This window comes from Polynucleobacter sp. AP-Sanab-80-C2 (genome assembly GCF_035012965.1).
In the GTDB taxonomy this organism is placed as follows: domain Bacteria; phylum Pseudomonadota; class Gammaproteobacteria; order Burkholderiales; family Burkholderiaceae; genus Polynucleobacter.
On the sequence record NZ_JAYGQS010000005.1, the window covers coordinates 55,211 to 110,447 of the forward strand.

Sequence of the window (55,237 nt, forward strand, 5' to 3'; positions counted from 1 at the left end):
TAGCCCATTCCAGGCTCATACAGAGCCATCTCCATATAGCGGGAAAAGGGAATCCAAGCACCTTGGGAGGCGATCTCAGAGGCTATTTTGGCCTTCAGAAGCTCACTGTGCTCCATTTCGAGGCTGGTCAAGGTAATATCCATAGCTCGCTAGTCTAAGAGAATTTAATTGAACCCGAGTTCAAACACCCCTTCCCAGCAACGAAAAGCCGTTTTAGTGACTGGCGCCGCCAAGCGCCTAGGTCAAGAAATTGCTATGCAGTTCGCCCGCCAAGGCTGGGATGTGGCCGTTCATTATGGGCGATCTGAAAGAGAAGCCCAAGAAACTGTAGCTCAAATTCAGAGCCTTGGTGTGAAGTCAGTTGCCTTTCAGGCTGATTTGGCTGATGAGCAAGCTGTTAAGAATCTTTTTTCTCAAGTGAGTAAACAATTTACGAATCTGCATTGCCTGATAAACAACGCATCAATTTTTGAATACGATCGCGCTAACTCCAATGTGCCACTGACTTCTCAGGGTCTGCAGGAGCACATGCAAGTCAATCTAACTGCGCCAATTCTGCTGTCCCAGTTGATGTTTGAGTTTCAGAAAATCAATGGGAATCAATCAGATCTTGTACCTTCCGCCATTCAAATGCTAGATCAAAAGCTCATTAATCTCAATCCTGATTATTTGTCATACACCTTATCAAAAGCAGCATTGGCAACTTCTGTCGAAGTGTTGGCAATGGATTTTGCTCCGCACTTAAGGGTGGTGGGATTGGCCCCAGGCATTTCTTTGCCTTCTGGCGATCAAACTGATAGTGGTTTCTCTAAAGCCCATCAAATGACACCGCTAGGTAAATCATCTACACCGTCTGACATTACTAAGGCTGCTGTATTTTTGGCCGAATCAAGCGCAATTACTGGAACGACTCTCTATGTAGATGGTGGACAACATCTACTATCTTCATCACGTGATGTGATGTTTAAAACGAATTAAGTATTTCTATAAAGTAACCATCTATGCACGCTATTCTTTCTCATCCTGCCCTCGCTGATTGCCGCCGTTTATTTTTGCGGGACTACGAGATTTATATCAATATCGGCGTCCATGATTTTGAGAAGAAGGCAGAGCAACGCGTGATTTTAAATATCGATTTGTATATTCCGCTGGATATGAATACACCAACAAATGATCAATTGGATGAAGTGGTAGATTATGACTTCATGCGTGAGACCATTAAGGCGCGAGCTTCCAGGGGCCATATCCATCTGCAAGAAACCTTTTGCGATGACATCGTGACCGCGATGTTATTGCACCCTAAGGTCCTGGCTGCGTGCGTCAGTACTGCTAAGCCCGACGTTTACCCGGACTGCCATTCAGTAGGGGTTGAGGTGTTTCGGATTAAATCAGCATAGAGAAATTAGAAAAGAATTCAATTGTCATGGGCGATATTCGTAAAGTTGTCTTCGAAGAAAACAAGCTAGAGAAAAAACTCTGCCGCTTGGTGGGTCAAGCCATTGGTGACTTTGGCATGATCGAAGACGGCGATAAGGTGATGGTGTGTGTATCTGGGGGTAAAGATAGCTATGCCATGCTAGATGTCTTGATGAAGCTTCGCGAGCGTGCACCTATCCATTTTGAAATCGTTGCAGTGAACTTAGATCAGAAGCAGCCTAATTTTCCTGCGGAGACCTTGCCTAATTATCTTAAGAGTTTAGGCATTCCATTTCACATTGAAGAGCAAGATACCTACAGTATCGTCAAGCGCGTTATCCCTGAAGGTAAAACGACCTGTGGTTTGTGTTCTCGTTTGCGTCGCGGTATTTTGTATCGTGTTGCCGATGAGTTGGGCGCAACCAAGATTGCCTTAGGTCATCATCGCGACGACATTTTAGAAACGCTGATGCTCAATATGTTCTATGCGGGCAAGCTCAAAGGAATGCCGCCTAAGTTACGCTCAGACGATGGCAAGCATATTGTGATTCGACCTCTAGCTTATGTTCCAGAAAAATTGTTGGAACGCTATGCGGTTGATATGAACTTCCCGATCATTCCCTGTGATTTGTGCGGCAGTCAGCCTAATCTGCAGCGCCAGGTGATGAAAGAAATGCTCCGCGATTGGGAAAAGAAGCATCCTGGTCGTGTAGAGAATCTATTCCGCTCAATGCACCATATCGTGCCTTCCCACCTGATGGATGGGGAAGCTTTTGATTTTCAGGGTCTGGAGATTGATACTGAGTTGACTGGAATTGCTGCGAGGTCCGCAGGCGACAAGGCAATTGATGAGGCGGATTTAGACGAATTGGCATGTGGAACCCTGATTCAGGGGACTTATAATCCCCCTTTATGAATATTGTCATATTGGCTGCTGGGCAAGGAAAGCGGATGAAATCTGCCTTGCCCAAGGTCCTGCAAACTCTGGCAGGTAAGCCCCTTCTACAGCATGTGCTTAATACCGCTTTATCTCTGCAAGCAAAGTCCTCTAAAAATGGACCGATTGTGGTTGTGGGGCATGGCGCTGCAGATGTCAAAGAATTCCTATTCAGTGCCGCTAAGGAAGATTCCAGATTTAGTAGCGTGAGCACCGCTATGCAGGCCCAACAAAAGGGTACTGGGCATGCACTGCTGCAGGCACTGCCTAAGCTTGATTTACAAGAACCCACTTTAGTTTTGTACGGCGATGTGCCGCTGACAACCCAAAAGACTTTAAGTAAATTGACTAAGCTAGCTGATGGTGTACGTGGCAAAGATTCTGCGTTAGCACTTCTTACTCAGAATTTAAATAATCCAACAGGCTATGGGCGCATTGTGCGCGATACCGATGGCTCTGTTAAAGAGATTGTTGAAGAGAAGGATGCAACATCCGCTCAAAAAACCATTCATGAAATTAATACCGGCATTATGGTATTGCCAACCAATGCTCTGAATAAATGGCTCAAAGCATTGAGTGCAAGCAATGCTCAGGGCGAATACTATTTAACGGATGTCATCGCAATGGCTGTTAAGGATGGTGTGCCCATTCGAACTACGCAAGCTGATGCCGAGTTTGAAACTGTGGGTGTGAATAGTCGTGATCAACTAGCCGCTTTAGAGCGAATTCATCAACTTAATATTGCCAATCAATTAATGGATGCCGGCGTATCTCTTGCTGACCCAGCGCGTATAGATGTGCGCGGGACCTTAGAGTGCGGTAATGATGTTTCTATCGATGTCGGTTGTGTATTTGAGGGTTGCGTTACATTGGCATCGGGCACAAAGATTGGCCCATATTGCGTGATTCGTAACAGCGTGATTGGTAAAGATGTTGTTGTTCATCCTTATAGTCATTTAGACGGCGCAAAGGTTGGCAATCAATCAGTGATTGGGCCATATGCTCGCTTACGACCTGGTGCAGATTTATCGAATGATGTTCACATCGGTAATTTTGTCGAAGTGAAGAACAGCAAAATTGCAGCTAATAGCAAAGCCAATCACTTGGCTTATGTTGGTGATTCTATTGTGGGCTCAAGAGTCAATATTGGTGCCGGCACGATTACTTGTAATTACGATGGAGTAAATAAGCACCAGACCATTATTGAAGACGATGCCTTCATTGGCTCAGATACTCAGTTGGTTGCCCCGGTGAGAGTTGGACGCGGCGCTACATTAGGCGCTGGCACCACCTTGACTAAAGATGCGCCTGCCAATCAATTGACGATCTCAAGAGCAAAACAAATTTCTTTGCCATGGCAGCGCCCCACAAAGAAAGAGAAAACACTGGCGACAAAAAAAGTTGCAGTCAAAAAGACTGTGAAGAAAGTAGTAAAAAAAGTAGCAAAGAAAGCTGTAAAGGGTAAAAAATAATGTGCGGTATTGTTGGGGCGGCATCCCACAAAAATATTGTTGATGTTTTGGTTGAGGGTTTGCGTCGTCTTGAGTATCGCGGGTATGACTCTTGTGGTTTTGCAGTAATCAATGGTGATGATGCTAAGCACCCCATTGAAAGAGCGCGCACCACCGCACGTGTTTCTGAGCTGGCTGAACAAGGCAAAGACTTTCGTGGCACCCTAGGTATCGCTCATACACGCTGGGCAACCCACGGTAAGCCGAATACACAAAATGCACATCCTCATATTTCAAATGGTTTGATTGCAGTTGTCCACAACGGCATTATTGAAAACTACGAAGCGCTGCGCACAGAATTAAAAACGGGCGGCTATGTCTTTACTTCTGAGACTGACACCGAAGTGATTGCCCATTTGATTCATCAGCAATATGTGAGTGCTGGCCAAAAGGATATTGCACAATCGGTTAGAGCGGTATTACCTAAGCTGCATGGTGCTTATGCAATCGGGGTGATCGCACAAGACAGCCCCGCAACTTTGGTTGGGGCACGTGTAGGCTCGCCTTTAGTGGTGGCGCTTGGCGATCAGGAAAATTTTCTTGCATCCGATGCCCTAGCATTAGCTGGTCGCACTCATTCGATGATGTATTTAGAAGAGGGTGATGTCGCTGTTCTCAAGGCAGATAGCGTTGCAGTGATTAATCAGGCAGGTGAATCTGTGGAGCGTGATCGCAAGCCAATGCCAGCACAAGCAGACTCTGTAGACCTGGGCCCTTATCAGCATTACATGCAAAAAGAAATCTTTGAGCAACCAAGAGCGATTGGGGATACTCTTGCCAACATTGCTTCATTTGGTCCAGAGTTATTTGGTGCGAACGCTGATGATTGGAAAGCTTTTGACCAGATTTTAATTCTGGCTTGCGGCACGAGTTATTACTCTGCGTGCGTTGCTAAGTATTGGTTGGAGGATCTTGCCGGTATTCCTACTCAAGTAGAAATCGCGAGTGAATATCGCTATCGGACAACAGTACCTAATCCGAAGACTTTAATTGTGGTGGTCTCACAATCAGGCGAGACGGCCGATACCTTGGCAGCCTTGCGCCATGCCAAGGCTCTTGGCCATCCATATGCTTTGGCTATCTGCAACGTTGCGAGTAGTGCGATGGTTCGTGAAACCAACTGGCATTTCTTAACCAAAGCAGGTGCTGAAATTGGCGTTGCATCTACTAAAGCATTCACTACGCAATTGCTAGCGCTCTATCTTTTGGCGATTTCGATTGCTAAGCGTGCTGGAAAAGTTTCTGCAGAAAAAGAGAAAGAGCTTCTCCGTGAATTACGCCATTTACCAAAAGCGTTGCATGCAGCGCTAGCACTTGAGCCACAAATCATTGCTTGGAGCGATGTTTTTTCTAAATGCGAGAATGCGCTCTTCTTAGGTCGTGGCATGCATTATCCAATCGCACTGGAAGGCGCATTGAAGTTAAAGGAGATTTCCTATATACATGCAGAAGCCTATCCTGCAGGCGAGCTAAAGCATGGACCGCTGGCATTAGTGACCGACAAGATGCCAGTCGTTACGGTTGCTCCCAAAGATGACTTGCTAGAGAAGTTGAAGTCCAATATGCAAGAAGTGAAGGCGCGTGGTGGAAAGTTATATGTATTTGCCGATCAAGATACTGAGATCGTCAGCAGCGATGGTATTCATGTGATTCGCTTGCCTGAACACTATGGCAATCTTTCGCCCATCCTACATGTGGTCCCACTGCAGTTGTTGGCGTATCACACTGCGTGTGCTCGCGGCACTGATGTTGATAAGCCTAGAAACTTAGCAAAGAGTGTGACAGTCGAATAAATTTAAGCAGATAAATCAGGACTTTAGGAAGTCCTGATGCCATTTTTGTGTTCAAATAACTCTTGTAAAAGAGGATATTTGTTGCAATTCATGTTTCTGTCGAAAGTACCCCCATTCTCAAGCTTGCGTTTACTTGCACTGATTTGGACAGGCGTAATTTCTGCGTGTGCAGTTGGGCCAGATTTTAAGCAACCAGAAGCACCCAAAACATCTTCGTATACCGAAGGCCCCTTATCTAAAAAACTCACTACTGCTCCTGGCGTTCCTGGTGGCACTGAGCAAGAGTTTGTCGAAGGTGCTGACATAGAGGCACAGTGGTGGGAGTTATACAAGTCCCCTGAATTAGATGCTTTGATTAAAAAAGCTTTACAGCAAAATCCGAATTTAGGCGCAGCTGATGCAGCATTGCGCGCTGCCCAAGAAAATGTCAACGCTCAAATTGGTGGGCAATATTTTCCGGCGGTAAGTGTTGGCGGTGCTGCTACACGGCAGCTTCAGCCTTCAGCAATCTACGGCATTCCTTATGGCTCAGACACTTACAACCTCTACAACACCTCGGTAAACGTGAGCTACAAACTGGATGTGTTTGGTGGCGCCCGCCGTGCGGTTGAGGGCGCAAGAGCTCAAGCAGAAGTTGCGCAGTATCAACTTGAAGGCGCCTATCTCTCTTTGACGGCGAACGTTGTCACTAGCGCTGTGAAAGAAGCAGCACTCCGTGCGCAACTACAAGCTACGGAAGAAATTTTGAAAGCGCAAACCAATCTTGCGGAAGTGACTGAAAAACAATTAGCCATTGGCACAGTATCTAAAGTAGACGTCACTTCACAGCGAACTTTAGTTTCAACTTCTCAGGTAGATCTTTTTAATTACGAAAGAAATTTAGCGTTTGCACGCAACCAGTTAGCGGTATTAGTGGGCGAGCTGCCTAGCAATGCTGCTATTACTCAGTTCGATCTCAGCAAATTACATCTACCAGAAAAATTACCTCTTTCGGTACCATCGAGCTTAGTGCGTCAACGTCCTGATGTGCGGGCAGCTGAGGCTCAGCTAAAGGCACAGAACGCATTTGTAGGGGTTGCTACGGCAAATTTATTGCCTCAATTTAATATTACGGGTTCCATTGGTTCTGCTGCGTTAACTTCAGCAGCTTTATTTGGGCCTAATTCGGCCTTATGGTCTATCGGTGGCGGTATTTTGCAGCCTCTGTTTCAAGGTGGACAGCTATTAGCGCAGCGTCGTGGGGCGATTGCGAATTACGAGCAGGCAGCTTTTCAGTATCAGGCAACAGTATTAAGCGCATTTCAAGAGGTTGCCAATGCATTACGCGCACTTGAGACGGGTGCGCAAGGACTGAAAGCAGCATCTGACGCCGAGCGCTATGCCTATGAAACATTGGACCTTGTGCAGCAACAATATAAATTAGGAACAGCTAGTTACCTAGCGGTACTCTATTATCAAAACCAGTATCAACAGGCAAAAGTGAAATCGGTGGCTGCACAAGCAACGAGATTTTCTGATACAGCAGCATTATTTACAGCATTAGGCGGGGGCTGGTGGAATCGCGAAGGCCCCGCTTTCAAACCAAAAGCCATAGCGAATAAAGATCAAAATGAAACTTCTGGAAACAATTAAAAGCAAGTTGATTACCGCCATCCTTGCCGTATGGGCTTGGATGAAACTCAAAGCTGAGCAATGGAAATTACGGGATAAGGCTATCGCACTTTGGGAAAAAGCCAAAGCTTTCTATGCGCGCATGGGAGTTAAGTGGCGCGGCACTAAAGCGTATGCCAAGCTCATGACGATGGAGCCACTTCAACGTCGCATGACGATCATGTTGTGTGCCGTATTCTTATTGCTAGGTTTAATTTTTACCTTCAATCAATTGAAGACTTTCATGATTAAGTACTTCATCTCGGGAATGGGTTTGCCACCAGCAACCGTGTCGACGATGGTAGTAGGAAGCTCTGAATGGCAGCCCCAGTTGAGTAGCGTAGGTAATGTGCGCGCCTTCAGGGGTGTAGAGTTGAGCACTGAGATCGGTGGTCTGGTACAGACAGTACCAATTAAGTCTGGTCAAGATGTCAAAGAAGGCGAGCTATTGATTAAGCTCAATGATGCTTCAGATGTGGCGCAGTTGAATTCCTTAAAAGCCATGGCAGACCTCGCCAAGGTGATTAATGAGCGGGATGCGCAACAGTTAGTGATTCAGGCGATTAGTAAAAACGTATTTGATAGCAGCAAAGCTGACGCAAAATCTAAGCAGGCACAAGTAGAAGCGCAAGCAGCCTTAGTAGCCAAGAAAAATCTGAAAGCGCCATTTAGCGGGCGGGTCGGTATTGTTTCTATTAATCCAGGTCAGTACGTTAATTCTGGTGATAAGTTATTCACGCTGCAGACTTTAGACCCTATTTTTGTGGACTTCACATTGCCACAAAGCAATGCTGAGCAGATTCAAGTTGGCCAAGATGTAGTGGTTACTACAGACGCATTTAAGGATGCAAGTTTCGCTGGCAAGATTACCGCAGTGAGCCCGAAGGTGGATACCAATACCCGCAATATTCAAATTGAGGCGCAGATTGCTAATCCGGACAAGAAAGTGCTTCCAGGAATGTTTGCAAATGTGAATATTAAGCTTGGCGACCAAGTGAAGTTGCTAACACTGCCACAAACTGCTGTGACTTATAACCCCTACGGTTCAACAGTCTTCATTGCTAAAGATACTGGTAAGAAAGATAAAAAAGGTAAGCCCGCTTTAGAGGCACAACAAGTATTTGTGACTACCGGTAGTACTCGTGGCGATCAGGTGGCTATTCTCAAAGGCATTAATGAGGGCGATACCGTTGTAACGAGTGGTCAGCTCAAGCTAAAGAATGGCACGCCATTAATGATCAACAATAAGGTGCAACCTGCAAATTCACCTGATCCTAGACCTCAGGAATAAGTAGTCGATGAATTGGACGGACATATTCATTCGCAGGCCAGTACTCTCGCTGGTGGTGAGTGCGCTCGTATTGGCATTTGGTTTGAAGGCGATCGGGTCTCTCCCAGTTAATCAATATCCTCAAACACAAAATGCCATTGTTACCATCACCACTGCCTATTACGGTGCAGATCCTGAAACGATTGCTGGGTTTATAACGCAGCCCCTTGAGGCATCTATAGCACAGGCCCAAGGAATTGATTACTTATCTTCAACTAGTGTGAGTGGTGTATCTACTATTGTTGCTACCTTAAAGTTGAACTACAACTCTAATGCAGCATTGACACAGATTCAGACGCAAATTAGCGCAGTCAAAAATCAATTACCCCCGCAGGCACAACAGCCTGTTCTCACGGTGCAGGTAGGTCAATCTATCGCGGCAATGTACATGGGCTTTTATAGTGATCAGTTACCCAATAATGCGATCACAGATTACTTGTTGCGCGTAGTTAAGCCAAAGTTAGATTCCATCGAGGGTGTACAGAATGCCGAAATTACTGGCGGCAGAAAGTTTGCTTTACGCGCTTGGCTAGATCGTGAAAAGATGGCCGGTCTAGGAATAGGTGCAGACGATGTCTATAGCGCGATGTCTGCCAATAATTATTTATCAGCAGTGGGCAGCACTAAGGGCGATATGGTCTCTGTTGACTTAGTTGCTGGGACTGATCTTCATACTCTGGATGAATTTCGCAAGTTAGTTGTTAAAAAAGATGGCATCAATATTGTCTATTTAGATCAGGTCGCCAATGTATCTTTGGGATCTGAGGACTACAACACGAATGTGGCATTCAGTGGCAAGCAGTCGGTCTTTATTGCAATTAAAGTCGCACCGCAGGCTAACTTACTAGATGTTGCACAACGCGTAAGAGACGCCGTCCCAAATATCCAAAAGCAATTACCCATTGGCATGAATGGCAATATTGTTTATGACTCTACTAAATTTATTACTAGCTCGATTGATGAAGTAGTTACGACCTTGCTTGAAGCTTTGATCATTGTGACTTTGGTGATTTATCTCTTCTTGGGTAGCGCGCGCGCTGTTGCTGTGCCAGTAATTGCAATGCCACTCTCTTTGATTGGCACTTTCTTTTTGATGCAAGTTTTGGGCTATTCGATTAACTTGCTAACCCTTCTCGCCCTAGTGCTCGCAATCGGCTTAGTGGTTGATGACGCCATCATCGTCGTAGAAAACGTTGATAGGCATATGAAAGAGGGTAAGTCACCTTTAGAAGCGTCTCTGATTGCTGCACGCGAACTAGGTAGTCCTATTTTAGCGATGACCGTTGTCTTAATTGCGGTCTATATTCCGATTGGTTTCCAAGGTGGTCTCACAGGCGCGCTCTTTACTGAATTTGCTTTTACGCTGGCCAGCGCGGTTGCGGTATCAGGTTTGATTGCGTTGACTTTATCCCCGATGATGTGCTCGCGTATCTTTACTGAGGAGCAAGAGGCATCTTCATTCGTTAAAAAAATTGATCAAATTTTTGATAAGGTACATCACAGTTACCAGACTACTTTGCGTGATTTGTTGAGTACTTGGCAGGTCATTGTTGTGATGGGCGCCATTTTGTTGGGTGGTGTTGCTTACTTATATGCTACCGCTCGCGCAGAGCTCGCTCCTACCGAAGACCAAGGCATTGTTTTGATGCAGGCATCTGGTCCCCCGAATGCTACCGTGAATCAAATGCAAACCTATGCAGATCAAATTTATGCAATTGCTGCTGCTGAACCAGAATATGAGCAAGCCTTTCAGATCACCAGTCCAACCTCTAGCTTTGGTGGAATTTTGTTAAAAGATTGGAGTGAGCGCAGTCGTAATGCAACGAAGTTCCAACAAGACATGCAGCAAAAGTGGAATACGATTGCTGGCGCGCGCGTAGCCGCATTTCAGTTCCCAGCATTACCGGGGGCCCAAGGCTTGCCAGTACAAGTCGTTATCAACACAACAGAGTCTTATGAGCAGTTGAATGATGTAGCGCAAGCGGTTTTAGATAAAGCGCGCCGTAGCGGTAATTTCTTCTTTGTAGATACTGATCTAAAGATCGACAAGCCACAAGACGTATTAGTGATTGATCGCGAAAAGGTGGCTGCCTTGGGAATGACACAGCAGCAAGTCGGTGCAGCATTATCTGCAGCCTTGGGCGGCGGTTATGTTAACTACTTCTCCGTTGCAGGTCGCTCTTATAAAGTGATTCCACAGGTGAAACAAGTTGATCGCTTGAATCCCGACCAGATTTTGGATTACTACATTCGTACACCAAGTGGCGCCATGATTCAGGCGCGCACGATTGCAAGTATTAAACAAAAAGTGGTTCCCCAATCGATTAATCACTTTCAGCAATTAAATTCGGCAACGATTTTTGGTGTGAGCACGCCCTTTATTTCTCAGGCGGATCTATTGGAGTACATGCGTCAAACTTTAAAAGAGGTTGCGCCAAATGGTTATGCCATGGACTACGCAGGTCCTTCTCGTCAATTTATGGCGGAGTCTGGTGGATTCTTGGTCACCATGTTCTTTGCGATTTTGATCGTGTTCTTAGTGCTTGCTGCGCAGTTTGAAAGCTTCCGTGATCCGATTGTCATTCTCGTTTCTGTGCCGCTAGCACTCTTTGGGGCTCTCATCTTTATTAACCTCGGATTCACAACTTTGAATGTTTATACACAGGTCGGATTAGTTACGCTGATGGGTTTAATCAGCAAGCACGGTATCTTGATTGTAGAGTTTGCTAATGAATTGCAAGAGGCAGGACGAAGCAAGCTAGATGCGATTGTGGAGGCGAGTAGCGTGCGCTTAAGGCCGATCTTGATGACGACTGCCGCGATGGTTTTGGGAGTGGTGCCGCTAGTAATAGCTTCTGGTGCTGGTGCCGCAGGACGTCAATCAATGGGGATTGTGATCTTTACTGGCCTATCGATTGGTACCTTGTTCACTTTATTTGTCGTACCCGCAATGTATCTTTTCATGGGTGCAGATCACCACGAGAAGAAATTTAAGCAGGGATAAAGGTGGAAAGCTAAGCTAACTCAATATCATTTACTAATGATATTGAGTTCTTTCTCTGCAAACTCTTGAAAGTGAGTTTCTGCCTGAAGTTGTTTTACCCAGCGCTTAATGTTTTTGAGATCAGTGCGCAATCCAGTTTGCTGAGGGAAGGTCTCATTAAGCAATATCCAGCGATGCACACATAAGGCCAGCACAATATCACCGATATGAAATTGCTTGCCGGAGCAGTAGGCTTGTGACTCCAGAGTTTGATCAAGCAAAGCAAATAATTGGTTGGTATCTTGGTACGCTTTTTGAATAGCCGCGTGATTACGCTCCGCTTCCGGAACTCTAGTGAGACCTAGAAAGGCGGGACGTAAAACTGGCCAAAGAGTTCCAACCTGCCAGTCCATCCATTTTTCATAGCCAAACTGAGAATTCACGTCTGATGGAAAGCGTTTATTTTTATCGTACTGCGCGGCCAGGTAGCGCATGATGGTATTCGATTCCCATAGCACGAGATCGCCATCTTCTAGTGTTGGCACAAGTCCATTAGGATTCAGTTTTAAGAATTCTGGTGAGCGAACGATGCCAAATTGAAGCCCTGCATCAATTCTTTCAAAATCAGACCCTTCTTTGAGTCCCAACTCAGCTAGACACCACAATACTTTTTGAACATTGATGGAACTTTTGCGACCCCATAAACGCATCATGGCATTTCCTTAGAAGTATTAATTAGTGTTAGCTAGTTTTGATCTCAGAAAAATCAAGACCAACAAATTTGCTGCGCGCAAAAATGAGCGGCTCTTTTTCAGGATGATTTTTTAATTGAATGACTTTGGCAACAATAATGTTGTGATCCCCACCGACGTGGACTGAGACTGTTTCGCACTCGTAATATGCGACGCAATGATCGATCTGAGTAAGACCACTGGCGGCAATTTTATGATCAAGCCCAGCAAACTGATCTACTTTTACAGTTGCAAAGTGCATCGCCAAGTTTTCTTGTGACCGCTCTAGGACATGAATGAGGTGCTTTTTGCCAACTTCCACCCAGGGCATGAGGCGCGAGTGTTTCTTGAGGCTCCACAAGATTAAGGGCGGCTCTAGAGATACTGTATTGAAAGAGCTAATCGTGATGCCGTGAGAATGTTGATTCTCATCAATACAGGTAATGACGGTAACCCCAGTCGCAAAAGAGGCAAAACCTTTGCGAAGCTCTTGTGAGGTAAACGGGGTCATCAACGACTTACTTTGCCTCTGCTGGGGCGATAGTAGTTCCTGGAATGGGAATCAATACTTCATTTTCTTCCGCCTTCACGCATTTAAAACGATATTCCTTGCCAGCCTTGGATAAGAAGCTGGCACCTTCATAAAAATCGCTCTTACAAGTCTTAGTCGCAAAATCCATCACGTCTTGTGGGTTCGCACTAGAGGTAATGAGGCGCATATTGCCCATAGACATATTGATTTGGGTAGAGTAGCACCCAGAGAGCATCAAACCAGAAATCGCGGTTAATAGTAGAATTTTTTTCATGGAAGCCTCCATAATTAGCAATGCTCGTTAGGATAAACCTATTAAGCAAAAGCTGTGGGGAATTGCCTCGTTTGAAAAGGAAGAGACATGTTTAAAGCAATATTGATTAATAAGGATGACCAGGGTTATCGAGCCGAATTGGGCCAGGCAGATGAGGCCAATCTCCCTGAGGGCGATGTGCGGGTAAGGGTCTTATATTCCACCCTCAATTACAAGGATGGTTTAGCGATTACTGGCAAAAGCCCAGTAGTGCGTAGTTTTCCAATGGTTCCGGGGATCGATTTTGCTGGCGAAGTGATAGAAAGCTCTAGCCCTGATTTTAAGACTGGTGACATGGTACTTTTGAATGGCTGGGGGGTTGGTGAGGGGCATTGGGGTGGATTAGCTCAGCAGGCTAGGGTAAAGGCTGATTGGCTGATTCCTTTGCCCAAAGGCTTTACCGCCAAACAAGCTTTAGCAATTGGTACTGCTGGGTATACCGCAATGCTGTGTGTCATGGGCTTGCAAAAGCATGGTCTCAAACCAAGTGATGGTGAGGTATTGGTAACGGGCGCTGCAGGTGGTGTAGGTAGTTTTGCCGTCCACTTGTTGAGTAAGCTGGGTTTCACGGTCGTTGCTAGTACAGGTCGAATAGCCGAAGCGGATTATTTGAAAAAACTAGGTGCTGCTGAAGTGATTGATCGTGCAACTTTGTCTGCACCAGGAAAACCTTTAGCTAAAGAACGTTGGGCAGCAGTATTAGATAGCGTTGGCAGTCATACTTTGGCTAACGCCTGTGCACAGACGAAGAGCAATGGTGCAGTCGCTGCCTGTGGTCTTGCGCAAGGTATGGATTTTCCATCCAGTGTTGCGCCATTTATTTTGCGTGGCGTCACTTTGTATGGCGTGAATAGCGTTACCGTTCCCCGTGAAAAACGAATTGCGGCTTATGAGCAACTTAGTAAGTTAGTGGATTTGAAAACACTTGATGAAATTTCTCATGAAATTACTTTAGGCGAATCACTTCAGTATGCTCAAGAGTTGATGGCGGGCAATGTGCGTGGACGTTTGATTGTGGACGTCAATAAGTAAACTTTTTAAAAAGCGTTTATTGAACTATTGAGCAGCTTGAGGTTTGCGAGTTTCTAGTTGTGACCAAACCTTGAGTTTCTCTGCATTTGAAAGTTCTGACCAATCTGCGATTTCAGTAAGCGTGCGATAGCAACCTCGACAATACCCATTTTCAGGATTCATGTCGCACCAGTTGATACAAGGTGATGGTACTGTAGTCAAAGTAAGTCTAGATGTATTAGAAAAAACGAAAAAATAAATTCATGAGCACTCAAAAACAAACTGCTGCAGAAAGTGCACTCCATTATCCCTTAGGTGATCAGCTTCCACAGGCAGGGGAGTCTATTGAGGTAGTGCCTGGAGTGCGCTGGCTCAGAATGCGCCTGCCATTCGCATTGGACCATATCAATCTGTGGTTATTACGAGATGAAATTGATGGCATTGCCGGTTGGACCATCATAGATTGTGGCATTGCAAATGATGAAACTAAAGCCTCGTGGGAACAGATTTTTGCAAGTCAATTAGAAGGTCTGCCGGTGCTAAGGGTCCTTGTGACTCACATGCATCCCGACCATGTTGGCTTGTCACAATGGCTGTGCGAAAAGTGGAAGGTGCCTCTATGGATTTCCATGACGGACTATTTAACGGCGCAGTGGTTAAGTTGCAAAGAAGGTGGCGCTGCTATTGGTGCACGCGCTGGTGGGGGCGGCTCAGCAGATCATTTTCAGAGGCATGGTTTAACTGCTCTAGAAGATCTAGAAAAAATTCGGGCGCGCTCAAATTACTACAGCAATATGGTTCCTGGCGTGCCTCGTCAATATCGTCGCATCCTTGATGGCGAATTGATTTTGATCGGTAGTCATTCTTGGCAGGTCATCATGGGTTACGGGCACGCACCGGAGCACGCATCGCTTTTTTGTAAAGAACTTGGCTTATTAATTTCTGGCGACATGTTGTTACCTCGTATCTCTACTAATATCAGTGTTTATGATGCTGACCCGGATGCTGATCCACTGGGGCTTTACTTGCAATCCCTAGAAAAATATTTGCCCTTGCCTGATGAAACTTTGGTACTTCCTTCGCATGGCAAACCGTTTACTGGCATGAAGCCTCGGATTGCACAACTCAATGCTCATCATGATGAGCGTTTAGCAGAAGCGCTTGGTGCCTGTCAAAAACCAGCAACTGCTCGTGAGATAGTGCCAGTTTTATTTAAGCGTGAATTAGATATTCATCAACTCACATTTGCAATGGGCGAGGCTATTGCGCATCTGAATTACCTACTTCGTCGAGGAAAGTTGGATCGCCAGCTTTGCGAGGACGGCGTGTTGAGGTTTTCCGCGGTTTCGCTTTCGGTTTAGCACTGGTTTTTTTAGTCTCAGGCTCTTCACGAGGCGTCGTGGCTGCAGCCCCGGCTGCTGATACGGCATCCCCAAAAGACTTCAAGGCCATCATCGTGGCGTGTTGTACCTCGAGACCTTGAATGGTTGACTTCAGAATATTCAAGTTAAGGTTGAGCCAATTCTCGACGCTTTTCAGGTCTTTAATGCGCTTCTCGAGCTCATCAATATCCATGCCTGGAAAAGCGGATCCAATCCCCCCGGCAGCCTTTGAGGCATCAGTAGTAAAGGGAAATTGCCCAGCTTGACCTGCTGCACCTTGGCCCCACATGGTTTTAAACATTTCTAGGCTTTGATTAAATTCTGGAATGGTTCCAAACATAGAGGCTCCGGGATAAATAAAAAGTGGCTTTTCCAATAGAATAAGGGATTCTAGAGATTAATCCCGGTTAAGCAATGCAATTTAATGGTTTGTCCCAGCCTTATACCCGTGGTCAGGCACTTCCTGATCTGCTGAAGCAGCGCATCCTGATATTGGATGGTGCAATGGGAACTATGATTCAGCAGTACAAGCTCAGTGAAGCAGATTACCGTGGGTTGCCTACTAATACCCGTTTTGCGGATCATCCAGGCGATATTAAGGGTAACAATGAACTCTTAGTACTGACTCAGCCACAAATTATTAGCAAGATCCATGAGCAATATTTGGATGCCGGTGCAGATATTATTGAAACGAACACATTTGGTGCAACTTCAGTAGCGCAAGAAGATTACAAAATGGCAGGTTTGGCACGGGAGATGAATGAAGTCTCTGCAAGGCTTGCGCGCGCTGCTTGTGAAAAATACAGTACACCTGAAAAGCCACGTTTTGCCGCAGGAGCAATTGGACCTACTCCAAAGACAGCCAGCATCTCCCCAGATGTGAATGACCCAGGCGCACGTAATGTGACCTTTGATGCTTTATGTGCCTCCTACCGTGAACAGATCGAAGGTCTATTTGCAGGCGGGGTCGATTTATTCTTAGTTGAAACTATATTCGATACTCTGAATGCAAAAGCGGCCCTGTTTGCACTGGATGAATTTTTTGAAGAGACGGGTGAGCGCTTGCCAGTGATGATTTCTGGAACGGTCACTGATGCCTCTGGTCGCATTCTCTCTGGTCAAACAGTTGAAGCGTTCTGGAATAGTTTGCGCCACATCAAGCCACTAACATTTGGATTGAACTGCGCTCTCGGTGCTGCATTAATGCGCCCTTATATCGCAGAGCTTTCACGTATCTGCGACACAGCAGTGTCATGCTACCCCAATGCAGGTCTGCCAAATCCAATGAGCGACACGGGCTTTGATGAGACGCCTGATATCACATCAGGTCTAGTGGATGGTTTTGCAAAAGATGGCTTAGTGAATTTGGTCGGTGGTTGCTGTGGTACTACACCCGATCACATTCGGGCAATTGCTAATGCCGTTGCGAAGCGTAAACCGCGCGCGTTCTATCGTGAAAATGCAGAGGAATCAGCATGAGTAAGATGGATAAAAAAACAATACCAGCGATGAAACTTTCTGGCCTTGAGCCCTTCAATGTAACTTCTGCTGTCGGTTTCGTGAATATTGGTGAGCGTACTAATGTAACTGGATCTAAAGCATTTTCTCGGATGATTTTGAATAATCAATTTGATGAGGCGCTAGTAGTGGCTCGCCAGCAAGTTGAAAGCGGTGCTCAAGTCATTGATATCAATATGGATGAGGCCATGTTGGATTCAGAAGCGGCGATGACGCGCTTCTTAAATCTGATTGCCTCCGAGCCTGACATTGCTCGCGTGCCCATCATGATCGATTCTTCTAAGTGGAGTGTGATTGAAGCAGGGCTGAAATGTATTCAAGGGAAACCGATTGTGAATTCGATTTCCTTAAAAGAAGGTGAAGAATCTTTTCGTAAACAAGCTCGCTTGATCCGTCGCTATGGCGCTGCTTCGGTAGTGATGGCGTTTGATGAAGTCGGTCAAGCCGATACCTTTAAGCGCAAGACCGAGATTTGTCAGCGTTGCTACAGCATCTTAGTCAATGAAATCGGCTTTCCAGCCGAAGATATTATTTTTGATCCTAATATCTTTGCGATTGCCACAGGTATTGAAGAGCACGATAACTACGCAGTCGATTTTATTAACGCTACTCGCTGGATTAAAGAAAATCTGCCGGGCGCCAAGGTCAGTGGTGGCGTTTCGAATGTGAGCTTCTCTTTCCGCGGCAATGATCGCGTACGCGAGGCTATTCATACGGTATTCCTGTATCACGCTATCCAAGCAGGCATGGATATGGGCATCGTCAATGCTGGTCAATTAGGTGTCTATGCAGATTTAGATCCTGAGTTGCGTGAGCGCGTTGAAGATGTCGTGCTAAACCGCTTTAAAGATAAAGATGGTCAAACGCCAACTGAGAGATTGCTGGCTATTGCTGATCAATTCAAAGGCGATGGTACTAAGCAGATTGAGAACTTGGTCTGGCGCGATAACCTAGTGCGCGATCGTTTAACGCATGCTTTGGTTCATGGCATCACCACATTTATCGAAGAAGATACCGAAGAGCTGCGTGCGGAAATTATGGGCGCTGGCGGTAGACCAATTGAGGTTATTGAAGGCCCTCTGATGGATGGCATGAACGTAGTTGGCGACTTATTCGGCGCCGGCAAAATGTTCTTGCCCCAGGTCGTAAAGAGCGCACGTGTGATGAAACAAGCGGTTGCCATTCTGATTCCTTACATTGAAGAAGAAAAGCGTCAGCACATTGCTGCTGGTGGCGAAGCGAAAGCTAAGGGCAAGATCGTGATGGCTACCGTTAAAGGTGACGTTCATGATATTGGTAAAAATATTGTGACAGTAGTTCTGCAATGTAATAACTTTGAAGTGGCTAATATGGGTGTGATGGTACCCTGTGCAGAAATTCTGAAGCGTGCCAAAGAAGAAAATGCTGACATTGTTGGCTTATCAGGACTAATTACGCCATCACTTGAAGAGATGACTTATGTTGCGCAAGAGATGCAGCGCGATGATTATTTCCGTGAGCGTCAAATTCCTTTAATGATTGGTGGCGCTACTACTTCTCGTGTTCATACTGCCGTGAAGATTGCTCCGCATTATGATGGCCCGGTGGTTTATGTGCCAGACGCCTCGCGTTCGGTATCGGTTGCCTCAAGCTTGCTCTCTGATGAAAGTGCCAAGAAGTTTATTCAAGACTTGCGCGATGATTATGTCCGTATTCGTGAGCAACATGCCAACAAGAAGGCTGCCCCAACCATTTCCTTAGAAGCTGCTCGTAAAAATCGCGAGATGATTGATTGGTCTAGCTACGTTCCAGAAAAGCCAAAGTTTATTGGACGCCGCGTTTTTAAAAACTTTGCACTGAGTGATATTGCTAAATACATCGATTGGACACCATTCTTTCAAACTTGGGATTTAGCAGGAAAATTTCCGGCTATTTTGGATGATGAAGTAGTTGGAGTAGAGGCACGCAAAGTGTATGCCGATGCTCAGGCTATGTTGGATAAGTTGGTGAAGGGTCAATGGCTTCAAGCTGATGCTGTGGTCGCTTTTTACCCGGCCAATACAGTGGGTGATGATATTGTTTTATATAGCGATGAGGCTCGCCAACATCCATTATTTGTTTGGCACAATTTGCGCCAACAGTCTGAACGCCCAGTGGTCGATGGTGCGCGCAGACCTAATCGTTGTCTAGCAGATTACGTAGCGCCAAAAGATTCTGGTGTGGCTGACTATCTTGGCTGCTTCGCAGTGACTACTGGCCATGGTGTTGAAAAGAAAGTTGCTGAGTTTCAGGTAAAGCATGATGACTACAGTGCCATTATGTTGAAGGCTCTGGCAGATCGTTTGGCTGAAGCGTTTGCAGAACTAATGCACCATCGCGTGCGAACTGATTTGTGGGGCTATGCAACAGATGAGCTTTTAACCAACGATCAGATGATCAATGAAGAATATCGTGGTATTCGTCCCGCGCCTGGTTATCCTGCTTGCCCAGCTCATGAAGTGAAGCAGGACTTGCTTAGAGTGATTGGCTCTGAAGATATTGGCATGACTCTGACTGAGTCAATGGCGATGAATCCAGCTTCTAGCGTGAGCGGTTTTTATATGGCTCATCCAGATGCGCAATACTTTAATGTTGGAAAAATGAGTAGCGATCAAGTGGAGGATCTTGCTCAGCGTCGAGGGCAGTCTGTCGAGGATGTCCGCCGTCAATTAGCTAGCTTGATAGATTAAACACCCCACATCACAGGCTCATTTTTGGCTTTAGCCTGTTTCATGAGTTCTAAAAAAGGATAAGCCCTTTGGCCAAGTCGGTCGGTTAACTTTGGCTTTTCAGTTTTTTCATTAGCCGGATTATTTGCCTTAGAGCGTTCTTCAAGGTCTTGAAGGATGGCTGTTTCCAAGGCCGTAATGAGAGTTGGGAGCTGTTCTTTAGTGAGGATCCCTATGGGTTCCAGTGGCCGACCCAAAATATCAAAAATTCGCTGAGTCAGATCCGCCAGCATGATGACGTCCGGACCTGCTTTGGAGCGAAATTGATAGATCATTTTGATAGCTTACCACCTGATAAACTCACTTATCTATGTTGCTGACTAATAAAAATCGTTTAATTGAAATGCTGGGCGCAGCCCTTCAAGGCTTGGCTCAAGAGCGCGGATTAGGTGAGACACCAGCGCCCCGCTTAGAGCGTCCTAAGGCTGTTGATCATGGCGATGTCGCCTGTAATATTGCGCTCCAACTTTCAAAAGCATGGAAGCTCAACCCAAGAGAGCTCGCCCAAGCTTTGGTAGAGCGTTTACAAAAACAGCCTGACTTTAAGCAATTAATCGCTTCCTGTGAAATCGCTGGTCCAGGCTTTATTAATTTCAGACTAAGCAATGCAGCCAAAACGGCAGTAGTTGGAGAGATTCTTTTGGGCGGCTCTCATTTTGGTGAGATTGCTCAAGGAGGCAAGCCTATTGCTAGCGCTATGATTGAATTCGTTTCAGCCAATCCCACTGGCCCATTGCATGTTGGTCATGGCAGGCAGGCGGCACTTGGTGATGCGTTAGCAAATCTATTAGCTACCCAGGGAATTAAGGTGCATCGTGAGTTTTATTACAACGATGCGGGCGTTCAGATAGCCAACCTTGCTTTATCTGTTCAGGCGCGTCTGAATGGTTTGAAACCTGGTGATACTAATTGGCCTGAGCAAGCTTATAACGGTGAATATATTGCAGAGATTGCAACAGCATTTAAAGCATCTCCCGAATATCGCGATGATCTAGAAGCTATTCGTCAATTTGCTGTTGCGTATTTGCGCAATGAGCAAGATATCGATTTGAAAATATTTGGTGTGAAGTTTGATTGCTATTACCTAGAGTCTTCTTTATATACAGATGGTAGCGTTGGTGAGATTGTTCAGGATTTACAGAGCATTGGTAAGACCTATGAATCCGAGGGTGCACTTTGGCTCAGAACAACTGATGATGGCGATGACAAAGATCGTGTGATGCGTAAGTCCGATGGTAGCTTTACTTACTTTGTTCCTGATGTCGCATACCACGCCAGCAAATGGAACCGTGGCTTTACAAAAGTGATCAATGTGCAAGGTAGCGATCACCACGGCACGATTGCACGTGTCCGTTCAGGCTTGCAGGGTGTGGCTCAGAAGCGTGGTTGGGAAATCCCGAAGACATATCCAGACTATGTATTGCATAAGATGGTTACCGTGATGCGCAATGGCGAAGAGGTCAAAATTTCTAAGCGGGCTGGTTCATACGTGACAGTGCGCGATTTAGTTGAGTGGTCTGGCGGTGTTACCCCAGAAATGACACTAGAGGAAAGAGAGTTAGCGCTACAGCGCGGACGTGATGCGGTACGCTTTTTCCTCATCTCTCGCAAAGCGGATACAGAATTTGTATTTGATATTGATTTAGCGCTTCAACAAAACGATGAGAACCCTGTCTTCTATGTGCAATACGCCCATGCGCGGATTAGTTCGATCCTGCAGCAATGGGGCGGCAGCACGTCAGATCTAGCGGGTGCAGATTTATCTTTATTGCAAAGTAAGGCTTCAGATCATTTGCTAAGACGTTTGGCTGAGTATCCTGAGGTGTTAACAGATGCAGCAGCTGAATTAGCCCCGCATGCGCTTGCTTTCTATTTGCGGGATTTGGCGGGAGATTTCCATACTTTCTACAATGCCGATCGTGTATTGGTAGATGATGAAAGCCTGAAATTAGCCCGACTTGCTCTTTTATCAGCCACCCGCCAAGTTCTACAGAATGGTTTAAAGGTTCTAGGGGTATCTGCACCAGCAAAGATGTAGTAGCAAAGAATAGCGTGAATAGGTAAGATGAGGAAATGATGAAAAAACCGAATCAGCAGGATGGCTTCATGAAGCACGAAAGAGAATCTATTCCTGTTAATAATGCTCAATATGGCGGCACTATTCTGGGCTTTGTTTTGGGTTTAGGCGCTGGTCTTGGGATTGCATTTTTTATTGCTTTCTACCTTTCTAAAAATACGCCTCAAGAAAGACCTGGCGTACGCGCGCCAAATTTACCAATGTTGATTAAGCCTGCCGCTCAAGCTGACGGAGAGGCTGCTGCCCCCGCAGAGCAATTAGATTTGAATAAGCCACTACAAGGCAAAAGTCCTGCACCAGCTACCACTGATCCTATTGGCGATTTGGTAGGCGGTAAGAAGTCAGCGGAAGCTGCTGCTCAAGCAGCCGCAAAGAGCGATGCTATTTATTTCTTGCAGGTTGGTGCTTTTACAAAACGTGCAGATGCAGATGCGCAAAAAGCAAGCCTAGCTATTCAGGGTATCCAAACACAATTGAGCGAAGTTACTGCTGATGGAAATACTCTATGGCGTGTTCGCTCAGGGCCCTACAACAGTCCTGAAGAAAGCAATCCAGCGCGTGACAAGTTAAATACCTTGGGCATCAAACCCACTCTTATCAAAGCTAGCAAGTAAAGTAAACATGATGATCGCATTTAGTAAAAGAGTATTTTTTGTATTCTTCTTTATTTTTTTGAGTGGCCTTGCCATTGCGCAGGGACAAAAAATTGAAGAGGGATTTGAATATCGCGTTTTGCCTGTGCCTCAGCCAGTGGAAACCAAAGGCAAAGTTGAGGTCATTGAATTCTTTTGGTATGGCTGTCCCCATTGCTATGACTTTGAGCCTGAGCTTAGTGCTTGGGTGAAGCGTCAACCAAAAGATGTAGTTTTCCGTAGAGTGCCAGTAGCGTTCCGCGATGATTTCTTACCACATAGCCAACTTTTCTATGCGCTTGAGGCGATGGGTAAAGGTAATGCCTTGAATGAGAAGGTGATGTATGCGATGCATAAGGAAAATAAACGTTTACTGACCGAGCCTGAAATTACAGATTGGGTTGCCTCACAAGGCGTTGATAGCAATACTTTTTTAGCCACCTATCGCTCCTTTGCTGTTGTGGCTAAGGCAAGAGCTGCTAAGCAATTGGCGGAGGCATATCGTATTGACGGTGTTCCTACGATTGTGATGCAGGGCAAGTACGTTACTTCACCATCTATCGCTGGGACCAAAGCTAAAGCAATTGCTGTGATGGATTATCTCGAAGAGAAAATTAGGAAAGATAAGTACAAGTAGTAATTCTCAATCATTACAGGCACTCTTCTTGCTTAGATTTTGACGAAGCGCCGCACAATCCAAAAATAGAGTGGATAAGGCAGAATTCTTAAGAACTTTAAAAATCCTGAGAATCTCTTGGGGAAGTGAATATCAAATTCCCCTCTTTGGATGCCGCTTAAGATTTCTTTGGCAGCTTCTTCAGCCGTAATCAAGGCAGGCATTTCAAAATCATTTTGAGCAGTAGCCTCGGTTGCAACAAAACCCGGGGAGATCATATGAACACTGATACCTTGCGGTAGTAAATCGTAGTACAGAGTTTCACAGAAATTGATGATGCCGGCTTTACTAGGGCCATAAGCTAATGCTTTAGGTAGGCCGCTATATCCTGCAACGCTACCAACAATGGCAATATGTCCGGAATGCGCCTTGAGCATTTCAGGTAGGACTAGTGCAACTGCCCTCATGGGTCCGAGGAGATTGGCATCAATCGTTTGCTCTGCAATATTGATCTCAAAATCGTCTGCCCGTAAGGGCACATAGATGCCTGAGACAAATAGTAATAAATCTAATCCACCCCAAGTTTTAAGGAGAGCCTGATAGCCTTGAGTGAGTTGATCACGATTGGTGACATCTAATGGAATGACTAAGGTTTGAGCAAGCTTTGCATGCTCTGCGATTGCATTTAAACGTTCTACTCTTCTGCTCGATAACGCAACTTTAGCGCCTTGATTGATGAAGGCTTTAGCGCATGCTTCGCCAATTCCGCTAGAGGCGCCAATGACCCAGATGCGCTTTCCTGCAAAATTTGCTATACCTATTTGTTTCATGCTGTCAGCGCATCCGGAGATGTTGGGGCTTGCTGATGACTTAAAGTGAACTGCACAACATCAATATTGCGCTCTGAAAATCCTGCGGCACAATACATCAAATAGAAATTCCAAAGTCTGATGAATGCCTCATCAAAGCCTAGTTCGCGAACTTCTTGGAGTTTTTGGTTAAAACTGTCGCGCCAGAGGCAGAGTGTTTTGGCATAGTCTGATCCAAACGCAAATTCCGCCTCAATTTGAAGGCCAGCCTTTTCTGCGCTTGCTTTAAAGCTAGAGCGAGAAGGTAGCATTCCACCTGGAAAGACATATTGCTGAATAAAGTCAGTGTTGTGGCGATAGCGTTCAAATAATTCTTCAGCAATCACAATCGTTTGAATGCAGGCTTTACCGCCAGCCTTGAGGCATTTAGCAATCATCTGAAAGTATTCTGGCCAATGTTTTTCTCCAACAGCTTCAAACATTTCAACGGAAGCAATCCCATTGAATTTTTCTTGGCAGTCACGATAGTCTTGCAACCGAACTTCAAACGATTGGGCTTTATTTGCTTTTGCCTCTATCTTTGCCAAACGATTTTCAGCAAAGGCTTTTTGTTCAGTCGAAAGTGTCAGGCCAGTAATGGAGCGCTCACTTAATAATGCCTCCTCCATAATGCCACCCCAGCCACAGCCAATCTCTAATATATGATCTCCTGGTCTAGTCTTGAGTGATTCCAGAATCCGCCTGATCTTAGCGCGCTGCGCTTCAGCCAGTGTTTGCCTGTCGCTTTCTGAGAACCAGGCACTGGAGTAACTCATCGTTGGGTCTAACCACAGGCTATAAAAAGCATTCCCTAGATCGTAGTGTGCATGAATATTCTTGCGGCTACCAGCTTTGCTGTTATCGCGAAGCCAGTGCTTAAAACGGTAGAGGATCGATCCAAACCAGCTACCGTAAATTGCTTTTTCAAGAATGGTGCGATTGCGAATAGCCAATTCCAAAATCGCTTGGAGATTAGAGGTATTCCACTCGCCGCGGATATAGCTCTCTGCAAAGCCGATATCGCCATGTGACATCACTTGTTTGAAAACAGACCAATCATGAATTTGAATGTCAGCATTCAATGAATCTGTATGCTTACCAAATTCTCGTATTTCACCATCTGGCAAAGTCATTTTGAGATAGCCACTGCTGAGTCTGGACAAACTGGTCAGAAGTGCTTTGCTACTGAGATCTTTACTAGATGAGTTAATCGCGCGGTTTTGCGGGCGCGAAAAATTGAGTCGTGAGAGTAAGTTTTGTCCGGGGCGATTCATCTACTGACTTCAAATTCTGGTGGTTTAGGTTTTGAATGAAAGGGTACACCTTTAATCCATAATTTTAATGCTTGCCAGTGAATACGGAAAATGACTCCCAAGCTCATTAATGGGTAGCGTAAGAGCGCTAAATAAAGCGTGGATTTGCTAAGCAGGCGGCTTTTTCCGCTAATGCTGGTATTGATGAGGGGCAGGCCATCTTCGTGAAGTTCAATACGGGCAACAGAGTGTTGCTTGGAATTGCTATCTTGAGCAAACAAAAACCGGAACCGATATTCACCACGGACTGCACAAAAAGGTGACACATGAAATACTTTTTTACTGGTGAGGGTCTCGCCCGATAGAAGCGGCTCTCCAGAATCTTTGTGTAATAAATAACAGTGACGCTCGCCAAAAGTATTATTTACTTCAGCCAATACTGCGTAAACTTTTCCATCTGCCTCGGAGCAGATCCAAAAGCTGACAGGGTTAAAAACATAACCCAATACTCTAGGAAAAGTTTGTAACCAAATTTCCCCATCCTTATTCAGTAGATTGTTTTCTTGCAGAATATTTTCAATCCAGGCTAGACTGTCTTTGCCTCCAAGCCCATGGTCTTTATCGAAGAATGAACATAAACCTAGTTTGTTGTCGCCTAGACCAAAATTGCTCAGAAGCTGAGGATTTTGTCTGCGAGCCCGCATCGGGATAGACACGGTAAATACACCATATCCAAAAGCATTCTTTGCCGGTCGAAGACGGCTATGTTTTACATCTCCAAAGTTAATCTTTGCTTGATTCATTTAGCGTGCATCTTGTTTTGGGATGACATTGAGAGCCGGGCGGATGCTTTCAATTAAAGCTTCTGCGACTAGTTCGCCAGAGCGCAGACCATCTTCATGGAAGCCAAAGCCAGTCCATGCCCCGCAATACCAAATGGATGAGTTACCTTGAATGAGTGGCAACTCTTTCTGTGCTTGAATAGCGCCCATGTCAAATATTGGATGTGAGTAATGAATTTCTTGATGTACTAGTTTTGGATCTGGTTCTGAGGAGGGGTTAAGACTCACAATAATTTGGGTATTGTTGAGTTTTGCAGGTAAAGGCTGTAAGCGATTAATGAGGTAATTGACGCTAACGTGCTGCTTCGAGCTTGGTGCTGCACCAGACTTTGCTGTGTAGTTCCATGCAGCCCAGCAACGCTTTGCTTCCGGCAAGAAATTGGTATCCGTGTGTAAAATCGCACGATTTTTTTGATAGGGAATGGCGGCTAAGATATTTCTGGCTTGTTGCTCAATCCCATGCACAAGCTCTAAGGCTTGATCGCTATGACAGGCCATCACTACTTCGTCAAACCAGGCTGAGCCTGCTGAACTAACCACTTCAACTTGGGCGCTTTCATCTTGGCTTGTGTTGACGCGCAATACAGAATCACGCTTGATCGCAACCTGATTTTTTTCTAAGGCACTGACTAAGCGCTTTACGTATTCTCGGGATCCACCTTGAATGGTGAGCCATTGCGGCCGATTTTGAATTTGCAGCAAACCGTGATTGTGACAAAAGCGGATCATCGTCTGAATTGGAAATTCCAGCATTTGCTCCACAGAGCAAGACCAGATCGCACCAATCATAGGCAGGAAATAATTCTCTCTAAAGCTTTGACTAAAGCGATTTCGGTTTAGGAAATTAGCAATCGTTTCATCTGGCTGAGTATGAAGATGACCCGCAGCAATCTGTTCATGAGCAAGCCGAGTTGCCATGCGATTAAAACGCAGAATGTCATAAGCCATACGCCAAAATGACAGAGATAGTAAATTAGAGCGTTGTCCGAAAAATGAATTGATATCATTGCCAGCCCACTCAATCTTTGGATGCGCAGGATTTTTTTTAGAAACATCAATCGACACAGAAAAAGACATTTCAGAAGGGGCAACTGGAGCCTGGATTTCCTCGAACAGTCTAACTAGTCTAGGGTAGGTCTTACGGTTAAATACTAGAAAGCCAGTATCAACACCGTGCGTAATATTTTCGCCAGCGATATTGCAAGTAAAGTCAACGGTATTGCTGTGACCACCAATATGATCCCCGCCTTCGTATATTGTCAGTTCAATATCTGGGTTCTGTCTTAATGCATATGCACACCCAAGTCCGGAGATGCCAGCGCCAACAATCGCAATTCTTTTTTTGCTCACTGAACTTTTTCCTCTAGGAGTTTTTCTATTTGATTGGTGATGCTGCTACTAGTGGGCTTGGTCATACTTCCAAAAGAATCAATCACATTGCCATTACGGTCTATTAAATATTTATAGAAATTCCATTTTGGCGTTGTGCCTGTTTTGGCAATTAACATTTTGAAGAGGGGGTTCGGGTTACTTCCAGAAACATTACTCTTGGCAAACATCGGGAACTTCACATCGTAAGTATTTTTACAAAAGTCAGCAATTTCTTTGTTACTGCCTGGTTCTTGTTGGCCAAAGTCATTCGATGGAAAGCCCAGCACAACAAAACCTCGATCTTTATATTTAGCGTAAATTTTTTCGAGACCTTCATACTGGCTCGTAAATCCGCAAAAACTCGCTGTATTGACCGCCAGGATGACCTTGCCTTGGTATTGGCAAAGACTTTGCGGTGCTTCGTCTTGGAGGCGTAGGAAAGTGTGCGAAAGCAGGGGGCTGCAATTAGGGGCGGCATTTGCAATCTCGATTCCAGAAATAGAGAAAAAGAGTACGAAAAGCCAACCAGCCACTTTATTGAGTCTCTTGCGGTTCATATTGTCACTTTATTTTTCTGCTTTTGAGTGCCCAAGTTTAAGACATTCTGGGTAATATCGCAGCTTAGTTTGTAATGCCATTAATATTGCGTTATGAGTTCTTTGCCCCCACCTTCATTTGAGTCTAAAGTTTGCCTGGCCGAGCAACTTGAGGCACGAATTGCTAAATTGCCCAGACCCCTAGTATTTACCAATGGTGTTTTTGATATCTTGCATCGTGGCCATGCGAGTTACCTTTCTCAAGCCCGTTCTCTAGGGGCAAGTCTTGTGGTTGGCGTGAATTCAGATGCTTCGGTAAAAATGTTGGGTAAAGGTGACGATAGACCTATTAATTCTGAATCTGATCGGCAAGCTTTATTAGCCGCTCTTGAAAGTGTTGATATGGCTGTGCTTTTTACCGAGCAAACCCCAGTAAATCTAATTGAGAAAATTCGTCCTGATATTTATGTCAAGGGAGGCGATTATGAGATTAATACTTTGGCTGAAACTCAGCTTGTCAAAACGTGGGGTGGCAAAGCCATTGCCATTCCATTTTTGTATGAGCGCTCTACAACCAGTTTGCTAGGCAAAATTCGCTCTTAATGATTTTGTAAAAGCCAGCTCCAAATACCGCGCAGTACTAGCCCCTCACTGGTTTCTATATTTAATGTATTCAGTTTGCTAAATTGCTTTATTTCAGTTGCTAATATTTTTGCGTTACCACCATCAAGCCAAATTTTTTCAACGGGTTGATTCATTTGTTTTGCAAGCTCGATCGCACACTGGATGGCACCAATTTGCGCGGCATTACATCCGCTAATAATGGCCTCATTCGTGGATAAACCAAAACCATGTTGAGACTCTACTGGAGTTGCTAGTGGTAGTTGTGCCGTATTCCCTTCTAAACTCTTGCGCATGAGTTCAAGGCCCGGCAGAATCCAGCCGCCATAATGCACGCCGTTAGAGCCAAGTAAATCAATGGTTGTGGCAGTGCCTGCGTTGATGATTAAGGCATTTGTTTTTGATAGTGCACGCGCCGCGATGACAGCGGCCCAGCGGTCAGCCCCTAGTTTGCTGGGGTCTTGATATAGGGTGCGAATGCCATCAACAGCACTATCACCCATGAGTTGCTTCCATTCAACATCTCGCCACTCCGGAAAGAGTAACTTGAGGTGCTCGATAGCTTCTTGTCCTGCGACGCAACTAAATGCAATGGCACTAGGTTTGGGTAAAGTCTTAGAAATGTAATCAGCTAACTCCGCTCTATGCTCTGCGGATTGCAGTGACTTACTGCTAATAGCTCCAGAGTAGACCCACAATTTTTTCTGTTGATCAGAAGGATGTTGAGCAGACTCAACTGCTGCCCACTTTAAGCGCGTATTACCGATATCAAACAATAAATACAGACTCATGATTGAACTCTCAGTGATACGTCACCAGCATAAATGGCAATCGTTTTATCTTCCTGCTCAAGCAAAAGGGCGCCATTCATATCAACCCCTTTTGCGATACCGTAACTAGAATCTTTACTGGCGCCTGAAATAGAGACTTTCTGATCTGTAAAAGCATCCCAGTGAAGCCATTCTTGTTGATAGGCAGTAAAACCTAGTTGATCAAACTTTTTGAAATGCTCCTCGAATGACTCTAATATTGTTAGCCAAAGATATTCAACATCAGGGAGTTTGCTTCCCTGTGGGAGTAACTCTTCTAAGGAGCTGACTTTTATCCCGTTTTGAAGATCTTTTTCGATCGCATTAGCATTGCATAAATTAATGCCAACACCGACGATCATCCAGCTTGGATTCCCAACTTGGGCTTGTCCACCTTCAACAAGAATTCCAGCTAGCTTTGCGCCGTTTAGTAATAAATCGTTAGGCCATTTGAGGCGCAATCCTGCTTGGTGAAGATCGAATGGATCAAGTTGATATGCGCGAGCAATGCCTTTAATGACGGCAATACCAACTAATAGACTAAGACCGGTTAGTTCTGTAGGGCTGCGATGAAAGGGGAAGGCCATTGAGAAGCAAAGGGAGTCCTCTGGGTTAGAAAGCCACCCGCGTCCCGCCCTTCCTTTGCCAGCAGTCTGTATGTGGGCAATACGAGCTACAGGGTCTATCAGCGCGCCAGCACGCCAGCGCTCCAAGAGATCATCATTTGTTGATTTAGTCTCGATAACACGTTCAAGGATGCAATTAGCAGTCATTTCGCCATTGTAGAAAGGTCTGACCTAGAATTGTGGAATGGATGTAAATGATCAGCGCCCCCGCAAACTAATATGGCCTCTACAAGCGATGCCGCTGGCTCGCGCAATGAGTCTTGCTTATGCATTACTGATTCTCTATGTCAGCCTAAATCCATTTGATTTTGACTTTCAGAATGGGATTGCTACATGGGCTTGGCTAGATGCCCCTTTGCCGCGCTTCATTACGCTTTTTGATGTTTCAGTGAACATCTTGGCCTATATTCCTTTTGGATTTTTACTAGTCTTTTCGGCATATCCTCGCTGGCGAAATTTTGTTGCTTTAGGAATGGCCATCAGCTTAAGTGCCCTTTTGGCTCTAAGTGTTGAAACTCTACAAACTTGGGTTCCAACGCGTATTCCAAGCTTGATGGATTGGTGGGCCAATGTATTTGGAGGTTTATTAGGCGGTTTATTGGCTATTCCTCTGGGGCCCGAGTGGCTATCTGGAACTGCCATCCGGCGTAGGTTTGGTCAATGGTTCGGCGTGAATTGGGCGATATGTGCTCTTTTTCTGCTATTTCCATGGTCGCAGATTTATCCTCAAAGCTCATGGCTTGGCGTAGGACTTTGGGGGCACGTCATTTTTGGCCCTGTTGATTGGGGTACGACAGTCATTAATCAAGTCATTCAAGAAACCCTCATTACTGGTTTTTGTTGGTTTGGCGTTGCGCTTTTGCTTTCTTCGGGGATGCGCCTCAAGGCGCCACAATGGCATATTCTTAACGGCTTACTGGGTCTTACGGTGTTGCTAAAGATTCTGTTTACAGCACTTCAGTTTGGTTGGGAGTTCAGCTTCATCTGGCTGACAGCAGGCGCCTTTTGGGGAATGTTATTGGCAACAGTTGCACTACGATGGGCTTTGCGTTTGAAGTTAATAACAAAGCAATTGTTAGCAATATTTTGTTTGATAGGCATTACGGTCGCCATTAATGTAATGCCTGATAATCCCTATTTCATCCTGACTCTCAGGCATTGGAACCAGGGACGACTATTGCACTTTAATGAGTTAATGCAATGGGTTTCAGTGATATGGTTACCACTAGCCTCTGTTTGGATGATTCGCAACATAGCAGACCTGAAATCAAAGTATTGATGAATATAATTTTCTGATGAGCTTTTCACACCACCTATTTTTTTGTTTGAATCAACGCAGCAATGGGGAAGATTGTTGCGATCGGCATAATGCCTTTGCGCTATTTGAATATGCCAAGAACCGGGTCAAAGAGCTGGGGTTAGCCGGACCCGGAAAGATTCGTGTGAATAAAGCAGGATGCTTGGATCGTTGTGCTGATGGACCAGTGATGGTCGTCTATCCAGAGGGTATTTGGTATACCTTGGTAGATAAAGAAGATGTGGAAGAAATTATCCAATCCCATTTAATCAATGGCCTTCCAGTAGAGCGCTTGCAGCTAGCGTAGCGCTTTTGAGCAATTTGTAGTTTTTAGTTATTGTTGAAAGTTTTCTTCATGAATAGCCGTACAAAAGTAATTCATATAGATGGCATTGTGGGCGCGATAGAAATGTCCATCGATCTTCCTGATGAATTAAAAAATGATCCATCATTTGCAGTACGTGGACTCGCCTTAGTTGCGCATCCGCATCCTCTGTTGGGCGGCACCATGGACAACAAAGTTGCACAAACAATGGCCCGTGCATTTAATCAATTGGGATATGTCAGTGTGCGTCCAAACTTTCGGGGTGTTGGGGGTACTGCAGGTGTTCACGATCATGGTGTAGGAGAACTAGAAGATTTACTGCATGTCACTGAGTGGATGCAAACCCCATCTAGTTGGTCTCAATTTGAAGGGACAGTACATCAACCTTGGGTCAATGCGGCCAATACTTTGCCGCTGGTGGTTTCAGGGTTCTCGTTCGGCAGTTTTGTGGGCAGTCATTTGGTGCAAAGGCTTGCTGAGCTTGGGCGTCCTGCCGAGCGTTTAGTAATGGTGGGAAGTGCTGCTGGTAAGTGGACATTGGCTCCGGTGCCCGCTGATACCATTCTGATTCATGGTGAGCTGGATGAAACTATTCTCTTGAAAAATGTCTTTGATTGGGCACTTCCGCAAGAGTTAACAGTGCAAGTAGTGCCTGGCGCAGACCATTTCTTTCATCGCAGACTGCATTGCATTCGCAACATCATTACAAGCGCCTGGCTAGGTATGCCAGACCATCGCAAGAGTTGATCAGAACAATAGGAAATTGAGTTAATAAAATTATGGCCGAAGAAAAATCACTCATTGAATACCCCTCTCTTTTTCCGATTAAGGTGATGGGAAAAAATATTCCTGAGTATCTGCCTGCAATCATTCATATTGCTAAACAGTTTGATCCAACATTGGATGAGAGCAAGGTAGAGCAGAGACCATCGAAGGACGGAAATTATCTTGGCATTACTCTGCCAATTACGGCAACTAGTCGTGAGCAACTTGACGAGCTCTATCGAACGCTTTCAACTCATCCATTGGTGAGTATTGTTCTCTAACAAGCGCTTATGACGGCTTTAGTAAAACATCTTGGTTTGGCTGATTACGCTGCAACATATGAGGCAATGCGTACTTTCACAAAGGATCGCGATTCTAGTACTCCAGATGAGATTTGGATCTTGGAGCATCCGCCAGTATTTACTTTAGGTTTGGCTGGCGATGCTGGTAACTTGCACTCCCCAAGCAATCAAATCCCGCTGGTGCAAGTAGATCGTGGCGGGGAGATTACTTACCATGGGCCTGGTCAGATCGTTGTGTACTTATTGCTCGACCTGAAGCGTCTTGGAATATTTGTAAAAGAGTTGGTCTCGCGTATTGAGCAGTCCTTGATTGATACCTTGGGAGATTTTGGAATACAGGCCGAAAGAAAACCAGGCGCACCAGGGATCTATGTTTCTCAGCAGACTGGAGTATCGCCAGAATGGTTTGGGGCAAAAGTGGCGGCCCTTGGACTCAAGGTCTCTAAAAGCTGCTCCTATCACGGCTTAGCGCTGAATGTAGCAACTAATTTAGAGGCTTTTGGGCGTATCCACCCTTGTGGTTATGAGGGCTTAAGGACGGTAGACATGCAAACCCTTGGGATCAAGGACAATATAGATTCAATTAGCCAAAAGCTTTTAAGCCATTTGCAAAAGCAACTAATACCATCATGACTGTTAACAAGACCGATACAAAGCAATCTATTGAAGGGCGCCAAGACCTTCAGTATGACGCTACGCGTAAGCAAAAATCGAGTGAGAAGACTGCGCGCATTCCAATCAAGATTGTGCCTCTTCAGGAAGTTCTCAAAAAGCCAGATTGGATTCGGGTAAAGGCTGCATCAGGCAACTCACGTTTTGCGGAGATAAAAAAGATTCTGCGTGAAAACGAATTAGTAACCGTTTGTGAAGAAGCCAGCTGCCCCAATATTGGTGAATGCTTTGGTAAAGGCACGGCGACATTCATGATCATGGGCGATAAGTGCACGCGACGTTGCCCGTTTTGTGATGTAGGTCATGGTAGACCAGATCCGTTAGATCAGAAAGAGCCGGCTAACTTGGCTCGCACAATTGCAGCGTTGAAATTAAATTATGTCGTGATTACTAGCGTTGATCGCGATGACTTGCGTGATGGTGGGGCGATGCATTATGTCGATTGCATTTCACAATCGCGTAGCCTCTCTCCAGATACGCGTATTGAAGTGTTGGTGCCCGATTTCCGTGGTCGCCTAGATAAAGCGCTCGATACTTTTGCAGAGCATGCACCCAATGGTTTGCCTGATGTCATGAACCACAACCTAGAAACGGTTCCCCGTTTATACAAACAAGCGCGACCAGGGGCCGACTATCTGCATTCACTGAAGTTATTAAAAGACTTTAAGGAACGCTTTCCTAAGATCCCAACAAAGAGTGGTTTGATGGTTGGGTTGGGAGAGACTGACGAAGAGATTCTGGAGGTAATGCAGGATATGCGTGAGCACGATATTGATATGCTCACTATCGGCCAATATCTTGCGCCTTCGGGTCATCATCTACCTGTTCAACGTTATGTTCACCCTGATGTATTCAAGATGTTTGAAGAGAGGGCATATGCAATGGGCTTCTCGCATGCAGCAGTTGGTGCAATGGTGCGCTCTAGTTATCATGCAGATCAACAGGCGCATGGAGCGGGCGTTGTTTAAAAGTGTTTTAAGATCTTGTGTAGTTTTAGCAGCGTGTATTTTTTTAGCAGCATGCAGTCCTAAGCTCAATTGGCGCACAGTCCAATCTCCTGAGCAGCGATATACCGCACTCTTTCCGGGTAAGCCAGACAAGCTTGAGCGACTTATCCCCTATCAGGATCAAGAATTCAAACAAACGCTTGAGGCAGTGAAAATCGATGATGATATTTATTCCATCAGTTCGCTTCAGGTACCATCCAATCAATCAGATTCAGCTCAGAAAATCATTGATCAATTACACAGTAATTTATTGGAGCGAGCAAAGGCATCAGGCGGTACCGTTTTGACGGAAGATGTTTTCTATCAAACAGGTAGTCGTCAGCGATTTCCTATTAAAGACTATTTCATTGCGTTTAGTTCAAACGGTAAAGTTCAACAAGCCATGAGGGTGCGTTGGATAGTGCGCTCAGTTGAGGGTAGTGGAATTTGGATTTACCAAGTATCTGTATTGCATGCAAATGCAGATATTAGCGATGCAAAAGTAGCCCTATCTAAAGAAGAGTATGCAAACTTTTTTAATGAGTTCCACCCAGAGTGAAACTGTAGAACGAAAAATGAAAGTGGATTAATTTTTTTCTAGTGCGGCAACTTTTGCTTCAAGCGCTTCTAGTTTTTCCCTGGTCTTTGTAAGTACTTTGCTTTGTAACTCGAATTCTTCACGGGTAACAAGATCCATTTTCTGAAAACCTTGATTCATCATTGCACGCACATTCTTTTCAATTTCTTGAGCTGGTGAATTACGAATGGCATCACCCACTTTATTTTGCATATCGTTAGCAATGCGTTGGATTTGCTCGAGGATTTCGCCGGGTTTTTGCATGATGGGTTTTTTAGTTGGGTTAAGAGTTGCATAAAACATACACATTATTATTTTATGTTGGATGGCTAAAAATAGGCGAAAAGGCTTAAAACAGCCCAAAAAGGCCAAAATTCACATATATGGGGCAAGATTAAGCACCAAAAAAGTGCATGTGCCTTATTAGGGGGATTTGTGACAAATCCATGAATACCCAAACCATCAATATCGCTTCATGCATTAAGCATTCAACCCATTTTTTATTACAACCAGTAAGGAGCATTAGATGAAAACTTTACACAAGACAGCAATTTCTGCAGTAGCTGCAGGCTTATTAAGCGGTTTGGCATACACACCAGCTTTTGCGGCTGATGAGCCAGAAGCTAGTCCGATCACTGCAAACGTAACCGTAGTAAATGACTATCGCTATCGTGGTATCAGCCAGTCAAACTTCAAGCCAGCCATTCAAGGTGGTTTTGACTATGCTCATGAGAGTGGTTTTTACATTGGTAACTGGAACAGCTCAATTAGCTGGATTAGTGATTCTTACGGTCAGAATGGCGGTGTTTCTGGTAAGGGCTCAACTTATGGGAATGTATCAGCCCCTGTCGAGATGGATTTTTATGCTGGCTACAAGAAAGAGTTAATTGGCGAGGGATTTGCATCTGATTTGGGTGTACTCCAATACTACTATCCAACAACGGGTATTCCAAATACTGCGGGTTTAATGACCAATCCAAATACAACAGAAATTTATGCAGCTCAAAACTTTACTTTTGGACCAGTTACTGGCTTTGCTAAGTTTTCTTATGCAGTAACAACATTATTTGGTACGGCCAACTCCACAGGATCTTACTATCCAGACTTAACGGTGAACTATGACACTGGTTTTTGGGGCTTAGCATTGAATGGCCACGTTGGTTATCAGTATGTAGCAGGTAATCAAACAAAAGGCACAACTGCATTTCCTGCTGTTAACTGGGCAGGCAATGCATCAACAGCCAATATGAGCAATAGCACCTTATCCACCTACACTGATTGGAAGTTTGGCGTAACCAAAGACTTTGGCGGCGGTTTATCTGCTGCTGCGGCTTACGTAGGTACTAATGCTTCGATGTATAAAGGTTCTTATGTCTATTCAAGCCCATCTGGCAACAACTTGGGAAGAGCTGGCGCCGTTGTATCTTTGACAAAAACTTTCTAATTTCCACCTCTGAACGGAGAATTACATGAAATTAATTACCGCAATCATCAAGCCCTTCAAGCTTGACGAAGTGCGCGAAGCTCTCTCGGAAGTTGGAGTTTCGGGCATCACCGTCACTGAAGTTAAAGGCTTTGGTCGTCAAAAGGGTCACACTGAGTTGTATCGTGGTGCTGAGTATGTTGTCGACTTTTTGCCTAAGGTAAAAATTGAAGCTGCTGTTGAAGATGGCATCTTAGAGCGTGCGATTGAAGCAATTGAAAAATCAGCACGTACTGGCAAGATTGGTGATGGCAAAATTTTTGTCTCTCCAGTTGAGCACGTCATTCGTATTCGTACCGGTGAAACCGGTGCGTCAGCACTTTAAAGAGAGGTTCAAAATGTTAACTTGGATGAAACGACTCATTGCTGGTGGTGCTATGGCCTTGGCTATTGGTGCTACTGGTGTAATGGTGACTTCGCCAGCGCATGCTGATGAAGTTAAAAAACCAGCAGTGACTGCTCCTGCCGCAACTCCAGCAGCTGCAGAACCTGCCCCCGTTCTTTGTTCCGAAAAGTGCAACAAAGCTGATTCCGCATGGATGATGGTATGTACAGCTTTAGTGTTGTTAATGACACTTCCTGGCTTGGCTTTGTTCTACGGTGGTTTAACACGTAGTAAGAATATCTTGTCTATCTGTATGCAATGCTTCATGGTATTTTCTTTGATTACAGTGCTCTGGTCTATTTATGGCTACAGCTTTGCATTCACGGAAGGTGGGGCATTTGTTGGCGGACTTGATCGTTTGTTCTTGGGTGGAATGACTCCGGACTCAGTGGCGGCAACCTTTAGTAAAGGCGTTGTCATTCCTGAGTTTATATTCATGGCCTTCCAAGCAGTGTTTGCAACGATTACTTGCTGCTTGATCATCGGCTCTTTTGCTGAGCGCGCTAAGTTCTCTGCAATCTTGGTCTTCATGGTCCTTTGGTTCACATTTAGCTACTTGCCAATCGCTCACATGGTTTGGTTCTGGCCTGGTCCTGATGACATCAAAGATGCTGCATCACTCGAAGCCATTACAGCTCGTGCTGGTTGGTTGTGGCAAAAAGGTGTTCTCGACTTTGCTGGCGGTACTGTTGTGCACATCAACGCTGCGGTTGCTGGTTTAGTTGGTTCCTTTGTGATCGGTAAGCGTTTGGGTTATGGCAAAGAAGCAATGAAGCCACATAACTTAGTTTATGTAATGACTGGCGCTGCACTCTTGTGGTTTGGCTGGTTTGGTTTCAATGCAGGTTCAGCACTCGAAGCAAACGGTAGCGCAGCATTGGCTTTCGTTAATACTTATTTAGCTACCGCTGCTGCAGTATTGGGTTGGTCTGTTGCTGAGTGGGTTCTCAAAGGTAAGCCTTCTATGTTGGGCGCTGCTTCTGGCTGCGTAGCTGGCTTGGTTGCAATTACTCCTGCCGCTGGTTTTGCTGGCCCAATGGGTTCTATCGCAATTGGCTTGTTCGCCGGCGTAGTTTGCCTCTGGGGTGTTACCGGTCTGAAGAAGATTTTGGGTTCAGACGATAGCTTGGACGTATTTGGAGTTCACGGCGTAGGCGGTATTTCTGGTGCATTGTTGACTGGTGTATTTGCTGATCCAGCTTTGGGTGGCTCTGGTATTTGGGATTATGTTGCTAATGCTGTTGCTCCTGACTACTCCATTGCTAGCCAATTATGGATTCAAGCTCAAGGCGTGATCACTACTGTAATTTGGTCTGGCGTTGTTTCTTATATTGCCTTCAAATTGATCGATATCGTGATCGGTTTGCGTGTTAAGGAAGAAGAAGAGCGCGAAGGCTTGGATATCAGCTCACATGGTGAGACTGCATACGAGTCTTAATTAGTAGATTTACCCCTCACTGGGCGGCTTTTTTGGCTGCCTAGTTTTAAGCGCGGGATCCTCGGATCCCGCGTCTTTCTTTTAATAATCTTACAATGGTGGAATGGTCCCACATCTCATCACTGCCCTAAGCGGCCCTTTGCTCGAATTAGAGTCAAAGGTGTTAGAAGCTACCCCAACGATTGAGCGCTGGTTTAGGCTGGAATGGCAGGAACATACCCCGCCATTCTATTGTTCAGTAGATTTAAGAAATTCTGGTTTCAAGCTAGCCCCAGTTGATACCAACCTATTTCCTGGTGGATTTAACAATCTCTCTCCACAGATGTTGCCTTTGGCTGTACAGGCAGCAATGGCTGCGATTGAGAAGATTTGTCCAGAAGCCAAAAATTTATTACTGATTCCTGAGCGCCATACTCGCAATACATTCTATTTACAGAATATTGCGCGCTTATCTTCAATCTTGCGTCAGGCCGGACTCAATGTTCGCCTCGGCACTTTTTCTGAAGAGATTAAGAAGCCAACTTGGATTGAGTTACCCGATGGCAATCGTTTGTTGATGGAGCCTTTAGCGCGCTTAGGATTAAAAAAACAGCGCCTAGGCTTAAAAGATTTTGACCCCTGCTCTATTTTGCTCAATAACGATTTATCAGCTGGTATTCCACCGATTCTGGAAAACATCCACGAGCAATACCTATTGCCTGGTCTGCATGCAGGTTGGCACATCCGTCGTAAGTCTAATCATTTTGCCGCTTATGAAGAGGTGGCTAAGAAGTTTGCTAAGGTGGTTGATATCGATCCTTGGATGATTAATCCCTACTTTACGAGTTGCTCGAATGTCAATTTCCATGAACGCAAAGGTGAAGAGGAATTACAAACTGCAGTGGAGCAAGTGCTGAAAAAGACTGCTAAGAAATACCGTGAATATGGCATTAAAGAGAAACCTTATGTCGTAGTGAAGGCCGATGCCGGCACTTATGGAATGGGCGTGATGGTTGTGAACGATCCTGCTCAACTTAAGGGCTTAAACCGCAAAGATCGCAATAAGATGAGTGTTGTCAAAGAGGGTCTTGAGGTAAGTGATGTCTTAATTCAAGAGGGCGTTTATACCTTTGAGAAGGTGAACGAGGCAGTTGCAGAGCCTGTGGTGTACATGATTGATCGCTACGTGATTGGTGGCTTCTATCGTGTGCATACTGATCGTGGCCCAGATGAAAATCTTAATGCCCCCGGAATGCATTTTGTACCATTAGCATTCGAGCAAAACTCCATGCCAGATCTTGCTGCTAAGCCTGGTAGCGCAGCTCCGAACCGCTTTTACCTCTATGGCGTTGTCGCCCGTTTAGCATTACTAGCGGCTTCACTTGAGCTTGAGAGAACCGATCCAGATATGGAAGCAGCATAAATCAATGCTGAGAACTTAATAGAAGAATATGGATCTTTTATTTATTGCTGACCCTCTCGAATCTTTCAAGATTAAAAAAGATTCCACTTTAGCGATGATGCGGGTTGCTCAAGAAGCTAGTCATCGTTTGTGGTTCTGTCAGAGCCGCAATATTTTGTGGAAAGACAATCTCGTTATGGCCGACTGTCAGTCGCTCATGATTAAGCCTAGCTCTACATCTTGGTTTGAGTTAGGCGAAATTGAATCAAAGGCACTCAATACATTCTCTGCGGTACAAATGAGAACTGACCCACCATTTGATATTGAGTATCTCAATGCAACGTGGCTTTTATCTGCCGCCAAGAAGCAGGGCGCAAGAGTGTTGAATGATCCTACTGCAGTACGTGATCACTCTGAGAAACTTTCCATCACTGAATTTCCTGAGCTGATTCCGCCAACGCTGGTGACTCGCGAACTGAGTGCGGTGGAAGAGTTTCATCAAGTGCATAGCGATATCGTCATTAAGCCACTGGATGGCATGGGCGGCATGGGTGTCTTTCGGGTGGGGCCTGATGGTTTGAACCTCGCCAGTATTGTTGAGACATTAGGTGAGAATGGTGCCAGAACTCTAATGATTCAACGTTTCTTGCCTGAGATCGCTGATGGCGACAAGCGTGTCTTATTGATTGGTGGTGAGGTTGTGCCGTTTGCGTTGGCTCGCATTCCTCAGGGTAAAGAGATTCGTGGCAACTTAGCAGCAGGGGGCAAAGGTGTGGCAATGCCTTTAAGTGATGTCGAAAAGCAAATCGCTGAAAAACTTGCTCCCATCCTCAATCAACGCGGTTTATTCTTAGTTGGCTTGGATTTAATTGGCGGCTATTTGACGGAGATCAATGTTACTAGCCCAACGTGTTTTGTTGAAATTGCTGATCAAAGTGGTTTTGATGTTCCACAGTTTTGGTTAAAGGCTCTAGAGAGGACATTGTCATAACATGACTGGAATCGTAATCGTTGCCCATACTCCTGTTGCAAGTGCAATGCTGAGTTTTGCAGAGCATACTTTTGGTGTAGTACCAGAGCGTGTAAGGGCGGTGGATATACCCCCTTATGAAGACACTAAGGTGAGTTTTGATCGGTTGCTAAAGGCTGCTTATGGTGTGAACACTGGTAATGGTGTTCTCATCCTGACAGATGTGATGGGTGCAACCCCAGCGAATATTGCATCCAAACTAGAAAGTTTGGGCCCATTATCGGGATTGAATACCCCCGTGATTGTATTGGCGGGATTAAATCTGCCGATGCTCATGCGCTGCATATCTCATCGTGGCGAAGGCTTAGAAGAGTTGGCTAAAAAAGCCTTAGCTGGCGGGCAGAATGGAATATTACGTCTTGGTATAAAAGTAGATCAAGCATAAAGGGAGCAGGGTTGAATGCCAGTTGCTGAAATTGAGATTATTAATAAGTTGGGACTCCATGCGAGAGCATCGGCAAAGTTGTCTCAATTGGCCGCCCAATTTCCTTGCGAAATATTCCTGTCACGCAATGGACGTCAGATTAATGCTAAGAGCATCATGGGTGTCATGATGTTGGCAGCAGGTATTGGAAGCACAGTCACACTTGAAACGGTAGGCGATAAAGCAGATGATGCTATGGAAGCGCTGACAGCATTAATCAAGGACCGCTTTGGAGAGGGCGAATAATAATGACGTTCGCGTTGCACGGCATTCCGGTATCAAAAGGCATTGCTATCGGCAAGGCGGTATTGATTTCGCGAGCAGCTTTAGAGGTTAGTCATTATTTAGTTGAGCCTGGCAAAGAAGACGCTGAAGCACAAAAATTATTAGATGCATTTGATCAAGTGCGTTTAGAGCTAGCTCAGTTGCGCTTGGGATTACCCAAGGATGCTCCGCAAGAGATGGCGGCATTCTTGGATGTGCACAGCATGATCCTGGCTGATCCAGCGTTGGCCGAGAAACCTATCAAGCTCATCCGTACTCAGCGCTTAAATGCTGCTTGGGCTTTGACTACAGAGTTAAATGATCTTTTAGAGCAATTTTCTGAGATTGAAGACCCTTATTTAAAAGAGCGCGCAAATGATATTCGTCAGGTGGCTGAGCGTGTGATTAAGGCGCTTAATGCACAGAAAGACGCGCTCAACGAATCTGATTTCTTGCCATCGAGTGAGGTTGGAGTCGAATCCATCATTGTTGCTCACGATATTGCGCCACATGATATGTTGCGCTTCAAAGAGCATGCCTTTACTGGTTTTGTTACTGATTTAGGCGGTAAAACATCGCATACCGCTATTGTTGCGCGAAGTATGGAAATTCCCGCAGTAGTTGGTGTGCGCCATGCTAGTGAAATGATTCGCCATGGCGATTGGCTGATTTTGGATGGCGAGCAGGGCGTAGTAGTAGTTACTCCTGATGAACACTTATTAGCTGAATATCGCAAACTCCAAACTCAGGTATTAAAAGAGGCTCGTAAGCTTCAGCAACTAAAACATGCCAAAACAGAAACGCTTGATCGAGTAGATATTGAACTCTTTGCCAATATTGAGTTGCCCGAAGATGCTGTGCAAGCCGTAAAACTAGGTGCTGTTGGTGTTGGTCTATTCCGCTCCGAGTTCTTATTTATGGATCGCAAGCAAGCATTGCCAGATGAGGAGCAGCAATATCAAGAATATCGCCGTGTGGTTGATTTAATGCATGGCTTGCCTATCAATATTAGAACGATTGACGTAGGTGCTGATAAAGCACTAGGTGCAGGCGGTACCGATGTATCGCAAACGGGCACATCACCATTGGGTTTGCGGGCGATTCGTTGGTCACTAACAGAGCCAGAAATTTTCTTGACACAGCTTAGGGCTATTTTGCGAGCATCTGCTCATGGTCAGGCACGCATCATGATTCCGATGCTCGCGCATGCAAAAGAAATCGATGAAACTTTTCGCTTGATCGAAAAAGCAAAGCAACAATTATTGCAACGTGGACAGCCTTTCAATCCGAATATTCAAGTTGGCGCCATGATTGAAATTCCAGCTGCTGCTCTCGTCTTGCCTTTGTTTATTAATCGTTTTAATTTTTTATCTATCGGAACAAACGATTTAATTCAGTACACCTTAGCAATTGATCGTGCAGACCATGCAGTGGCACATTTGTATGATCCCCTGCATCCAGCCATTTTGTATTTATTGGCAAATATTATTGAGCAGGCAAAGCGTGCCAATGTACCGATTGCAGTCTGTGGTGAGATGGCTGGTGATCCTACCTTAACCAAGCTATTGCTCGCAATGGGATTAACGGATTTCTCGATGCATTTCAGTCAACTGCTACTAGTAAAGCGTGAGATTCTACAAGCTAACGTAGGGATGTTGAAGTCCCGATTACCTAGAGTGCTAAAGGCTTATGAGCCAGAGGCTCAAGCAAAAGCTTTAGAGCGTTTAATAGCTTAGGCTTTAGTGGTTTTTGCTGCAGACTGGACAGTCAGCGTTGCGTGTAATGCGAATCTGATCTACCTGAGTAGTGCGCGCATTCCAAAGTAACATCCGCCCTATGAGGGGCTCTCCAAATTGAATTAATACTTGCAAAGCTTGTGCTGCTTGAATAGTGCCAATAATGCCGACAAGTGGTGAGAAGATGCCCATCGTGGCACAACTCACCTCTTCAAATGTTTCTTCGGGCGAGAAGATGCAGGCATAGCAGGGAGATGTTTCATTGCGGGGATCAAATACTGAGACTTGACCATCAAAGCGTAATGCAGATCCTGAAACTAAAGGTTTTTGGTGTTGAACGCAACTGGCATTAATGAGATGTCGGGTTGAGAAATTATCTGTGCAATCTAAAACAATATCTACGCTTGGTAGAAGCTCATCCAATAAGGATGAATTCGCTTTTGATTGAATGGTTTCAACTTGAATTCCTGAATTGAGTTGTTGCAAGAATTGCTTGCCTGAGACAACTTTGCCTTTACCCACCATGGCTTCTGTATGCATGATTTGGCGCTGTAGATTAGTTAGCTCAACATCATCATGATCTACGAGGGTGATATGCCCTACCCCGGCAGCCGCAAGATAGGGGGCAGCTGCGCTACCTAGGCCGCCAGCACCAATCACCAACACATGTGCATTTAAGAGCTTTTCTTGGCCTTCAACGTCAATATCTTCAAGCAGTAAATGCCTGGAGTAGCGGAGTAGCTGCGCATCATTCATTTACAGACCAAAAAGAATTACTCAAGCTTGGAAGAAGAGCGCTTCACCGGTTGCCCATTAATAAACGCAAGGGCTTGACTGAGCATGAAGTCATCCGCGCTACCAAGCTCAGGAGGCTTCTTATTTTTTTCTTTCTCTTTTTCCTCAGGCGTTTTCTTGGCATTTTTCTCTTCAATGCGCTGTAACTCTTCGAGACGGCGTTGTTCCCGATCTTTAATCAGCTTATCTTCTGCAGATTGTTTGTTACGGAGGTGTTTTTCACTATCAATCTCACGGGTAATCAATACATCATCTGGATCGCCATCTTTATTTTGATCTACGGGGATGTCAGGCTTGATACCATAAGCCTGAATAGATTTGCCACTAGGTGTGTAGTAATACGCAGTGGTGATCTTCAGAGCTGAGTCATTAGTCAGTGGGCGAACGGTTTGCACTGAGCCCTTACCAAAGGTAGTTTTTCCAATAATCGTTGCACGTTTGTAGTCTTGCAAGGCGCCCGCAACAATCTCAGATGCCGAAGCTGAATAGGCGTTGACTAAAACGACCATCGGAAGTTTCTTGAAGATCTCAGGTACACCTGCCAATGGATCACCGGGCTCACTCAGGCGATACATCGCTGGCGTCGCATTAAATACTTGCTTGGAGTCAGCTGCTTGTCCTTTGGTTGAAACAATAACCGCATCGGCTGGAAGAAAGGCTGCCGCTACACCGACTGCACCTTGCAATAAGCCACCACCATTGTTACGAAGGTCAAGAATGATGCCTTTGAGTTTTGGATCTTGAGTGGCAAGATCAGTTAATTTTTTTGCTAGATCAGGAACGGTACGTTCTTGAAAGCTTGTAACCCGAACCCAGGCAATATCGTTAGCCAAAATTTTGGCTTTGACAGATTGCACCTTAATTTCTGCGCGGGTAATGGTGACTGGAAAGCTACGCTCTTCACTCTTGCGATATACAGTCAGGGTAATTTTTGTACCAGGTGTGCCACGCATAGTGCGTACCGCTTTATCAAGAGACATACCACGCACAGGCTTATCATCGAGTCGGGTAATTAAGTCTCCTGCTTGCAGGCCTGCACGGGCAGCAGGACTATCTTCAATGGGATTGAGCACTTTAACAACACCATCTTCTGAAGTAATTTCAATTCCTAAACCAGCAAACTTCCCAGAAGTTTGTTCCTGCATTTCAGAAAAATCTTTTTTATCCAAGAAAGTGGAGTGAGGATCTAGGCTGCTTACCATTCCTTTGACAGCATCCGTTAACAGTTGCTTGTCTTCAATCGGCTCCACATACTCCCGTTTGATTTGCGCAAATACATTAGAAAGTGTGCGGAGTTCATCTAAGGGCAGCTGCGTGCCTTGTTGGGCTGTTGCAGAGAGCTGGATAGTGGCAGCTACACCTGCGATCAGGCCAACTGTAATGAGAGCAAAGTTTTTAAGAAATTGGCGCATGTCTTGTATTAGTCCAAGTAGAAATGTTGAATTGGTTTGAGGTTGTCATCTAACTCATAAACCAGTGGAATGCCATTGGGTACATTGACTTCCATGATGGCCTCATCAGACATCTCGTCAATATACTTAATTAAAGAGCGAATGCTATTACCGTGAGCTACTAACAATACGCGCTTATTTGCTTTGAGGGCTGGAGCGATAGATTCATTCCAAAGTGGTAATACACGCTCAACATTGTCCTTCAGACACTCGCCAAGCGGAATATCAGCGGCATTTAATTTTGAGTAACGCCCATCATTTTTGAGATTACGCTCATCATGTGCTTCAAGCAAGGGTGGGCGAACATCATAGGACCGACGCCAAATATGGACTTGTTCATCGCCATACTTGGCGGCAGTTTCTGCTTTATTGAGACCAGTCAGAGCACCATAATGACGCTCATTTAAGCGCCAGCTATGCACTACTGGGATCCACATCAGATCCATGGAGTCCTGAATGTGCCATAGTGTTCGTATAGCGCGCCTTAAAACCGAGGTATAGGCAATGTCAAATTCATAGCCTGCTTTTTTGAGACTTTGCCCCGCAGCTAGGGCCTGTTCTGCGCCTTTTGGGGTTAAGTCAACGTCAGCCCAGCCAGTGAAGCGGTTTTCAAGGTTCCAGGCGGATTCGCCGTGACGAATAAGGACAAGTTGTTTCATAGAGCCATTCTATAATCCGGTGATGAACTTTCTCACGCAAATTGATAATTTAGCGCTGATTGCCCTCTTGCTGGTTTCGGGCGCAGCGCTCTTCTTACCTACATTATCTACGCTTATTAGCGGAAAAGGCTTGTCGCCTACTGAGGCGACGATTTGGATAAACCGCCGCAAGGCCCATGTTTTGGACTTGCGCACCGAGGAAGCATTTAAAGCCGGGCATTTACCAGGCGCAAAGCTAGCCAGCATGGCTAATCTGATTGGTGCGATTGAAACCTTGAAATTGGATCGTAAACGTCCCTTGGTATTGGTTTGCGATAACGGTAGCCAGTCACGCAAAGTCTTGGCACAAGTACAAAAGCTCGAATTTGTTCAGGTTGGCATTTTAGAGGGAGGTGTTCAAGCCTGGAAAACTGCCGCTCTCCCATTGGTTAAGTAAGGGAATCTATGCCGCAAGTAACGATGTACAGCACTACGGTTTGCCCATACTGCGTTATGGCAGAAAAACTATTGCTCAAAAAAGGTGTCAGTAATTTAGAAAAGATTTTGATTGATCGCGATCCCGCACAGCGTGAAATCATGATGACTCGTACTAGTCGTCGCACTGTTCCGCAAATCTATATTGGCGAGACTCATGTTGGTGGCTATGACGATTTAGTTGCTTTGGATCGCGCTGGCAAGCTCGATCCTTTATTGGCTTGATAGATTAAAAACATAAAGAAAGTTTGTGATGACTGAACAATCTTCTACTCCCAATGCAGCAGGAGCTGAATCCAATGATCCTTCATTTCGCATTCAGCGAATTTACCTGAAGGATTTATCTTTAGAGCAACCGAATGCGCCTGAAATCTTCCTCGTGATTGCTGAACCACAGGTACAAGTTGAGGTCGACGTTGCTGTTAAACGTATGAGTGATGAACTCTTTGAGGTTGCATTAAGCTCCACCATAACTGCACGTGTTGAAGGCAAGGTGCTCTTCTTAGTTGAGGGCAATCAAGCAGGTATTTTTGAATTCAACAACATTCCTGCTGAGCAAGTGGATCCCATGTTAGGCATCACTTGCCCTACGATTTTGTATCCATACCTGCGCTCGAATATGGCTGACGTTATTACTCGTGCGGGCTTCCAGCCAATTCATCTAAATGAAATTAATTTTCATGGCATGTACGAGCACAGATTAATGCAAGCACAGCAAGCAGCTGGCGGCAATGCGGGTGACAGTGCAGATGAAAGTAAAATTATTCTTCCGAATTGAGCACAACAGCTAGGTCACAGACGATGAAAGTGACGCTGCTCGGTGCTGGTGCTTGGGGCACTGCAATGGCCTCTCAGGCAGCGCGTCAGCTTCGGGCGGAAGAAGTGTGCTTGTGGTCTCGCAGTGAAAAACAACTGCAAGCAATCGCACAAAGTGGTGAAAATCAATCTTATCTACCAGGCATTTCATTGCCAAAAGGGTTGCTCCTGGAAAGTGATTTTGCAGCTGCTATCAAACGACTTGGGCCTGAAGATCTTTTAGTGATTGCAACTCCAATGTCTGGCCTCTCAGAAACCATTGCTCATGTTCTCAAAGTTGCCCAGCACCCGCTCAATATTGTTTGGTTGTGCAAGGGCTTAGAGCCATCCACAGCGTTGTTGCCACACCAGGTGGTTGAACGTGAAGACAAGTTATACAGCCATGGCTTGAAACATACTTATGGCGCTCTATCTGGACCGAGCTTTGCGCACGAAGTTGGCGCCGGTATGCCTTGCGCATTAACGATTGCCAGTACTTCAACGCGACTGTGTGAAATTGTTCAGACCGCTTTTCATCACGGCAATATGCGGGTGTATTCAAGTGATGATTTGATTGGCGTTGAATTAGGTGGCGCAGTGAAGAATGTATTGGCGATTGCTGCAGGTATTGGCGATGGCTTAAATCTGGGTTTGAATGCGCGTGCGGCAGTACTCACTCGAGGCTTGGCAGAGATGATGCGCTTAGTAAAAGCTGCCGGTGGCAAATCTGAAACCTGTATGGGCTTAACAGGCGTTGGCGATCTGATTTTGACTGCGACGGGGGATCTTTCTCGTAATCGCCGTGTAGGTCTTGAGTTAGCCTCAGGTAAGTCCCTAGAACAGATCTTGGCAAGCTTAGGTCATGTTGCAGAGGGCGTTTTATGTGCAGCCGCGGTGAGCGATCTTGCAAAGCGTTTAAATGTAGAGATGCCAATTACAGCGATGATGGGTGAAGTGCTTTCTAGTAAGCTCGCTCCCAAAGAAGCGTTAAAAAAACTGATGGGTCGCGACCCCAAAATTGAATCCTAAGTCACCTGTAGCTTTACTTACCACCGGCAAGGCCATTCTGGCGCCAAGCTTCGTAGACCACGATAGCTACCGTATTGGATAAGTTCAGGCTGCGACTACTATCTTGCATTGCTAGGCGCATTTGATTTGCTGTGGGAATGGAGTTGCGCACCTCATCGGTAATGCCCTTGGTCTCAGAGCCAAAGACGAAGTAATCGCTGGCAACATACTGACCATCATGAAACTTTCCGCCGCCTTTGGTAGTTAAAGCAAAAAGATGTTGAGGATCAGGCTGTTCATTTTTTAAAAACTGCGCCCAATTGGTATGTACTTGAATACTCGCAAACTCGTGATAGTCCAAGCCTGCCCGACGTAATTTAGCATCTTCCATTGGAAAGCCTAAGGGCTCAATCAGATGCAGTTTGGCTCCTGTATTAGCGCAGAGGCGAATGATGTTCCCCGTGTTGGGCGGAATTTCAGGTTCGAATAAAACAATATTAAACATGCTGCATTTTCAATTCATTTAGCAAATGATCAAGTCAGTCTAGTGGTTCTCAGTAATACCCAGTTAATCACGCGTAACACTCCAATATCTTTGAGAATACGCGCAATTTCATTCAGTGTCGCGCCACTGGTCATGACATCATCAAAGACAATAACCGTCTTATCAGTCAAGCGATCTACATATTGAGTATCAATATAAAACATCTCATGAATAGCATCATGCCTCGCATGCAAAGCGTTGCCCGCTTGATGGCTTATATGATGATGACGTTTTAAGGCATGCGGCAACTTTTGTATGTCCTTGTTGAAACAAATTCTCCTTGCAATCTCCCAGCTTTGATTAAATCCTCTGGCGAGTAATTTTTCTCTACTCAAGGGAACGGGAAGTAGGTAGTCTGCAGAATATGGCTCTAATCGAGTAGATTGAATTTGATTCCACACTTTAGCCAGTCCATGTGCAAATATAATTCGTTTCTGATATTTGAGTTGGTGCAAAGCATCTTGCAAAATGCCGTTATAACGATCAAGGCAATGGGTTTCATCAAACCACGGTGAATGCTGCTTGCAGTGGAGGCAATGCTGCCCAGGAAGCTCTTTAAGTTGAAGTGGAATACCACATTGATAACAACACTCGTAATGAATAAGGCTATTGCTCTCCAGTACATTAAGACATGCATTGCAAATGTATCGCGCTTGAAATTGCTGACAGGCGATACAAGCTGTCGGCAATATTTGTGCGCTGATTGAATAAACAAGCTTCTCTAGAAATTGCATGGGGCGCTGAGTATACTGAGCCAATGACCCAGCCAATCAGATGGTTACAAGACGAAATTGCAGACCGCATGTTGCAAAAGCTTGATATCGTCAAATTAGATGCCAAAGATGTTTTAGTCATCCCCGATTTTTCTGGAAAACACTTTTCTTCTTTTGCAAAACGTTTTCCCAAAGCCCGTATTCATAGCATTACTGAAGAGGGCCTATCTAGTTTTCAGTTGTGGCGCACTAAGGTATTTGCAAATTGGCGATCATGTTTGCGTACCAGCAGAACTAACTCCATGGCAGACTATCTCAACACAGGAAAATTTGATCTTCCTGACCATTCTGTTGATTTGGTATTTAGTGATCTTTTATTACAAGACCTTGCCGATCCCAAATATTTTTTGCAGGAGTGTTGGCGCGTGTTACGTGAGGGCGGCCTCATTGCATTTAGCTATCTGGGTCCCGACACTGGGAAAGAGTTGCGCCCTCTACAAGCCCCATCTTTTCAGTTTAAAAATTTATTAAGCCCTTGGGATATGCACGATATGGGAGATGCTCTGATGGCAGAGCGTTTTTCAGATCCCGTAATGGACATGGAGCTCCTGACTCTCGATTATGAAAAGCCAGCACTTTTAATGGCCGATGTGCAGGCATTGAAATTGGGCAATCCAACCGCGAATACAGAGTATGAAATTGCAGATTTGCCTCAAAAACTCACCTTAGAGGTGGTTTATGGACATGCCTGGGCCCTTGGCAAGCACCTTGCCAAGGCGGAGGATAGCGTTGCCTATATTGATGTAAATCAAATTGGACGCAAGACTAGGTAATATCCTGCTTAAGTGTAAGTGTTTACTATCATTTAAACCTAGATCAAGATTGAATAGAGCTGGGTTGCCCTTGTTTGTTCTTGAACTTAATTAACCCTATAATCATTGGCTGATGTATTGGCTTTGGACCGCATTTTGAGCATTTTGTGGTGCATTTTGCTGCAGTGCTCACGACAATCAATAGAGAATAAGATGAATTTATTTGGAAAAGTCACTAGGGCTTCGCTCTATCTTGCAGCAGCCTTCGGCACTGCTTTTGCATACGCTGCTGAAAATATGCCAGGTGGCCCAGCTGTAAACCAGCTGAATTTCGCTGCCCCAGCAACCAAAATCATGCAAGAAATCCATTGGTTGCACTGGATGATGTTGGTGATCTGCGCACTTATTTTTGTTGGCGTATTTGGCGTCATGTTTTATTCGATTTTGAAGCACCGCAAATCATTGGGGCATAAGTCAGCATCATTCCACGAAAGCACAACTGTTGAAATTATTTGGACAGTCATTCCCTTGCTCATCGTGATCGGTATGGCATTACCAGCAACTAAAACAGTTGTTGCAATGAAAGACACTACAAACTCTGACATCACGATTAAGACTACTGGTTATCAGTGGAAGTGGGGTTACGACTACATCAAAGGTGAAGGTGAAGGCATTAGCTTCGTATCTACCTTAGCTACCTCACGCGAAGCAATTAACAACCTCGCACCAAAATCAAATACCTATTTAATGGAAGTAGACAACGAAATGGTTGTGCCTGTTGGCAAGAAGATTCGTTTGATTACTACAGCGAACGATGTGATTCACGCATGGACTATTCCAGCGTTTGGCGTAAAGCAAGATGCCATTCCAGGATTTGTTCGCGACACTTGGTTTAAAGCAGAAACCATCGGCACATTTCGTGGCCAGTGTTCTGAGCTTTGCGGTGCAGAGCACGCTTTCATGCCAATCGTTGTGAGAGTAGTTTCAGAAGAGGATTACACGGCTTGGGTTGCGCAGAAAAAGAAAGAGATGGGCGCTGGAGGCGAAGATTCCTCCAAGGTTTACACCTTGGATGAGCAAAAAGAACGCGGTGCCAAAGTGTATGCAGCGAACTGTGCAGCATGCCACCAGCCAAATGGCAAAGGTGCAGGCGCATTCCCAGCTTTGGATGGCAGCAAGATGGTCCTGGGTCCAAAAGCTGGCCAATTCAATATCCTGATCAATGGAAAGGGCGCGATGCCGAAATGGGCTGGCGTGATTTCTGATGGTGATATCGCTGCAGTCATGACCTATACCCGTAACTCGTGGAGCAATAAGACCGGTGAAGTCATTCAGACCCAGGAAATTATTACTGCACGCGGCGGCAAGTAATTCAGATTAACTAATATAGATAAAACGAAACCGGAGTAATTCATGAGCACAGTCTCTACTACCCACGATCACGCACACGATCATGCGCACGATGATCACACGCCACATGGTTGGCGCCGTTGGTTGTTCGCAACCAACCATAAAGACATCGGCACGATGTACCTAATCTTCTCGTTTGTTAGCTTATTAGCTGGCGGCCTGATGGCTTTAGGAATTCGTTTGGAATTGTTCCAGCCTGGTTTGCAATTCTTCCGTCCAGAGTTCTTTAATCAATTAACTACTATGCACGGATTGGTGATGGTGTTCGGTGCGATCATGCCAGCCTTCGTTGGCTTTGCTAACTGGATGGTGCCATTGCAAATTGGCGCATCGGATATGGCATTTGCACGGATGAATAACTTTAGCTTCTGGATTTTGCCAGTCGCTGCAACCTTGTTGTTAAGCTCATTCCTAGTTCCTGGTGGCGCGCCTGCTGGCGGCTGGACTATCTATGCACCTTTGACCTCACAAATGGGTCCTGGCATGGATATGGCAATTTTCTCACTCCACTTGTTAGGTGCTTCTTCCATCATGGGATCGATCAACATCATCGTCACCATTTTGAATATGCGCGCTCCTGGTTTGACTTTGATGAAGATGCCAATGTTCTGTTGGACTTGGTTGATTACTGCTTACTTGTTGATCGCGGTGATGCCTGTTTTGGCTGGTGCGATTACGATGGTTTTGACTGATCGTCACTTCGGCACTTCATTCTTCTCTGCTGTTGGTGGCGGTGACCCAATCATGTTCCAGCATATTTTCTGGTTCTTTGGTCACCCAGAGGTTTACATCATGATTCTTCCAGCATTTGGAATCGTCAGTGAAATTGTTCCTGCTTTCTCCAGAAAAACCTTGTTTGGTTACAGCTCTATGGTTTATGCAACATCGTCTATTGCGATCTTGTCATTCATCGTTTGGGCTCACCATATGTTTGCGACGGGTATGCCGGTCACTGGCCAGCTGTTCTTTATGTATGCAACGATGTTGATTGCTGTACCAACTGGCGTGAAGATTTTTAACTGGGTCGCAACTATGTGGAAAGGGTCGATGACCTTTGAAACTCCAATGCTGTGGGCTATTGGTTTTATCTTCGTATTTACGATGGGCGGCTTTACTGGCTTGATTCTGGCAATGGCTCCGATTGATATTGGCCTGCAAGATACTTACTACGTTGTAGCGCACTTCCACTATGTTTTGGTAGCGGGTTCCTTGTTTGCGATGTTTGCAGGCTTCTACTACTGGTGCCCTAAGTGGACTGGCTATATGGCAAATGAAACTCGCGGCAAGATCCACTTCTGGGCTTCCATGATTTTCTTTAACATTACCTTCTTCCCTATGCATTTCTTGGGTCTCGCAGGTATGCCACGTCGTTATGCAGACTACCCAACTCAGTTTGCTGACTTCAATTCTATTGCCTCGATTGGAGCGCTCGGCTTTGGTTTGGCGCAAGTGTACTTCTTGTTCTTTGTAGCACTGCCTGCTTATCGCGGCTATGGTGAGAAGGCTCCAGCCAAGCCTTGGGATGGTGCTAAGGGTTTAGAGTGGACTGTCGCTTCACCAGCCCCACACCACACTTTTGAAACACCTCCTAGTGCAGAGCAGTTGCGTGAAGCAGGAATTTAATACGTCTTCTCAACAAGCCCTAGCAGCGAATAATCGTCGCTTAGGGCTCATTCTTTTGAGCATTGCTGCAGTGTTCTTTATTGGCATTGTGATGAAGTGGAGCTTTTTGGGTTAATCCCACTTTGCCAACATGATAGTTACTCAATCTGCTAACCGCCAAATCTTACTTAAGCTACTCATTGCTTCAGTAATGATGTTCGGCTTTGGGTATGCGTTGGTACCAATGTATAAGGCATTGTGTGAAGTTACTGGCATTAACGTTGTCACGAGTAAAAATGATTATGGCGTTAGGGCATTTAGTCCTAACAAGGTGGGCAATACGCAAGTGAACTATGCCCGTACCGTCACAATTGAATTTGACTCTAATAGCCGTGGACCATTTACATTTAAGCCAGTAAAGAATTTTCTAGAAGTACACCCTGGTGAAATGACAGAGATTGTTTACGAAGTTACCAATAATCTTGGTCGTTCCGTGCGTGCTCAAGCAATCCCCAGTTATGCGCCAAAAAGTGCTACTGAGTTTTTTACTAAGTTGGAATGTTTTTGTTTTCAAGAGCAGACTTTGGCAGCCAATGAAACTAAGAAGATGCCAGTAGTGTTTGTAATTGATTCAGGCTTGCCAGATGATGTGAAAACGATCACCTTGTCGTATACCTTCTTTGAGCTAGGTTTAGGTGGTACTCCACCAGCGCCAAAATCAAAGGTAGTTTCGTGAAGAAAAAAAGTAGTTTTACGCAGTCTATGAAAGCCGTGATGTGGGGTTTTTTAGGAGTGCGTAAGAAATCAGGTTTGCAGGAAGATGTAGCGTCATTAACTTTTGTACACATTATTATTGCGGGTGTTGTTGGAGCCTTGATTTTTATGGCTATCCTGCTCTTAATAGTGAAAGCAGTTGTATCCCAATGATTATTTTTTGATTGATAGAGAGAATAAGATGTCATCCAATTCAACCCCACACTATTTCGTCCCTGGACTATCTAGACATCCAGCCATGGCTGCTATTGGTTTAATCGCCTTTGGCTATGGTATGACCGGTTGGGTCAATCACACCTCTTGGGGTGGCGCTATGAGTTTAGTTGGCGTGGCATGGATTTTATTTGTGCTCTACAACTGGTTTGGCGATACGATCGCCGAATCGAATTCTGGCAAAAATGGTGTCAACGTAGATATTTCTTATCGCTGGTCGATGGCATGGTTCATCTTCTCTGAAATTATGTTCTTTGCTGCATTCTTCTCCGCTCTTTTTTATGCGCGGAATATTGCAATGCCTTGGATGGGCGATGTGGAAAGCAAATTGATTTGGCCTAATTTCCAAGCAGTTTGGCCTAATGATGGCCCCGCTGGTTTGGTTGAGAAGTTTACGACGATGGGTCCTTGGCCTATTCCTACCCTCAACACTTTTTTACTGTTGAGCTCTGGCGTCACAATTACTATCTCGCATCATGCTCTGGTTGAAAACCACATGAAGAAGGCCATCATTGCTCTGGCTGCTACAGTTGGTCTAGGCTTTATCTTCTTAGGCTTTCAGGCTTACGAGTACTACCATGCCTATCATGAGTTGAACTTGAAGCTGACTTCAGGCATCTACGGATCTACTTTCTTTATGTTGACTGGCTTCCACGGTTTCCACGTCTTTCTTGGTGGCACTATGTTGGCGATTGTCTTGCGTCGTATGATTCGTGGCGACTTTACTTCTAAGCATCACTTTGCATTCGAAGGTGCTGCTTGGTATTGGCACTTCGTTGACGTTGTTTGGCTTGGTCTTTATATCGCCGTTTACTGGATGTAAGTTGAATAAAAAAT

General features: G+C 45.2%; 62 protein-coding genes (1 of these 62 only partly in view). 42 read left to right on the forward strand and 20 right to left on the reverse strand.

What is annotated here, in order from left to right; genetic code table 11:
• Positions 1-143 carry the start of a class I SAM-dependent methyltransferase gene (locus VC178_RS08835; protein ID WP_323482264.1) on the reverse strand. The gene continues 1,045 nt to the left of window position 1, outside the view, so only the first 143 of its 1,188 coding nucleotides appear in the window; its start codon is at positions 141-143; its stop codon lies off the left edge, out of view.
• 25 nt (positions 144-168) lie between these two features.
• Between VC178_RS08835 and VC178_RS08840 the strand changes: the two genes are divergently transcribed.
• The 8 genes from VC178_RS08840 (at position 169) to VC178_RS08875 (ending at position 11,641) form a co-directional block, all read left to right on the forward strand.
• On the forward strand, positions 169-978 hold the full coding sequence (locus tag VC178_RS08840) for an SDR family oxidoreductase (RefSeq protein WP_323482265.1): 810 nt from the start codon (positions 169-171) through the stop codon (positions 976-978).
• 23 nt (positions 979-1,001) lie between these two features.
• A complete protein-coding gene (locus VC178_RS08845) occupies positions 1,002-1,397 on the forward strand; it encodes a dihydroneopterin aldolase (protein ID WP_323482266.1) in 396 nt (131 codons plus the stop codon).
• Between the two features lie 26 nt (positions 1,398-1,423).
• Positions 1,424-2,332 (forward strand): tRNA 2-thiocytidine(32) synthetase TtcA, encoded by a 909-nt coding sequence (gene ttcA / locus VC178_RS08850; protein ID WP_323482267.1) that lies wholly within the window; start codon positions 1,424-1,426, stop codon positions 2,330-2,332.
• On the forward strand, positions 2,329-3,825 hold the full coding sequence (glmU, locus tag VC178_RS08855) for a bifunctional UDP-N-acetylglucosamine diphosphorylase/glucosamine-1-phosphate N-acetyltransferase GlmU (protein ID WP_323482268.1): 1,497 nt from the start codon (positions 2,329-2,331) through the stop codon (positions 3,823-3,825). The genes ttcA and glmU overlap by 4 nt, the downstream gene beginning before the upstream one ends.
• Positions 3,825-5,657: a glutamine--fructose-6-phosphate transaminase (isomerizing) gene (glmS, locus tag VC178_RS08860; protein ID WP_323482269.1), complete on the forward strand. Its 1,833-nt coding sequence runs from the start codon at positions 3,825-3,827 to the stop codon at positions 5,655-5,657. Before glmU ends, glmS begins: the two co-directional genes overlap by 1 nt.
• Before the next feature lie 90 nt (positions 5,658-5,747).
• The gene (locus tag VC178_RS08865) at positions 5,748-7,289 is read left to right on the forward strand and encodes an efflux transporter outer membrane subunit (RefSeq protein WP_215295972.1); all 1,542 of its coding nucleotides are present in this window, start codon (positions 5,748-5,750) and stop codon (positions 7,287-7,289) included.
• 169 nt (positions 7,290-7,458) lie between these two features.
• The gene (locus tag VC178_RS08870; RefSeq protein ID WP_215320971.1) at positions 7,459-8,598 is read left to right on the forward strand and encodes an efflux RND transporter periplasmic adaptor subunit; all 1,140 of its coding nucleotides are present in this window, start codon (positions 7,459-7,461) and stop codon (positions 8,596-8,598) included.
• A gap of 7 nt (positions 8,599-8,605) precedes the next feature.
• A complete protein-coding gene (locus VC178_RS08875) occupies positions 8,606-11,641 on the forward strand; it encodes an efflux RND transporter permease subunit (RefSeq protein ID WP_323482270.1) in 3,036 nt (1,011 codons plus the stop codon).
• A 26-nt stretch (positions 11,642-11,667) separates the two neighbouring features.
• On the opposite strand, the gene VC178_RS08880 is transcribed toward VC178_RS08875, so the two are convergent.
• The 3 genes from VC178_RS08880 to VC178_RS08890 are packed head-to-tail and all read right to left on the reverse strand — an operon-like array spanning position 11,668 to position 13,157.
• Positions 11,668-12,333, reverse strand: coding sequence for a glutathione S-transferase family protein (locus VC178_RS08880; protein WP_323482271.1), 666 nt, complete (start codon positions 12,331-12,333; stop codon positions 11,668-11,670).
• Positions 12,334-12,361: 28 nt separating this feature from the next.
• Positions 12,362-12,862, reverse strand: coding sequence for a flavin reductase family protein (locus tag VC178_RS08885; protein ID WP_215295969.1), 501 nt, complete (start codon positions 12,860-12,862; stop codon positions 12,362-12,364).
• Positions 12,863-12,869: 7 nt separating this feature from the next.
• Positions 12,870-13,157 (reverse strand): hypothetical protein, encoded by a 288-nt coding sequence (locus VC178_RS08890; RefSeq protein WP_215295968.1) that lies wholly within the window; start codon positions 13,155-13,157, stop codon positions 12,870-12,872.
• A gap of 87 nt (positions 13,158-13,244) precedes the next feature.
• Here VC178_RS08890 and VC178_RS08895 point away from each other — a divergent pair, with 87 nt between their 5' ends.
• Positions 13,245-14,228 (forward strand): MDR family oxidoreductase, encoded by a 984-nt coding sequence (locus VC178_RS08895; protein WP_323482272.1) that lies wholly within the window; start codon positions 13,245-13,247, stop codon positions 14,226-14,228.
• Positions 14,229-14,252: 24 nt separating this feature from the next.
• Here the strand turns inward: VC178_RS08895 and VC178_RS08900 are convergent, their stop codons facing one another.
• A complete protein-coding gene (locus tag VC178_RS08900; RefSeq protein WP_215319221.1) occupies positions 14,253-14,429 on the reverse strand; it encodes a DUF1289 domain-containing protein in 177 nt (58 codons plus the stop codon).
• Between the two features lie 41 nt (positions 14,430-14,470).
• Here VC178_RS08900 and VC178_RS08905 point away from each other — a divergent pair, with 41 nt between their 5' ends.
• Positions 14,471-15,568 (forward strand): MBL fold metallo-hydrolase, encoded by a 1,098-nt coding sequence (locus VC178_RS08905; RefSeq protein ID WP_323482273.1) that lies wholly within the window; start codon positions 14,471-14,473, stop codon positions 15,566-15,568.
• On the opposite strand, the gene VC178_RS08910 is transcribed toward VC178_RS08905, so the two are convergent.
• The gene (locus VC178_RS08910) at positions 15,468-15,965 is read right to left on the reverse strand and encodes a PhaM family polyhydroxyalkanoate granule multifunctional regulatory protein (RefSeq protein WP_323482274.1); all 498 of its coding nucleotides are present in this window, start codon (positions 15,963-15,965) and stop codon (positions 15,468-15,470) included. The two genes, VC178_RS08905 and VC178_RS08910, sit on opposite strands and share 101 nt — an antisense overlap.
• Positions 15,966-16,003: 38 nt before the next feature.
• Here VC178_RS08910 and VC178_RS08915 point away from each other — a divergent pair, with 38 nt between their 5' ends.
• Positions 16,004-17,068 (forward strand): homocysteine S-methyltransferase family protein, encoded by a 1,065-nt coding sequence (locus tag VC178_RS08915; RefSeq protein ID WP_323482275.1) that lies wholly within the window; start codon positions 16,004-16,006, stop codon positions 17,066-17,068.
• A gap of 5 nt (positions 17,069-17,073) precedes the next feature.
• Entirely contained in the window at positions 17,074-19,815 is a 2,742-nt protein-coding gene (metH, locus tag VC178_RS08920) for a methionine synthase (RefSeq protein ID WP_323482387.1), read from the forward strand.
• On the opposite strand, the gene VC178_RS08925 is transcribed toward metH, so the two are convergent.
• Positions 19,812-20,129 carry a DUF1840 domain-containing protein gene (locus VC178_RS08925; protein ID WP_323482276.1) on the reverse strand — a complete coding sequence of 106 codons (318 nt, stop codon included), beginning with the start codon at positions 20,127-20,129 and terminating at the stop codon, positions 19,812-19,814. The genes metH and VC178_RS08925 overlap by 4 nt on opposite strands.
• Before the next feature lie 68 nt (positions 20,130-20,197).
• Between VC178_RS08925 and argS the strand changes: the two genes are divergently transcribed.
• Genes argS through VC178_RS08940 form a run of 3 tightly spaced genes read left to right on the forward strand, consistent with a single transcriptional unit; the run spans position 20,198 to position 23,200 of the window.
• Positions 20,198-21,892, forward strand: a complete 1,695-nt coding sequence (gene argS, locus VC178_RS08930; protein WP_323482388.1) for an arginine--tRNA ligase — start codon at positions 20,198-20,200, stop codon at positions 21,890-21,892.
• A gap of 35 nt (positions 21,893-21,927) precedes the next feature.
• Positions 21,928-22,545, forward strand: coding sequence for an SPOR domain-containing protein (locus tag VC178_RS08935; protein WP_323482277.1), 618 nt, complete (start codon positions 21,928-21,930; stop codon positions 22,543-22,545).
• A 10-nt stretch (positions 22,546-22,555) separates the two neighbouring features.
• Positions 22,556-23,200 (forward strand): thiol:disulfide interchange protein DsbA/DsbL, encoded by a 645-nt coding sequence (locus VC178_RS08940; RefSeq protein ID WP_323482389.1) that lies wholly within the window; start codon positions 22,556-22,558, stop codon positions 23,198-23,200.
• A gap of 32 nt (positions 23,201-23,232) precedes the next feature.
• Here VC178_RS08940 and VC178_RS08945 read toward each other — a convergent pair whose 3' ends face one another.
• Genes VC178_RS08945 through VC178_RS08965 form a run of 5 tightly spaced genes read right to left on the reverse strand, consistent with a single transcriptional unit; the run spans position 23,233 to position 28,050 of the window.
• Positions 23,233-24,009 carry an SDR family NAD(P)-dependent oxidoreductase gene (locus VC178_RS08945; RefSeq protein WP_323482278.1) on the reverse strand — a complete coding sequence of 259 codons (777 nt, stop codon included), beginning with the start codon at positions 24,007-24,009 and terminating at the stop codon, positions 23,233-23,235.
• Entirely contained in the window at positions 24,006-25,301 is a 1,296-nt protein-coding gene (locus VC178_RS08950; RefSeq protein ID WP_215295958.1) for an SAM-dependent methyltransferase, read from the reverse strand. Before VC178_RS08950 ends, VC178_RS08945 begins: the two co-directional genes overlap by 4 nt.
• Positions 25,298-26,083, reverse strand: a complete 786-nt coding sequence (locus VC178_RS08955) for a DUF1365 domain-containing protein (protein ID WP_323482279.1) — start codon at positions 26,081-26,083, stop codon at positions 25,298-25,300. The genes VC178_RS08950 and VC178_RS08955 overlap by 4 nt, the downstream gene beginning before the upstream one ends.
• On the reverse strand, positions 26,084-27,472 hold the full coding sequence (locus tag VC178_RS08960; protein WP_323482280.1) for an NAD(P)/FAD-dependent oxidoreductase: 1,389 nt from the start codon (positions 27,470-27,472) through the stop codon (positions 26,084-26,086). It abuts the gene before it with no gap.
• Positions 27,469-28,050 (reverse strand): glutathione peroxidase, encoded by a 582-nt coding sequence (locus VC178_RS08965; RefSeq protein WP_215319194.1) that lies wholly within the window; start codon positions 28,048-28,050, stop codon positions 27,469-27,471. Before VC178_RS08965 ends, VC178_RS08960 begins: the two co-directional genes overlap by 4 nt.
• 93 nt (positions 28,051-28,143) lie before the next feature.
• Here VC178_RS08965 and rfaE2 point away from each other — a divergent pair, with 93 nt between their 5' ends.
• Entirely contained in the window at positions 28,144-28,632 is a 489-nt protein-coding gene (gene rfaE2 / locus VC178_RS08970; RefSeq protein ID WP_323482281.1) for a D-glycero-beta-D-manno-heptose 1-phosphate adenylyltransferase, read from the forward strand.
• Here rfaE2 and VC178_RS08975 read toward each other — a convergent pair.
• Together VC178_RS08975 and VC178_RS08980 are read right to left on the reverse strand one after the other, a co-directional pair.
• The gene (locus tag VC178_RS08975) at positions 28,629-29,441 is read right to left on the reverse strand and encodes a type III pantothenate kinase (RefSeq protein WP_323482282.1); all 813 of its coding nucleotides are present in this window, start codon (positions 29,439-29,441) and stop codon (positions 28,629-28,631) included. The genes rfaE2 and VC178_RS08975 overlap by 4 nt on opposite strands.
• The gene (locus VC178_RS08980) at positions 29,438-30,232 is read right to left on the reverse strand and encodes a biotin--[acetyl-CoA-carboxylase] ligase (protein ID WP_323482283.1); all 795 of its coding nucleotides are present in this window, start codon (positions 30,230-30,232) and stop codon (positions 29,438-29,440) included. Before VC178_RS08980 ends, VC178_RS08975 begins: the two co-directional genes overlap by 4 nt.
• A 37-nt stretch (positions 30,233-30,269) precedes the next feature.
• On the opposite strand from VC178_RS08980, the gene VC178_RS08985 reads away from it, so the two are divergent.
• From VC178_RS08985 to VC178_RS09015, 7 genes are read left to right on the forward strand one after another with little or no spacing between them, the layout of a single operon-like run.
• Complete coding sequence (locus tag VC178_RS08985; RefSeq protein ID WP_323482284.1) at positions 30,270-31,364, forward strand: VanZ family protein; 1,095 nt, start codon at positions 30,270-30,272, stop codon at positions 31,362-31,364.
• Positions 31,365-31,380: 16 nt separating this feature from the next.
• Complete coding sequence (locus VC178_RS08990; protein WP_323482285.1) at positions 31,381-31,689, forward strand: ferredoxin; 309 nt, start codon at positions 31,381-31,383, stop codon at positions 31,687-31,689.
• 48 nt (positions 31,690-31,737) lie between these two features.
• Positions 31,738-32,454, forward strand: a complete 717-nt coding sequence (locus VC178_RS08995) for an alpha/beta hydrolase (RefSeq protein ID WP_216127098.1) — start codon at positions 31,738-31,740, stop codon at positions 32,452-32,454.
• A gap of 32 nt (positions 32,455-32,486) precedes the next feature.
• Positions 32,487-32,753: a YbeD family protein gene (locus tag VC178_RS09000; protein WP_323482286.1), complete on the forward strand. Its 267-nt coding sequence runs from the start codon at positions 32,487-32,489 to the stop codon at positions 32,751-32,753.
• Positions 32,754-32,762: 9 nt separating this feature from the next.
• A complete protein-coding gene (gene lipB, locus VC178_RS09005; protein ID WP_323482287.1) occupies positions 32,763-33,407 on the forward strand; it encodes a lipoyl(octanoyl) transferase LipB in 645 nt (214 codons plus the stop codon).
• On the forward strand, positions 33,404-34,414 hold the full coding sequence (gene lipA, locus VC178_RS09010) for a lipoyl synthase (RefSeq protein ID WP_323482288.1): 1,011 nt from the start codon (positions 33,404-33,406) through the stop codon (positions 34,412-34,414). The genes lipB and lipA overlap by 4 nt, the downstream gene beginning before the upstream one ends.
• The gene (locus VC178_RS09015) at positions 34,407-34,991 is read left to right on the forward strand and encodes a hypothetical protein (RefSeq protein WP_323482289.1); all 585 of its coding nucleotides are present in this window, start codon (positions 34,407-34,409) and stop codon (positions 34,989-34,991) included. The genes lipA and VC178_RS09015 overlap by 8 nt, the downstream gene beginning before the upstream one ends.
• Before the next feature lie 27 nt (positions 34,992-35,018).
• Here VC178_RS09015 and VC178_RS09020 read toward each other — a convergent pair whose 3' ends face one another.
• Positions 35,019-35,273, reverse strand: coding sequence for an accessory factor UbiK family protein (locus VC178_RS09020; protein ID WP_323482290.1), 255 nt, complete (start codon positions 35,271-35,273; stop codon positions 35,019-35,021).
• A gap of 262 nt (positions 35,274-35,535) precedes the next feature.
• Between VC178_RS09020 and VC178_RS09025 the strand changes: the two genes are divergently transcribed.
• From VC178_RS09025 to ptsP, 8 genes are all read left to right on the forward strand, one after another.
• Positions 35,536-36,453, forward strand: coding sequence for a TorF family putative porin (locus VC178_RS09025; protein WP_323482291.1), 918 nt, complete (start codon positions 35,536-35,538; stop codon positions 36,451-36,453).
• Between the two features lie 25 nt (positions 36,454-36,478).
• On the forward strand, positions 36,479-36,817 hold the full coding sequence (locus VC178_RS09030; protein WP_011903792.1) for a P-II family nitrogen regulator: 339 nt from the start codon (positions 36,479-36,481) through the stop codon (positions 36,815-36,817).
• Positions 36,818-36,830: 13 nt separating this feature from the next.
• A complete protein-coding gene (locus VC178_RS09035) occupies positions 36,831-38,315 on the forward strand; it encodes an ammonium transporter (protein WP_215295942.1) in 1,485 nt (494 codons plus the stop codon).
• 103 nt (positions 38,316-38,418) lie between these two features.
• Entirely contained in the window at positions 38,419-39,717 is a 1,299-nt protein-coding gene (gene gshA, locus VC178_RS09040) for a glutamate--cysteine ligase (protein WP_323482292.1), read from the forward strand.
• Positions 39,718-39,745: 28 nt separating this feature from the next.
• Entirely contained in the window at positions 39,746-40,687 is a 942-nt protein-coding gene (gshB, locus tag VC178_RS09045) for a glutathione synthase (protein ID WP_323482293.1), read from the forward strand.
• Between the two features lies 1 nt (position 40,688).
• On the forward strand, positions 40,689-41,111 hold the full coding sequence (locus VC178_RS09050; protein ID WP_323482294.1) for a PTS fructose transporter subunit IIA: 423 nt from the start codon (positions 40,689-40,691) through the stop codon (positions 41,109-41,111).
• Positions 41,112-41,126: 15 nt separating this feature from the next.
• Positions 41,127-41,396, forward strand: a complete 270-nt coding sequence (locus VC178_RS09055) for an HPr family phosphocarrier protein (RefSeq protein WP_323482295.1) — start codon at positions 41,127-41,129, stop codon at positions 41,394-41,396.
• A 2-nt stretch (positions 41,397-41,398) separates the two neighbouring features.
• A complete protein-coding gene (gene ptsP, locus VC178_RS09060; RefSeq protein ID WP_323482296.1) occupies positions 41,399-43,150 on the forward strand; it encodes a phosphoenolpyruvate--protein phosphotransferase in 1,752 nt (583 codons plus the stop codon).
• Positions 43,151-43,153: 3 nt separating this feature from the next.
• Here the strand turns inward: ptsP and VC178_RS09065 are convergent, their stop codons facing one another.
• The 3 genes from VC178_RS09065 to gpmA are packed head-to-tail and all read right to left on the reverse strand — an operon-like array spanning position 43,154 to position 46,055.
• Complete coding sequence (locus VC178_RS09065) at positions 43,154-43,906, reverse strand: HesA/MoeB/ThiF family protein (RefSeq protein ID WP_323482297.1); 753 nt, start codon at positions 43,904-43,906, stop codon at positions 43,154-43,156.
• A gap of 17 nt (positions 43,907-43,923) precedes the next feature.
• On the reverse strand, positions 43,924-45,357 hold the full coding sequence (locus tag VC178_RS09070) for a S41 family peptidase (RefSeq protein WP_323482298.1): 1,434 nt from the start codon (positions 45,355-45,357) through the stop codon (positions 43,924-43,926).
• A gap of 8 nt (positions 45,358-45,365) precedes the next feature.
• Positions 45,366-46,055 (reverse strand): 2,3-diphosphoglycerate-dependent phosphoglycerate mutase, encoded by a 690-nt coding sequence (gpmA, locus tag VC178_RS09075; RefSeq protein ID WP_323482299.1) that lies wholly within the window; start codon positions 46,053-46,055, stop codon positions 45,366-45,368.
• 22 nt (positions 46,056-46,077) lie between these two features.
• Between gpmA and VC178_RS09080 the strand changes: the two genes are divergently transcribed.
• Genes VC178_RS09080 through VC178_RS09095 form a run of 4 tightly spaced genes read left to right on the forward strand, consistent with a single transcriptional unit; the run spans position 46,078 to position 48,353 of the window.
• Entirely contained in the window at positions 46,078-46,491 is a 414-nt protein-coding gene (locus tag VC178_RS09080; RefSeq protein ID WP_323482300.1) for a rhodanese-like domain-containing protein, read from the forward strand.
• Between the two features lie 8 nt (positions 46,492-46,499).
• Positions 46,500-46,754, forward strand: a complete 255-nt coding sequence (grxC, locus tag VC178_RS09085; RefSeq protein ID WP_323482301.1) for a glutaredoxin 3 — start codon at positions 46,500-46,502, stop codon at positions 46,752-46,754.
• Between the two features lie 28 nt (positions 46,755-46,782).
• Positions 46,783-47,307: a protein-export chaperone SecB gene (gene secB, locus VC178_RS09090; RefSeq protein ID WP_323482302.1), complete on the forward strand. Its 525-nt coding sequence runs from the start codon at positions 46,783-46,785 to the stop codon at positions 47,305-47,307.
• A 23-nt stretch (positions 47,308-47,330) separates the two neighbouring features.
• Positions 47,331-48,353, forward strand: a complete 1,023-nt coding sequence (locus VC178_RS09095) for an NAD(P)H-dependent glycerol-3-phosphate dehydrogenase (protein ID WP_323482303.1) — start codon at positions 47,331-47,333, stop codon at positions 48,351-48,353.
• Between the two features lie 13 nt (positions 48,354-48,366).
• Here VC178_RS09095 and trmL read toward each other — a convergent pair whose 3' ends face one another.
• Together trmL and VC178_RS09105 are read right to left on the reverse strand one after the other, a co-directional pair.
• On the reverse strand, positions 48,367-48,837 hold the full coding sequence (gene trmL, locus VC178_RS09100) for a tRNA (uridine(34)/cytosine(34)/5-carboxymethylaminomethyluridine(34)-2'-O)-methyltransferase TrmL (RefSeq protein ID WP_323482304.1): 471 nt from the start codon (positions 48,835-48,837) through the stop codon (positions 48,367-48,369).
• Positions 48,838-48,866: 29 nt separating this feature from the next.
• A complete protein-coding gene (locus tag VC178_RS09105; protein ID WP_323482305.1) occupies positions 48,867-49,610 on the reverse strand; it encodes a ComF family protein in 744 nt (247 codons plus the stop codon).
• Between the two features lie 23 nt (positions 49,611-49,633).
• Between VC178_RS09105 and VC178_RS09110 the strand changes: the two genes are divergently transcribed.
• From VC178_RS09110 to VC178_RS09140, 7 genes are all read left to right on the forward strand, one after another.
• On the forward strand, positions 49,634-50,422 hold the full coding sequence (locus tag VC178_RS09110) for a methyltransferase domain-containing protein (RefSeq protein WP_323482306.1): 789 nt from the start codon (positions 49,634-49,636) through the stop codon (positions 50,420-50,422).
• A 192-nt stretch (positions 50,423-50,614) separates the two neighbouring features.
• A complete protein-coding gene (coxB, locus tag VC178_RS09115; protein WP_323482307.1) occupies positions 50,615-51,772 on the forward strand; it encodes a cytochrome c oxidase subunit II in 1,158 nt (385 codons plus the stop codon).
• Positions 51,773-51,814: 42 nt separating this feature from the next.
• Complete coding sequence (gene ctaD / locus VC178_RS09120) at positions 51,815-53,434, forward strand: cytochrome c oxidase subunit I (RefSeq protein ID WP_216127038.1); 1,620 nt, start codon at positions 51,815-51,817, stop codon at positions 53,432-53,434.
• Positions 53,418-53,549: a cytochrome oxidase small assembly protein gene (locus VC178_RS09125; RefSeq protein WP_215295926.1), complete on the forward strand. Its 132-nt coding sequence runs from the start codon at positions 53,418-53,420 to the stop codon at positions 53,547-53,549. The genes ctaD and VC178_RS09125 overlap by 17 nt, the downstream gene beginning before the upstream one ends.
• 15 nt (positions 53,550-53,564) lie before the next feature.
• Positions 53,565-54,149 (forward strand): cytochrome c oxidase assembly protein, encoded by a 585-nt coding sequence (locus VC178_RS09130; protein WP_215295925.1) that lies wholly within the window; start codon positions 53,565-53,567, stop codon positions 54,147-54,149.
• Between the two features lie 26 nt (positions 54,150-54,175).
• Complete coding sequence (locus VC178_RS09135; RefSeq protein WP_323482390.1) at positions 54,176-54,340, forward strand: DUF2970 domain-containing protein; 165 nt, start codon at positions 54,176-54,178, stop codon at positions 54,338-54,340.
• A 28-nt stretch (positions 54,341-54,368) separates the two neighbouring features.
• Positions 54,369-55,223 carry a cytochrome c oxidase subunit 3 gene (locus tag VC178_RS09140; protein WP_215295924.1) on the forward strand — a complete coding sequence of 285 codons (855 nt, stop codon included), beginning with the start codon at positions 54,369-54,371 and terminating at the stop codon, positions 55,221-55,223.
• The last annotated feature ends 14 nt before the right edge of the window (positions 55,224-55,237 follow it).

Coding starts and splice junctions, on each gene's coding strand:
- VC178_RS08845 (WP_323482266.1), top strand. CDS start 1,002: ATGCACGCTATTCTTTCTCATCCTGCCCTCGCTGATTGCCGCCGTTTA.
- ttcA (WP_323482267.1), top strand. CDS start 1,424: ATGGGCGATATTCGTAAAGTTGTCTTCGAAGAAAACAAGCTAGAGAAA.
- glmU (WP_323482268.1), top strand. CDS start 2,329: ATGAATATTGTCATATTGGCTGCTGGGCAAGGAAAGCGGATGAAATCT.
- glmS (WP_323482269.1), top strand. CDS start 3,825: ATGTGCGGTATTGTTGGGGCGGCATCCCACAAAAATATTGTTGATGTT.
- VC178_RS08865 (WP_215295972.1), top strand. CDS start 5,748: ATGTTTCTGTCGAAAGTACCCCCATTCTCAAGCTTGCGTTTACTTGCA.
- VC178_RS08870 (WP_215320971.1), top strand. CDS start 7,459: ATGGAGCCACTTCAACGTCGCATGACGATCATGTTGTGTGCCGTATTC.
- VC178_RS08875 (WP_323482270.1), top strand. CDS start 8,606: ATGAATTGGACGGACATATTCATTCGCAGGCCAGTACTCTCGCTGGTG.
- VC178_RS08880 (WP_323482271.1), bottom strand. CDS start 12,333: ATGATGCGTTTATGGGGTCGCAAAAGTTCCATCAATGTTCAAAAAGTA.
- VC178_RS08885 (WP_215295969.1), bottom strand. CDS start 12,862: ATGACCCCGTTTACCTCACAAGAGCTTCGCAAAGGTTTTGCCTCTTTT.
- VC178_RS08890 (WP_215295968.1), bottom strand. CDS start 13,157: ATGAAAAAAATTCTACTATTAACCGCGATTTCTGGTTTGATGCTCTCT.
- VC178_RS08895 (WP_323482272.1), top strand. CDS start 13,245: ATGTTTAAAGCAATATTGATTAATAAGGATGACCAGGGTTATCGAGCC.
- VC178_RS08905 (WP_323482273.1), top strand. CDS start 14,471: ATGAGCACTCAAAAACAAACTGCTGCAGAAAGTGCACTCCATTATCCC.
- VC178_RS08915 (WP_323482275.1), top strand. CDS start 16,004: ATGCAATTTAATGGTTTGTCCCAGCCTTATACCCGTGGTCAGGCACTT.
- metH (WP_323482387.1), top strand. CDS start 17,074: ATGGATAAAAAAACAATACCAGCGATGAAACTTTCTGGCCTTGAGCCC.
- VC178_RS08925 (WP_323482276.1), bottom strand. CDS start 20,129: ATGATCTATCAATTTCGCTCCAAAGCAGGTCCGGACGTCATCATGCTG.
- argS (WP_323482388.1), top strand. CDS start 20,198: ATGCTGGGCGCAGCCCTTCAAGGCTTGGCTCAAGAGCGCGGATTAGGT.
- VC178_RS08935 (WP_323482277.1), top strand. CDS start 21,928: ATGATGAAAAAACCGAATCAGCAGGATGGCTTCATGAAGCACGAAAGA.
- VC178_RS08940 (WP_323482389.1), top strand. CDS start 22,556: ATGATCGCATTTAGTAAAAGAGTATTTTTTGTATTCTTCTTTATTTTT.
- VC178_RS08945 (WP_323482278.1), bottom strand. CDS start 24,009: ATGAAACAAATAGGTATAGCAAATTTTGCAGGAAAGCGCATCTGGGTC.
- VC178_RS08950 (WP_215295958.1), bottom strand. CDS start 25,301: ATGAATCGCCCCGGACAAAACTTACTCTCACGACTCAATTTTTCGCGC.
- VC178_RS08955 (WP_323482279.1), bottom strand. CDS start 26,083: ATGAATCAAGCAAAGATTAACTTTGGAGATGTAAAACATAGCCGTCTT.
- VC178_RS08965 (WP_215319194.1), bottom strand. CDS start 28,050: ATGAACCGCAAGAGACTCAATAAAGTGGCTGGTTGGCTTTTCGTACTC.
- rfaE2 (WP_323482281.1), top strand. CDS start 28,144: ATGAGTTCTTTGCCCCCACCTTCATTTGAGTCTAAAGTTTGCCTGGCC.
- VC178_RS08975 (WP_323482282.1), bottom strand. CDS start 29,441: ATGAGTCTGTATTTATTGTTTGATATCGGTAATACGCGCTTAAAGTGG.
- VC178_RS08980 (WP_323482283.1), bottom strand. CDS start 30,232: ATGACTGCTAATTGCATCCTTGAACGTGTTATCGAGACTAAATCAACA.
- VC178_RS08985 (WP_323482284.1), top strand. CDS start 30,270: ATGGATGTAAATGATCAGCGCCCCCGCAAACTAATATGGCCTCTACAA.
- VC178_RS08990 (WP_323482285.1), top strand. CDS start 31,381: ATGAGCTTTTCACACCACCTATTTTTTTGTTTGAATCAACGCAGCAAT.
- VC178_RS08995 (WP_216127098.1), top strand. CDS start 31,738: ATGAATAGCCGTACAAAAGTAATTCATATAGATGGCATTGTGGGCGCG.
- VC178_RS09000 (WP_323482286.1), top strand. CDS start 32,487: ATGGCCGAAGAAAAATCACTCATTGAATACCCCTCTCTTTTTCCGATT.
- lipB (WP_323482287.1), top strand. CDS start 32,763: ATGACGGCTTTAGTAAAACATCTTGGTTTGGCTGATTACGCTGCAACA.
- lipA (WP_323482288.1), top strand. CDS start 33,404: ATGACTGTTAACAAGACCGATACAAAGCAATCTATTGAAGGGCGCCAA.
- VC178_RS09020 (WP_323482290.1), bottom strand. CDS start 35,273: ATGCAAAAACCCGGCGAAATCCTCGAGCAAATCCAACGCATTGCTAAC.
- VC178_RS09025 (WP_323482291.1), top strand. CDS start 35,536: ATGAAAACTTTACACAAGACAGCAATTTCTGCAGTAGCTGCAGGCTTA.
- VC178_RS09030 (WP_011903792.1), top strand. CDS start 36,479: ATGAAATTAATTACCGCAATCATCAAGCCCTTCAAGCTTGACGAAGTG.
- VC178_RS09035 (WP_215295942.1), top strand. CDS start 36,831: ATGTTAACTTGGATGAAACGACTCATTGCTGGTGGTGCTATGGCCTTG.
- gshA (WP_323482292.1), top strand. CDS start 38,419: ATGGTCCCACATCTCATCACTGCCCTAAGCGGCCCTTTGCTCGAATTA.
- gshB (WP_323482293.1), top strand. CDS start 39,746: ATGGATCTTTTATTTATTGCTGACCCTCTCGAATCTTTCAAGATTAAA.
- VC178_RS09050 (WP_323482294.1), top strand. CDS start 40,689: ATGACTGGAATCGTAATCGTTGCCCATACTCCTGTTGCAAGTGCAATG.
- VC178_RS09055 (WP_323482295.1), top strand. CDS start 41,127: ATGCCAGTTGCTGAAATTGAGATTATTAATAAGTTGGGACTCCATGCG.
- ptsP (WP_323482296.1), top strand. CDS start 41,399: ATGACGTTCGCGTTGCACGGCATTCCGGTATCAAAAGGCATTGCTATC.
- VC178_RS09065 (WP_323482297.1), bottom strand. CDS start 43,906: ATGAATGATGCGCAGCTACTCCGCTACTCCAGGCATTTACTGCTTGAA.
- VC178_RS09070 (WP_323482298.1), bottom strand. CDS start 45,357: ATGCGCCAATTTCTTAAAAACTTTGCTCTCATTACAGTTGGCCTGATC.
- gpmA (WP_323482299.1), bottom strand. CDS start 46,055: ATGAAACAACTTGTCCTTATTCGTCACGGCGAATCCGCCTGGAACCTT.
- VC178_RS09080 (WP_323482300.1), top strand. CDS start 46,078: ATGAACTTTCTCACGCAAATTGATAATTTAGCGCTGATTGCCCTCTTG.
- grxC (WP_323482301.1), top strand. CDS start 46,500: ATGCCGCAAGTAACGATGTACAGCACTACGGTTTGCCCATACTGCGTT.
- secB (WP_323482302.1), top strand. CDS start 46,783: ATGACTGAACAATCTTCTACTCCCAATGCAGCAGGAGCTGAATCCAAT.
- VC178_RS09095 (WP_323482303.1), top strand. CDS start 47,331: ATGAAAGTGACGCTGCTCGGTGCTGGTGCTTGGGGCACTGCAATGGCC.
- trmL (WP_323482304.1), bottom strand. CDS start 48,837: ATGTTTAATATTGTTTTATTCGAACCTGAAATTCCGCCCAACACGGGG.
- VC178_RS09105 (WP_323482305.1), bottom strand. CDS start 49,610: ATGCAATTTCTAGAGAAGCTTGTTTATTCAATCAGCGCACAAATATTG.
- VC178_RS09110 (WP_323482306.1), top strand. CDS start 49,634: ATGACCCAGCCAATCAGATGGTTACAAGACGAAATTGCAGACCGCATG.
- coxB (WP_323482307.1), top strand. CDS start 50,615: ATGAATTTATTTGGAAAAGTCACTAGGGCTTCGCTCTATCTTGCAGCA.
- ctaD (WP_216127038.1), top strand. CDS start 51,815: ATGAGCACAGTCTCTACTACCCACGATCACGCACACGATCATGCGCAC.
- VC178_RS09130 (WP_215295925.1), top strand. CDS start 53,565: ATGATAGTTACTCAATCTGCTAACCGCCAAATCTTACTTAAGCTACTC.
- VC178_RS09135 (WP_323482390.1), top strand. CDS start 54,176: ATGAAAGCCGTGATGTGGGGTTTTTTAGGAGTGCGTAAGAAATCAGGT.
- VC178_RS09140 (WP_215295924.1), top strand. CDS start 54,369: ATGTCATCCAATTCAACCCCACACTATTTCGTCCCTGGACTATCTAGA.